Here is a 57021-nt window from a genome sequence, read left to right on the forward strand (position 1 = left end):
CTTCTCCCAGGGGAGACAGGCGGAGGTGGCGTCGGTTGTTGCGGCGTGAGCGGCCGCCTGGGGCAGGATTGTCGCAGCTGCTGCGAGCAGAAGCGCTGCCAGGATGTTGCGGGCTTTTCTCATCTTGGGCTCCTTGGCTTAGGGGCACGCTGTATCCGTCAGGCGGAGGTAGGTGCCTGGTCGATGCGGGCTTTCTCGAGTCGTTCGCCGACGATGTCGGCAATATCGGTGAAGGACGGCATGGCGGGGTTCTGGACCATGCGTTTGCTGGACACTTCGAAGCCCTCCCCCCATTCGGGCTCGATGACTTCGAGCCCGTCGGCGCGGCATTGTGCGAGGTTGCGTGTTACGGCGGGCTTCGACCACATGACGCGGTTCATCGCGGGGACCAGCAGTACGGGGGTGTGGGCGGCGAGGATGGTTGCGGTGAGCAGGGTGGATGCGTGTCCGTGCACCACATCGGCCAGGAGGTTCGCGGTGGCGGGAAGCACCAGGATCAGGTCGTGGCTGGAAGCCAGCTTGACGTGATTGCTTCGGAAGGCAACCTCGGGATCGGTGGAGTCCAGGACCTCGTCGGCGAACAGTCCCGCGGTGCGCGGGGGGATGAATCGGGCCGCTGATGCGGTGAGTAGCACGGTGACGTGGCAGCCCAGCTTGGCGCGCATGGTGGCCAGGTAGTTGGGCAGCATGACCACTGACGCCGCGCCGCTGGCCCCGACCAGGACTCGCGGAGCGGGTCCCGGCTGGTCGCCGGCCGGGGAGGTTTGCGCGGCTCGGCCGGTCATCGGACGGTTCCTGCGGGGATGGCGAAGCCGTTGAGCTCGGCGACGAGGTCGAGCCGCTCCTGGGTGTTGAACTTGAAGCTGGGGCAGGGACCGTAGCCGTCGCGCCACAGTTTTGGGCAGGCGCCGCCGCAGGTGGGGTAGAACTCGCAGGAGGAGCAGGCTCGTTGCCCGCCTGCGACCTCCTGCATCCAATCGTCGTAGGCGCCTTCGGGTCGGAGATCTGCTCCTTGCGCCCAGGGTGAGGTCACATCTCCGACAGCGGTGTGGGACAGGTGGTCGACCAGGGGCTGTTCGCTGCAGGAGAAGATGTTCCCGTCCGGTGCGATCAGCTCGTCGGAGCGGGTGACTGCGGGGCAGACCACGGGGGCGGGGGAGGCGGGCAGGATCTCGAAGTTCAGGCCGAGCTGGCGCATGAGTATCAGCCACAGCACCTCTCGCTCGGCGAAGTGACGCTTGCCGAGTTCGATGGCGCTGACGTCGTTGCCCCAGGAGTGCACGGGTTTGATGCCGAAGCGCACACGGGGGTGGGCGAAGCCCTGGCTGGCGAGTAGTTCCAGGAGATCGGTGATGGCGTCTTCGTTGTGGACATCGACGTTGGAACGGATACCGAACGTCAGTCCGGCTGTGGACTCGTCGTCGAGGGCCTGTTTGATCGCGTCGACGATGCGCCAGAAGGATGCTCCGCCGCTCTTCAGCGGCCGGTGCCGGTCATGCATTTCAGGCGGTCCGTCGATGGTGATCTCCGCGTGCGTGACCTTGCACTCCTGCGCCAAGGCCCTGAGCTTGCGGATGTCGAGCAGTGCACCGTTGGTGATGATCACAGAGCTCCAGTCGAGCTCGCGTTGCTCCACGACGGGGACGAAGGACTGCGAGAGGTCGCGGATGGCGGCGAAGCCCATCAGTGGTTCGCCGCCGAACCAGTCCAGGCGCATCGAGGTTGTCTGCGGGTGCTCCAGCATTGCCAGGACCCGCCGGCGGACGGCCTCCCGGTGGTTGCCGCGTAGTGAGGTGCGCCGGTGTGTCTGGCCGCAGTAGGTGCAGCCCATGTTGCAGTAAGCGGTCGGGAAGAGCGCGACGTGGCGTCGCCCCGGATCTTCGGCGTTGTTCGTGAAGCGTAGCGTCACGGCCGCGAGTTCGTCCTCGGCCACGGATACCAGGAGCTGGTAGCGCCGCAGGACGTCGAGTTGCTGCTCGCCCAGCGCGGGTACACGGCCCGCTTCGAGATCGTCGGCCACAGCCTGCTTGACCGGCAGAACCTTGCTGACGCGGGTCGCGTAGACCAGACGTACCGCGTCCCCGTTGGACGCGAGGTAGGTGTTACGGCTGATGACTTTGTAGCGACTTACCTTCTCCACGGTGCTGGGGCCCCCGTCCATCCTGTGCAGAGCCTTCGTTTACAGCGGAGCGGGCGCCGTTTGAAAACAGCGCCCGCTCCGTGTGGACGTGCATGCTCCCGCTGGCGTCTGGCTCAGCAGAAGACGTTCACCGAACGGTCAGCCGGGCCACCGGCGGTGGTGGTGACGAGTGCGTCGTCGTACATGGAAGGCACCTCCCCTCTGCTCTCCATCGGCGATGTTCGACCTTTGCAGGCCGCGCAATGAAGCTAACCTTCACCTCTTTCATGAGTCAAGCTTTCTTGTAAAAGGAAAACTGAATAGAACTAGACACTTCGGAGAGTTATTCAAGGAATCTTGAATCAGTCGCGGATCTCGCGTATCGTCCATGTCGTGGACGAGCTGCAACCCCGACGCGTGGATCAGGTGGAGGTCTTGAAGTCCTTCTCTCATCCCCTGCGCTTACGCCTGTACTACGCGCTAGCCAGACATGGCTCCGCGACCGCAACCGTGCTGGCCAGGGACGTGGGAACGACCGCCCAGCTAGCCTTCTACCACCTGTCGAGAATGGCCGGACTAGGCGTCCTGGAAGAAGATCTTGAAGCGCCGAGCCGCGGCCGCGAGCGCTACTGGAAGCAGTCAGCCCGGGGGCTTTCCTTTACCCCGGACGATCTCGGCGACAACACTGTCAGTGACCTTGAGGTCCTGCACCGTGCTCAAGCCGGCATTCACCTCGAGCAACTGCAGGAGTTCTTCAACTCCGGCCCCAACCCGAGCGACGGGTTCCGGTCGGCAGCCTTCGGTGCCGACATGGTCCTGGACCTCACCCGCGCCGAGGTCGACCTCCTACGCGAGGAACTGACCCAGACACTGCTGCGCTTCCGTGATCGGCAGCTGCCGATCGCCGAACGGTCAGAAGACACCAGCCGCAGCATGTTCGTGTTCATCCACGCCTTCCCCATGAAATGACGCCATGACTGACACCGATTCCCGCGACACCACCGCCTCGTCCGCAGCCCACACGGCGGCCGACGCCACTGTTGTGCCGCAGCCGCTGTGGAGGCTGTCGCTGTGGCTGACCGCCGAGCCCGTCTCTCTCATCGGCGACCAGATATTCTTCCTCGCCATCGCCTGGACCGCGGTGCAAGCGGCAGGACCGAAAGGCGTTGGCCTCGTCCTCGCCGCCGGCGCCCTGCCTCGGGCGCTGCTGATGCTCTTCGGCGGCGCCATCGTCGACAAACTTGGCCCCCGCCGCGTAGCCCTCACCAGCGACATGCTGCGAGCTCTGCTGATGATCGCGGCCGCCACTATCGCAGCTGCTGCTCCCCATTCGATTGCGCTACTGCTGGCGCTGGCAGTCAGCTTCGGCATCATCGACGCGCTGTTCTACCCTGCGACCGGATCGCTAACGCCCCGTGTCGTACCGCAGCAGCAGCTCGTGCGCGTGCAGAATATCCGTGCCCTCGGCACACGGATCGCCGTGCTGTTCGGAGCCCCCCTGGGCGGTCTCCTGCTCGCGATGAGCGGCCCATCGCTGTCCTTCGCCATCAACGCTGCGACCTTCGTCCTGTCGGCCGCAGCCCTGGCCGTCCTGCGTGTCCGCAGCGAAACGTCTCCACATCAGGTGCCGGAGAGCATCCTGCGGCAGGTGACCGACGGGCTGCGCTACGCCGTCGCCGACCCCGTGGCCCGCAACCTCCTCCTGCTGGTCGCTCTTCTCGAGTTCGCCGTCAACGGCGTCATCAACACAGCCTTCCCCGCCCTCGCCGTAGACCGCGGATGGGGAGCCCAAGGCCTGGGATGGCTCGTTGCGGTCTTCGGCGCAGGTGCCGCAGCCGCCGCCCTGGTGCTGATCATCGTCTCTCGCGCCCCCCGGCCCGGATTGATCGTCGCCGGTGCGGCGCTCACCGGCAGCGCCGTCATGGCGCTGTTCGCCGATGCCCACAGCCTCTACCTCACCCTGAGCCTGTCGTTCGCCGTCGGCGTCGTCGGCGGCGTCGTCGCCGGAATAGTCGTACCCATCATCCAAACCACAACCCCCGAAAACCTCCTGGGCCGACTCATGAGCCTGTTCGGCCTTGCCACCGTCGGCGTGGCACCCCTGTCGATTGCCGCTGCAGCGCTGATCACCGAGCAGGCTGGCCTACGAACCGCTTTCCTGTTCGCCGCGACGCTGACCCTAATCGGCGCCATTGCCTGCACGACCAGTACATACGTACGCCGCATCCAGCTACGGCCGTCCCGTTAGGCCCGCCGGTGAGCGGCGACAACACCCGTCATCATCAGTACTGTCGCGAGCCTTCGCCCGCCGTCGCGCGACGGGAGCGAGCTACCCGCACCACGGCAGACGTCGATGACTGAACGCACGTGTCACCCGAGTGCATCCCGGGGCATAAGCCCCGACGTTGGCCAGATGCCGGGGCGAATGCGTCCGAGATAGGACCGATCCTTCCTCCTGGCTGGTGCCGACGAGGCGGCGGGCCGCGCACGATGTGTGCGCGGCCCGCCTCGGCCTCCGGCCGGACTGTGCTCTCCTGGCCCTACTTGTAGACGATGTTCGACGACGTGTACTTGCAGTACGTACCGTCGGCTCCGCTGCCCGTCTTGACGGGCTCCTTGCCGGTGTTGTTGCCGGTGTAGCGGTCGCAGATGGAGATCTTCCTGCTGCTGTCGCCGTAGATGGTGATGCCCGAGAAGGTCGCGGTGTCGCCGTAGTTGGTGTTGATGCCGGCCAGCGACGAGCCGGGCGCGGTGACGGTGACGTTCTGGATGACGACCGTCCGCTTGTGCTGCGTCGAGCAGTTGCCGCACGACCGGTAGAGCTTGCCGAAGTTGCTGACGTCGAAGTTCTTGATGGTCAGCTTGCCGCCGCCGTTGTGCTGGAACACCTTGTCGGAGGCGGACCGGGCACCGCCGCCGTCGACGGTGTAGTTCGCCGACGAGCCGCCCTTGAACGTGGCGGCGTCCTCGCCCACGTCCTCCCACCACACGTTGATCAACGTGCAGCTGCCCTTGCAGTGGATGCCGTCGGCGGCCGGCGAGCCGATGATCAGGTTCTTGACCACGGCTCCGTCGGCCAGCTCGAAGATCGGCTTCTGGCTCTCGCTCTGGCCGCCGTCGCCCATCGCGCCGCCGGCCTTGTACCGCACCAGGCCGAAGTCCTTGGTGCCGCTGATCGACTGGGTGCTGGTCACGGTCGTGGTGCTCTTGGGCGTCGGCCAGGTGGCGGCCTGCGCGCCGGTCTGGGTCACGGCCAGGCCGGTGGCGACCAGTCCTGCGGTGACGAACGGCAGCAGGGCGAGCCGCCAGCGCCGGTGGCGTGGCGTCGCGCCGTTCTCACGTGTTGTGGTCACGTGTCCTCCGAATTGGATCAAGGGACGGGTGGTGGTGTCGGACGTGCGTGCGTGTGGGGGCGCTTTTCCGGTACGCGCCGCACGCACCAGGAAAGCGCTTGCCTACGGGTTGACACAGTACGACACCCATCGATGGCGCGGAAGAGTTTCCCGTCGCGGACGCCGAAATCCGTACGCGATAGTCACGCATGGTGGCGACCTGGTCACGACGATGCGGCGCTCACCTCAGCTTCAGGCCACCCGCCCACAGCGCCGGGAATCTTGGACAGCAACTGTTCCCCGCCCCCGTACCGCGCGACCGGGGCGGACCTGTCACGTGTTGTCGAGGACGAACGCCCGCATGAGCGTGGCGCACTCGACCGCGTGCGTCTCCAGCAGGAAGTGCCCGGCGTCGTAGACGTGCGCGTCCATGCGGTCGAGGGCGCGGTGGTAGGCGAGGACCTCGTCGACGTCGAAGTATGCGTCGTGCCGTCCCCACAGCACGAGCGCCGGCGGCTGGTGGGCACGGTGGTACGCGGCGATCTCGTCGAACCACGCCCGGTGGCTGGCGTAGTCGCTGAACAGCGCGAACTGCGCGTCGATGTTGCCGGGCCGGCTCATCCGCTCCCAGTCGAGGTGCCACGACTGGTCCTCCCGCCCAGCGGCGGTCAAGAAGGGGCCCCTGCTATACAGAAAGCGTTAACAAGGTGCCCTTCCTTACAACGAAGCGCGGGCGGAGAAGGCGATGCTCGCCAGGAGGAAGCCGCCGTTGACCACCGTGAACGCCACGATCACCCAGAGGGTGAGGGCCGGGGCGAACGCCAGCACCAGGCCCGCCACGAAGATCACCGCGCCGTAGTCGCGGACCAGCTTCACCAGGCGCACCGGAAGCGACGTCGAGGTGACCATGCTGGCCGCGTTCGGGCCGGACTGCATCACCGACGTCACCAGGTTGACCATCCAGGTGCCCGCGAAGAGCGCGACCAGCCAGGTCGGCGTCTCCGGGCGCTGCGCCACGGCCGTGGCGGACAGCGCGGCGACCAGGGCGATCTGGGCGGCCACGTCGCACAGCACGTCGACCCGGGCGCCCGCCGCGCTGCCCGCCCCGGTCACCCGGGCGAGCTGCCCGTCGGCGCAGTCCAGCGAGTACGCCACCTGCCAGCCGACCAGCGCGGCCAGCCCCACCGCCCACGCCGGCGCGGTGCCGGCGGCGACCCGGTCGGCGAGCGCCACCACGGTCACCGACGTGGCCAGGCCCAGCACCAGGTTGGCGATGGTCAGCGCCGTGGGGCGCAGCCCGAGCCGCTGGGCGACCAGTGCGAACACCGCGCCCAGCCACTGGCTGATCGACTCGCTGAACAGGCCGCCGCCCCGGTTGACCCGGTGGAAGTCGGCTACGGAGGGGCGGGCGGGATCAGCCAAGGTCGCGGAGGGCACCGGCGTAGTCTGCCAGCCGCTCCCGCGTCTCGGTAGCCGACATCGCCAGGTGCTCCAGGATGGTGTACCGGTCGGGGCGGGTGGCCGGCGCGAACTGCACCGCCTCGACGAACTGGTCGTCGGTGAGCGCGACTTCGGCCGGCAGCCGGGGCAGGTTGTGCCGGGACAGGCAGGCCGACATCTCCGCGAACCGGCGCTCGTCGCCGCGCAGGAAAGTGCAGAACAGCGCGCCGAGGCCGGCCAGCTCGCCGTGCGAGGCGGTGCCGGGAAAGAGCGCGTCGATCGCGTGCATGATCTCGTGGCAGCCGCCGCTGGACGGGCGGGACGTCCCGCACACCGCCATCGCCAGGCCGCTGGAGATCAACGCCTCGGCGAGCACGATGACGAACGCGTCGTCGGTCATGTCGCCGGGGTGGGCGAGGACGGCCTCGGCCCCCATCCGGGCCAGCGACGCGGCCAGGCCGTCGACGGGCTCGCCGCGTACCTGGCGGGCCAGCTCCCAGTCGGCCAGCGCGCTGATGTTGCTCACCACGTCGCCGATGCCGGCCCGGTTGTGCCGCTCCGGCCCGGCCTCCACGAAGTCGAGGTCCACGATCACGGCGATCGGGATGTGCACCCCGTAGGAGCCCTTGATCCCGCCGGTGATCAGCGACGCCACCGGGGAGGCGATGCCGTCGTTGGCCAGGCTCGTCGCCACGGTCACCATGGGCAGGCCGCGCCGGGTGGCCGCGTATTTCGCCACGTCGATGGTCTTGCCGCCGCCGATGCCCACCACCGCGTCGTACGACCGGGCGCGCAGCTTCCCGCCCAGGTCGTCGGCGGCCTCCAGGGTGCCTCCGGCCACGGTGAACACGTCGGCCGAACGCAGCGACGGGCGGATCAGCTCGGCGATCTGCCCGCCCTGCCCCGGCCCCACCACCACGGCGACGTCCCCGCCGGAGGAGATCCGCCCGTCGGCGAGGATCGCCGCCAGGTCCGCCACCGCACCCCGCCGCACGTCGATGTGCAGCGGCGTGAGGATCGTGCGGGCTAGTAGCGGCACGCGATCTCCCGCGCCCGGGCCAGGTCGGCGTGGTTGTCGACCTCCACCCAGGAGACGTCCCCGATCGGCGCGGCCCGTACCTCCCCGCCGCGCTCGGCGAACTCCTGGTAGCCGTCCTCGTAGTAGAGGTTCGGGTCCCGCCGCCAGGTCGCCTCCAGGGCGTCGGCGAGCGCGTCGGCCACCTGCGGCTCGATCAGCGTCGCGCCGATGTACTCCCCGTACGCCTCGCCCGGGTCCATCAGCTTGGTGATCCGGGTGAGCTGCCCGGCGGCGTCGAAGGTGGTCTTCATCTCCTCCTCGGCCAGCGTCTTGAGCGTGTCCACGGCGAGCAGGATGCCCGGCCCGCGCCCGGCCAGCAGCGTCCGCTCCACGCTCACCGGGTGCACGGTGTCGCCGTTGACCAGCAGCACGCCCTTGGCGAAGTGCTCCCGGGCCAGCCAGAGCGAGTACGCGTTGTTCCACTCCTCGGCCTTGTCGTTGGGCACGAGGGTGATCGTGACGCCGTGCCGCTTCTCCAGCTCCGCCTGGCGGGTCACGACCGCGTCGGCGGCGTACCCGACGACGATCACCACGTCGGTGAGGCCGACCTCGGCGAGGTTGCGCAGCGCGATGTCCAGGATGGTGGTGTCACCGTCCACCGGCACCAGCGCCTTGGGCAGGGTGTCGGTGTACGGGCGCAGCCGGCGCCCCGCACCGGCCGCGAGGACCATCCCGATCATGCGACCGCCTCCTTGGTACGTCTCCGGAGCACGTCTCCGGGTCACCGGTGGAGGATAGCGCCGGGGCGGACCGCGCCCGCCGTCAACCGGTGCGTCAGCCCGGCAGGGCCGCGCCGCGACCCCGACGTCAGCCCGGCAGGGCCGCCAGGTCCGCCAGCATCGTCAGCCGCTCCTCGGCGGTCAGCGCCGCGTACGGGCCGGCCGCCCGGCGGTCCGTCTCCAGCTCGATGGCCAGCCGCTCCGGCCCCGCCGGCAGCTCGTCGACGCTCAGCGCGGTGTGCCCCGCCGCCGTCCACGCCGCCGCGTGCGCGTCGGCCCGGTGGTAGCGCAGCGTGCCCAGCCGGTTGAGCAGCAGCACCCCCGGCGCGGTGCCGTCCGGCTCGTACGGCGGTGCGGTCACCGCGAACGCGTCGCCCAGCACGTCGGTCTCCTCCTCGGCGCTGACCAGCGCGTGCGCCAGCAGCCGGCCGAGCACCTCGACCAGCCGGAGCACCCGCTCGTCGTGCCCCACCCACAGCTCCTCGGTCACCTCGGCGTGCACCTGGAACAGCTCGTCGAGGAAGGCGAGGCCGCGCTCGGTGGCGCAGAGGCAGCCGTCGGGGCGGCGGTGCAGCATCCCGTACGCGACCTGCTTGTCCAGCGCCCGCTGGCAGGCGGCCGGGTCCCGGTACCGGGTCACCGCGGCGAAGCCCGCCGGGTCGACCGTCCCGCCCGGCGCGGCCAGCCGGGTGCGGAACTCGACGAGGAAACCGGTGGCCGCCGGCCCGCCGTACCGCTGGCTCAGCTCCGCGCCGCCCCCGTCGCGCCCGGCGAGGATGCCGGCGGCGAAGACCCGGTCGACCGCCGGGGCGACCAGCCCGGCGAACCGGTGCGGCGGAAGCTCGACGTCGTCGCTCACAGACCGATCGAGCGCAGCGCCGCGAAGCCGTCCTCGGCGATCCGCCGGATCAGCCCGTCGTTGACGTCGCGGTGCTCGTCCAGCACGGCCAGGTCCCGCTCGGTCAGCCAGCGGAACTCGGTGTGCTTGCCCTCCTCCAGCCGGGGGCGGCTCAGGTCGCCGTCGACCCGGACGAGGAAGTCGCTCTCGACGCGGGCCAGGCCGTCGTTGCCGGTCCACCGGTATTCGCCGACCGGGCCGAGAACGTGCGACACCGTCCAGCCGGTCTCCTCGGTGACCTCGCGGCGCAGTGTGTCCTCGATCTCCTCGCCCGGTTCCAGGTGGCCGCCGACGATGTCCCAGGTGTCGGGGAAGAGGACCCGCTGCGGGGACCGGCGCTGGAAGAAGAGGCGGCCGTCGTCGTCGACGATCAGCGCGCCGGCGCAGCGGAGAGGCTCGGTGGGCACGTCACGACAGTAGCGAGCCGGGGCCGTCAGGGCGATGCCCCGTACGGCCCCGGCTCGTCACCGCTGGCGTCGTGCTCGGGTCACGGCCCGACGAAGACCGCCTTCGCCCGCCAGTCGATCCCGTTGAGGAGGCGGTTGCTGCGCACCGTCCAGCTGCCCGACGGCGCGCCGTTGACCCAGCTGGCCGAGGACAGGCTGCCCAGGAGCCGGCTGACCAGGTAGATCCGGTCCCCGGAGACGAAGACCCCGCCGGAGTCGGCGAAGCCGGTCCCGGCCGCGGTGAACTTGTCCGCCCCGACGGTGCCGCTGTCCGGGCTGAACCACCGCCAGTACAGGCCGCTCTGCCCGCTGAGGGTGTAGTAGAGCCGGCCGTTGGTGTAGAACATGCCGGTCACGTTGCTGATCTCCGGGTAGAAGCTCACCGTGTTGCCGGCGTACGTCTGGCCCTCCGGCCCGGAGCCGGTCACCACCGTGTCCCACAGCGCGTCGTGGTACGGGTCGACCTGCTCGGGCGTGCCGAAGGTGGTGCCGTCGAAGGTGCGCCGCCACAGCGCGCCGCTCATCCCGTAGAACAGGGTGCCGCCGACCCAGAAGGCGCTCTTCGCCGACGACCAGACGGTGCCGTCGGGGTTGGCGACGGCGGTGGCCGCGCCGATCGCGCTCGCCCCGTCGTACGACCGGCGCTGCACGTTGTTGGCCGCGCCGAAGCCCAGCCCGGCCTGGTAGATGTTGCCGGGCAGGGCGGCGGTGGCGGTGGAGTGCGGGGCGGCCCCGCCGCTGAGCGGGAAGAACGCGATCCGGCCCCGGCGGTACTGGAAGTTGCCGATGTATTCCTGGTCGGAGCCCAGCCAGATGCCCTCCGGGGTGACCAGCAGCTTCGCCACGCCGTAGCCGCGCGGGTGCCGGCCCGGGTTCCACGACAGCGGCAGGCCGTTGAGCGGGTCGAGCGCGGCGATGCTGGGCCGGGCCACGGCACCCGGGTACGCCGAGTCGGTGGAGGAGGTGTTGTTGAGCCAGCGGAAGTGGCCGCCGACGTAGATCGCCTGCTCGGTGATGCCCACGGAGAGGAACGTGTCGCCGCCGGTGTAGTTGACCCAGGTCGGCTGGACCGTGGTGCCGGTGGACGACGTCTCCCAGCGGGCCGCCGCGTCGCAGAGCGTCCCCGCGGACGGCGCTCCCGTGCTGACGATGACGAAGTAACTGCCGTCGGGGGAGAAGCTCACGTCCCGCACGTACGAGTCGAACGACTTCCAGGCGCAGCGCGGCTCGAACCGGTTGGTGTTCCACGACGACACGGTCGCGGCGGACGCGCCCAGGGTGATCCGGACCACCTGGTCGTGCAGCACCCCGTCGGCCTTCTTGAAGTTGCCGATCACCACGAGCTGGGTGCCGTCGGGCGAGACGGCCAGCTTCTCGGGCCCGACGCCGGCGTTCGCGCCGCTGACCCCGTCGTAGTTGTGGTGCTCGGTCAGCGAGGTGGTGAGGTAGTCGTCCACCACGCCGGTGACGGCGTCGAGCGAGGCGAGGCCGGCGCGCGGCTTCGTGGCGGCGGTGGTGAAGATGCCGCCGACGAGCAGCCGGCTGCCGACCTTGACGACGTCGTTGACGAGGCCGTTGAACGCCAGGTTGGGGAAGCTGGTGACCACGCTGCCGTCGGCCAGGTCGAGCAGGGCCAGCTTGCGGCGGTTGGTGCCGTTGACGCTGTTGAACTTGCCGGCGAGGTAGACGGTGCCGGCGGTCGGGCCGGCGAGGATGTCGTAGACCTCGTTGTCGACCACCGGGGCGAACGCGGTGTCCACCTGGCCGGTGGCCTTGTCGAACGCCAGCACGTAGTTGCGGGCGATCGTCTCGTCGGAGTTGCGGTTCTTCACCTGGGTGAACGAGCCGCCGACGAGGACCTTGCTGCCGGCGTCGTGGATGGCGAAGACGGTGCCGTCCACGATGTTCGGGCTGAGGGCGGAGGGGACCGCGCCGACCACGGTGGTGTGGTCGGGCGCCGCAGGGGCCGGGCCGGCGACGAGGACGCCGGAAACGGTCAGGGCGGCGGCGGTCAGGACCGCGAGAGGTCGGCGACCAAGCGCCGGGAAACGGACCACGGGCAACTCCGGATGAACGGCGGAGATCGGTGTGAGGTGCCTCCGTGCGAGCGGGCGAACCCGTTCGGTGACCGCCGGCCGGTGAGGCGCCGGCCGGGGGACGGAAAGCTCGATGACACGATGGCGCACAACACGCCCGGCGTCCAGCCCGCACGGCGTGTTGTGTCCGACCACCTGGTCGCCGCCGTCGGTGCAGCCGGGCCGGCCGGACGAAAAGACGAGGTCACTGGGTGCGCGGGCCGTGCGCCGGGGTGGGTGGCGGCGGCGCGGAGAACCACGGGTCGGCCGTCAGTTCCCGGAACGCGGCGAGCCCGTCCGGGTCGTCGTTGAAGGTGCTGTCGTACGCGGGCTTCGTCTGCTTCGCGGCGAAGTAGACGACGGCCTTGATCTGCGGGTGCCGCTTGATGTAGTCGCCGGCCTCGCGCAGCCACGCGCCGCGCTGCCCCGGCGAGCCCGGGTAGGTGACCCCGAACTCACCGATCACTATCGGACGCGGGTGCTGGGCGGCGAACGCCATGAACGTGTCCATCTGCGGGGCGAAGCCCTCGAACCCCTTGCCCGGGTAGACGTCCGTGCAGAGCCAGTCGACCTGGTCGTCGCCCGGATAGTACGCGGCGGCGTCGCGGGAGGGGTCGACGAACCCCTGCACGTGCGGGCACCAGACGAAGGCGGCGTTGGTCGCGCCGACCTCGGTGAAGATGCCCCGGATGCGCTTCCAGGCCGCCACGTAGTCCTCCGGCGAGTGGACGCTCTGCTGCAGGTTGGGGCGGTCCATCTCCCACCGCCAGCGCAGCAGCAGCGGCACCCCGAACTGCTTGATCTTCTCGGCCCGTTGCCGGATGAGCTGGTCGTAGACGCCGTCCCGGATCGACCGGGTGTCGGCGCCCGACCAGGAGATCATCTGGAGCTTCCCGGCCGCCTGGAAGGCCTGCTCGGTGGGGCCGGGGAAGTCGTCCTCCCACTCGTGGAACATGTGCGCCAGGGCCACCTTGCCCTGGGTCTGGGCGGCGAACGCGGTCAGCGCCTCCACCCGCCCCTCCGGGGTCTGCCAGTCCGGCTTCACCCACGCGCCCAGCCACGCGCCCTTCTCGGGCAGCTCCGGGCCCCGGCCCGTGGTGGCCAGGTCGTCCGTCGCGCGGGGGGACACCGTCGGCGCGGCGCCGGACGGGGGCGGCACGAAGTCCGGGGCCTGCTCGGAACAGGCCGTGACGGCCAGCGCCGAGGCGAGCAGGAGCGCCGCCGCCCTGTGGAACCGCTTCATCGTCTGCCGCACCTTCCCATGCCGCCGGCGTGCCCGACGGCGGTCGTCTCCGTGGCTGTGAGACCCGTGCCGGGCCTCAGCGTCGGCGGCCCCGGCGCAGGGCCCGCAACGCGTCGAGCTGGAGCACCCGGCGTAGCCGCCACGCACCGGCGAGATACCCGGCGGTGCCGAGCACCGCGAGCACCGCGAGGGTGACCGGCCCGGCGTCGAGCACCGCGCGGGCGATCAACGCCGGCACGCCGAAGCACGCCACCGCGAGGCCGGCGGCGGCGAGCGTGCCCCGGCCGAACGGGTGCAGCCGGTACGCGTGGTGCAGCTGCGCCAGCGGCACCAGGTTGGTGATCAGGATGGACGCCGACCAGGCGATCGCCGCGCCCATGATGCCGAAGCGCGGGATGAGCAGCACGTTCAGCACCACGTTGACCAGGGTGCCGGCCAGCGCGTTGTAGAACGTCCAGGACGTGCGTCCGGCCATGTTGAGCACCGTGTCGACCATGCCGCAGCCGGTGGCCACCAGCATCGTCAGGGCGAGGAACACGGTCACCCGTGCCCCGGCGGAGTATCCCTCGCCGAACAGGTGCAGCATCGGCTCGGCGAACACCGCGAACAGCAGGTAGGCGGGCCAGGCCAGCAGCACCAGCCAGCCCGTCGCGGCCTGGTAGAGCCGGCCCGCCGCGGCCCGGTCGTCGCGCACCAGGTGCTCGGCCAGCCGGTGCTGCACGGCGGTGGAGAGCGCCTGCCCGGAGAGCTGCCCGAGGGCGAGGAACCGGGTGGCCGCCGTGTAGAGCGCCGCCTCGGACAGCCCGCGCAGCGCGCCGAGCAGCACGATGTCGAGCCGCTGCACCGCCATCTGGGCCAGCCCGCTCAGCGCCCGGGGCCCGCTGTAGCGCCAGTACGGCGCGAACTCCTCGCGCAGCGACACCGCCGGGGCCTGTGCGCCCCGCTCCGCGCGCCGCACCAGCCGGGCCAGCCACACCGTGCCGACCAGCGCGGCCGGAAGGTAGGGCGCGACCCAGGCCAGCGGCAGCGCCGTCGTCGCCGACAGGCCGAGGACGGCGGCGAGCCCCACCCCGGCCAGTTGCAGCCCCGTCCGGCCGAGCCGCTCGATCAGCAGCAGCGGGCGCATCTTGCCGAAGCCCCGGCAGGCGGCCAGGGCGAAGTCGCAGAGCGCCGCCACCGGCACGAAGACGAGCAGCACCCGCAGCGCGCGCACCGCGCCGGGCACCGGCTCGTCGAACGTCAGCGTCACGATCCGGGGGGCCGCCCACCAGCCGGCCGCCGCGATCAGCGTGCCGACGCCCAGCACCGGCAGCACCCCCACCAGCACCGACGCGCGCAGCCGCTCCGGCTGGCCCAGGGTGCGGTAGCGGCTGATGAAGTAGACCGAGCCGACGCCGGTGCCCAGCCGCGCCGCCGCGTACGCGATCATGAAAGCGCTGGTGGCGGCGAAGAAGAGGCCGGCGTCCGACATGGACCAGCTGCGGGTGACGACGATGTTCAGGCCGAACCCGGCGACCGCCGCGACCGCCACCCCGAGCAGGTTCGCGACCCCGTGCCGGGCCGCGCCGCCCAGCTCCCCGGCGGCCGACCGGGCCGGGGCTACCGTCGCCACGACGGCACGCGTCCCCACCAGGCGCTCAACCGCTCGTCGTACGGGGCGAAGTGCTCCTCCAGGCGGGCACGCAGCGCCGGATCCATGGGCGAGCGGGACCGCGCGTTGTGCTTGCCGAACGAGATGTCCGCCCAGTGCGGCAGGCCGAGGAAGTCGCAGACCGCGTCGAACGCCGGCCGGGGCTCGGCGAAGAAGTCGTCCGCGTCGATCACGTGCAGCCGGTCCCGCCCGAAGATCGACTCAAGGCGTTCGAGCTGCTCCACGTACTGGCCCCGGGTCAGGTACGCGTTGTGCTGGAAGTGGTGGCTGTGCGCCGTCGGGTCGGCGAGCAGCCGCTCCCGCTCCCCGGCGATCCGCTCCCGCTCCAGCTCCAGGGCCCGCTCGAAGCCCTCCGACTCGAAGCCCCGCGCCGCCTCGTGGGTGTGCGCCGAGTAGGCCCGCTCCACCGGGTCCCGCAGCAGCACCAGCAGCCGCACGCCCGGCAGGTCCTTCGCGATCCGCTCCCCCGCGAGCGGGTGGAACATGTAGTACGGGCTCGACTCCCCGGTCACCCCGCGCACCCCGACCTGCTCGCGGACCGCCTCGGCCCGACGCACCGTCGGGAAGTGCCCGAGATACCAGTCCATCCCCCGGTCGTAGCCGGTGTCGAAGTAGTGCACGCCCTTGTGGTAGACCGCCGGCAGCACCGCCGGGTGCTGCGACAGGGTCTTGAACAGCGACGTCGTGCCGCAGCGCTGGGCACCCACGATCAGGAAGTCGGGGGCGAGCCGCGACCCGGCGGTCCACCGGCCGTACGTCCGGCTCACCGACCGCACCGCGCGCCGCGCCTGTGCCTTGACCTGCGTCACTTCGCCACTCCTCCCGCACCCGGCCGCCCGGCCAGATGATCCTCCACCGCCGGCAGCAGCCAGGCGTCCACGTGTCCCAGCCGGGCCCCCGCCTCGGCCTGCCGGTCGCGCAGGTAGCGCGCCGCCAGCTCGACCAAGTAGAGCACCGCCACCAGGTCGGCGACCCCGGCCGGCTGGCCGAACGGGGCCAGGTCGTCCGGTGCGGCGGCGATCAGCCGCTCCGCCGCCGCCCTGGGCTCCACCCCGGCCCGGGTGATCGCCGTCTGCACCCGCCGGTGCAGGGCGTCGAACCCCAGCGGCACGTCGTCGGCGAACCGCTCCCAGTCCCACACCAGCACCCGGCCGTCGGCCAGGGCCGCGCTGTTGCCGCCGTTCCAGTCGCCGTGCCAGGCCCCCAGGCCCAGCACCGGGTCGACCCGACGCACCTCGGCCAGCACCGCCCGCAGCCGGGCCGCCTCCGGCCGGTCCCCGAGCGCCGCCAGCTCGCCTTCCAGCCGCCGGTCGTGGGCGCTGCCGGCGTACGGGCGGCGGTCCACGCCGACGCAGCGGCTCACCGCCACCATCGCGGCCCGCTCCGCCTCGGCGGCCGGCGCGGGCGCGGCCCGGGGCAGCCCCACCGGCAGGGCGCTCTGCACCAGCAGCGCGTGCCCGCCCCAGACGCCGTGGTGCAGCGCCTCGGCCACCTGCACGCCGGGCAGCTCCAGCGTCGCCAGCCGGGCCAGCGCCGCCGCCTCCGCCTCGACCAGGGCCCGGGTGAGCGGGTCGACGCCGAGCTTCGCGTACCCGATCGGGACGCCCGCGGCGTCGAGGAGCTGGACCACCGGCTTGCGGTTGGCCCGTGCCGGCCCGATGTGGATGCTCAGCAGCGCCGGACGGCCCAGCACCGCGGCCAGGTGCGCGTCGAGCGCGCCGCCGCCGGAGCCGCCCGCGTCGCCGCCCGCGTCGACCACCAGCCGGTCCCGGAACGCCAGCCGGCCGAGCCCGGTGCGGAACGCGGTGGCCAGCACCGCGCGGCGCAGCCGGGCCTTCGCGCTCTGCGCCTCCGTGGAGTGCCGCACCGCGCCGGCCGCCGCCCGCCGGGAGCCCGCCGGCACCAGCAGCCGGGGCCGCGCGGCCGACGGGACCACCGCGAATCCGGCCCGGCCGCCGCGCCGCAGCGCCGGTCGGGCCGGCGCCGGCCAGACCAGGCCGGCCAGTTCCGGCAGGTACGCGCCGCGCGCGTCGGCGCCGGGGGGAGGGGTGAGCATCAGTGGAACCGCCGTTCGGGCCGGGCACCCGGCGCGGGCGCGGCCTCGACGGCGGCGAGCCGGGCCTCGCGGCGCTCGGCGCGCAGGTGCAGGTCGTTGCGGGCGAGCAGGGCCACGCTGATCAGCCCGTACGCCAGGGTGGTGTTCAACGAGCCGTAGAGGAACTGGAAGAACAGCATCAGGATCAGCACCAGGCTGCCGGCGATGCCGATCGGGGTGTGGTCGTGCCGGAACCGCCACAGGCACCAGAGGAAGAACGCGCTGTAGCAGAACGCGCCCACCCAGCCCTGGCCGGTCAGCAGGTTCCACACCTGCCCGTTGCTGCCCAGCTCCCGGTTGCCGCACTGTTTGCACTCGGCCGACTTGCCGATCGCGATCGACCGGTTGCTGCCGATCAGGGCCCGGTTGCCTCCGTAGCCGAGCACCGGCGAGTGGTTGGCCGCCTCGACCGCGCCGCTGGACAGGGTGGCCCGGATGTCGTCGCTGTGCCCGTTGGCCATCCGCTCGTTGAGCAGGTCGCCCAGCGGGGACGCGAGCACCGCCACCCCCATCAGCCCGCTCGCCAGCGCCAACCCGACCAGCACGACGACCCGGCCGCGCAGCGCCAGCCGCACCGCGACGTACACCGCGCCGACCACCAGCCCGATCCACAGCCCCCGGTTGAGCGAGTAGACGATCGGGAAGACGGCGGCGACGACCACGAGGTAGCCGGTGAGCCGGCGCGGCCCCCGGCCGAGGACCACCCAGCCGACGATGAACCAGATCAGCAGGATCGCCATGTTCTCGCCCCAGGTGTTGGTGTATTCGAAGGGGGCGGCCGGGCGGGGCGAACTGGCTTCCCCGGCGAGCACCTCCTGCACCTGGGCGACCTCGACGTGCATCAGCCGGTTGACGAACGGTTCCTTGGCGATGGCGGACGGCAGGATGAAGTTCAGTGGCGCGACGAACTTGAGCTGCGGGAACAGCGCGCCCACGTACCCGCCGATCACGGTGACCACGGCCATGAAGCCGAACAGCTTCACCAGCCGGCCCCGGGGCAGCTCCCGCTCGCTGAGGTTGAGGACGTAGAGCATCGTCACCGTCAGGGCGGTGTAGTTCATCACCCGGATGCCCCAGCCGATGAACCGGCCGGAGCCGCTCGGGGGGAGCGTGTTGGGCGCGGTGATGCCGAGCATCAGCCCCGAGAGCACCACCCAGGCCAGCAGGATCAGCCAGATCCCGAAGCCCGGCGGCACCTTCACGTTGCCTCGCCGGTAGAGCTGGAAGGCCATCGGGACGGCGAGGATGGCGAAGATGAACGACGGCAGGCCCAGCGCCCACCACACCGGGTAGAGCACGAAGAGCGCGGTCACCGGCCAGGCGACGGGCAGCCGCAGCGACCAGCGCCGGGCCGGCGCCTCCGGCGGATGCTGCGCGGGGTGCTGCGGCGGGCCGGCCGGACGCCGTCCCGCCGGCGCCGGCTCCGGTCCCGATGCCGGCCGGAGCGGGGCGGCCGTGGTCATGTCACGCTGACCTTGGCGGTCTTCGGGGCGTAGATCACCCAGGCCGGTCCGGGCTGCGGCCGGACCTGGAAGCCGCCCTCGTCGGTGACGTTGCAGACCAGCTTCTGCCCCGGCTTGCTCCAGTTCGCTGCGGCGCTGGACGGGCCGGACACCACGAGCGCCGCGCCGGAGCCGTACACGTTCGCCCCGGGTAGCGAGCGGGGGCTCGGCTTGCGCACGGTGAGGGTGCGGTATTCCATCGTGAGCACCACCACCGAGGCGACGCTCACCGTGACCTTGCCCACCTTGCCGCGCCACGACGCGCTGGCCGCGTCGTACGTCCAGGTCTGCGTGGGGTGCCCGGGGGCGGCGACGGTCAGCTTGCCGGCCGGATTGACGCCCTGGCTGGCCAGCGGCGCGCCCGGGGTGGCGTGGTCGAGGACCGGGGTCGGCGCGGCACCGCCCTTCGGGGCTGCCGCCCGCAGCGCGGCGGTCGACGCCTGACCCGACGGGAACGCCGCGTCGCGCTGCGCCGGGGTGACCCCCTTCAGCTCGGCGGCGGCGAACTGGTTGAGGAAGCCGGTCGGCCCGCCCGCGTAGCCGACGAAGGGGTGCAGCACGCCGACGGTGCGGATGTCCACGGGGCGGATCTCCGCGACCGGGCCCACCTTCGCGGCGTCCCGGGACTGGTAGACCGCCGTCAGGTGCAGGCTCTCCGACTCGGCGAACTCCTGATAGACCACGTCGGCCTCGGCCAGCCCGACAGGGCTCGTGCCGGCGGCCACCCGCACCGGCACCACCACCGCCTGGCGGCCCGCCACCTCCTCGGTGACCGGCCTTCCCGACAGCGGCGCGGCCGGCAGGCTCGGGGTCGGGGTGGGCCGGGGGGCCGGAGAACCCGGGTCGACCACGTTGGTGGCCCCGGGCGGCTGCTCCTCGGCGCAGCCCGCGCCGAGCGCGGCGACCAGCGCCACCGCGAGCGTGTTGCCCAGGGCGCGCCGACGGTTCACTCCCTGTCCTCGACCGGGTCGAGGGCCATCGAGTATCGGCCTGGGTCGATGCCGTCGGAGTCCCGCGACGAGCGGTAGACGGTGGACTTGCCCGGGGGCTTCGGCTGGGTCGTCGGCCGGGACGGGGGAACCGCCGCCGGCGGGGCGGGCGGCGGAATCTGGACCGCCGGGGCGGGAGTGGGCGTCGGCCTGGCGGGCCCCTGCGGCCCGACCGGGCGGGCGTCCCGGCCGCCGGCGGTGGGCCGGCCGTCCCGGGCGTCGGCCGAGGGCCGGCCGTCCCGGGCGCTGGCGGCGGGGCGGGGGAGGATCATCGTGGACTCGATGTTGGGCGGGCCGGCCTGCGACGGCACCGGGTTTACCCGTGGGCGGGGCGACGGCGGACCGTCGCGCCGCGCCGCCGGGGCGGCGGGCGGGGCCGGGACGCGCTCGGCCAGCCGGGGGGCCAGCACCGCGCCGAGCACCGGCGCGTCGACCTGCTCGAACTGGTGCATCGCGGCGGTGATCTCGCTGCTGCGGGTCTGCCCGCCCTCGATCACCAGGATCACCCCGTCGACGTGCCGGGCCAGCGCCTGCGCCTCCACCGCCGCCGTCGGCTGGGCCGTCTCGATCAGCACGTGGTCGAAGCGGGCGGCCAGCTCGCCGAGGACCTCCAGCATCATGGCGACGGGCAGCTCCACCTCGGTGTCGAGGTTGCCGGGGAACAGCACCCGCAGCTGGCCGAGGCCGGGAGTCGGGGTCAGCGCGGTCAGCACCGACACGTCGTGGCGCAGCACGTCGGCGAGGGTGTGCCGGGGCTTGACCCCGCCGAGCATCGCGGGAAGCGGAGAGTCCCGCTTGGTCGTGACCACCGCGACCTGCGCGCCGGTGCGGGCGTACGCGGCGGCGAGGTTGCCGACCACGAAGCCGGCCGCCGGGCCGGGCGAGGTGTCGGTGAGCAGCAGCTGGCGGCCCCGGCCGGGCTGCGGCTCGGGCATGGTCGACAGCAGCACGTTGCGTAGCCGGCCCAGCTCGCGGGAGACCTCGTGGCCCGCCGGCAGGATGGTCAGCCCGGCCTGGCCGGTCGGCAGCTCCAGCAGCATCGGCAGGTTGAGCCGGTCGGCGACGTCCCGGCCGCGTCGGACCCGGGTGTCGAGCCGGTCCAGCACCAGGGCGACCACGATGCCGAACAGCAGCCCCGCGCCGAGGCCGCTGGCCAGGTTGAGGGTGGTGTTCGGGGAGCTGGGCTTCCGGGGCAGCGGCGCGTCGGAGATGATCTCGCCGGGGTCGAGCGCGGTGCTCAGCAGCGGGCTCAGCCGGCCGTTGAGGCTGGCGAGCTGGTTGGTCAGCACGTTGCGGTCGGCCTCGGCCCGGGCCCGCTCCGCCGAGTTCGGCGGGGCGGCGGCGATCTTGCCGGCGACGGCGGCGAGCTGCTTGTTGGTCTCGGAGATCTGCTGCTTGAGCGCGGTGGTCTCGTTCTCCAGGGACCGGGTGGCCGTGGCCAGCCGCAGGTCCAGGTAGGCCTGGGCGAAGGAGTGCGAGCCGGCCTGCGCCGCCTCGGGGCTGCCCGCCTCGAACGCGATCTGGAGCACCTGGCTGTTCGGCGGCACGGTGACCGACAGCGACCGGACCATGTCCTCGGCGGGGAGGTCGGTCTTCAGCAGGGCCTGGGCCCGCTCGGCGACCACCAGGGAACGGACGACCTGTGCCTCGGTGTCGAGGTTGACCTTGGCGCCGGGGTTGGCGTCCGGGCCGACCTGGCGGACCAGCAGCGACGTGGTCGACACGTACGTGCGGGTCTGCACCTGGCTGACCAGCATGCCGGCGCCCGCGCCGAGCAGCGCGGCCACCACGAGGATCCACCACCGGCGGCGCAGCCACTCGAGGTAGGTCATCAGCGTGGGGCCGTCTGAGTCGCGCAGATCGGCGTGGTGAGACGAGGGCATCGGGGTGTGTCGCTCCCTTTGGACCGGACCGGCCAGTCGTCCGTGGCGAGCGGCGCCACGGCGGAAACCTGAGTCTCCCTGATCCGGGCGGTCAGGGGAAGCCGACGAAGCGTCGCTTTCCAGCAACGGCGTCGCAGGGGGAGGATGAGCGGGTGCGGTTTTGCTATCACATCCAGAGCCACCGGTCGCCCGAGCAGCTGAACCGGCTGGTGCACGCGGTGAAGAAGTACAGTCCCGACAGCATTGTGCACGTCAGCCACGACGTGAACGGCGCCCCGCCGGACCTCGCCGAGCTGCGTTCACTGACCGACGTCGCCGTTCAGATGCACGAGGGTGGATACGGTGACTTCAGTCATGTCGACCGCTACATGGCGGCCGTCGACTGGCTGAACGACGAGGGGGTGCAGGTCGACTGGCTGGTGAACATCACCGGTCAGGACTACCCCCTCCGGCCGCTCGGCGAGTGCGAGGCGGAGCTGGTCGACTCGGGCGCCGACGGGTTCATGGAATATTGGGACGCCTTCGGGCCGGAGAGCCACTGGCCGCGCAGCCGCGTCCGCTCCCGCTACCACTTCCAGCACCGCCGGTTGCTGCCGCTCAGCCCCCGGGGCAAGAAGCTGCTCCGCCCGCTCCAGGCGGTCAACCGCGTGCAGCCGTTGGTGCGGCTGCACGTGTCGTACGGGCTGGCGGTCGGCCGCCGGGCCCGCACCCCGTTCGGCCCCGACCTGCGGCTGCACGGCGGGTCGGCGTTCTCCTCGCTGAGCTGGCCCGTGGTGGCCTACCTGCGGGAGTACTTCGACCGGCGACCGGACGTGGTGGAATATTTCCGACACTGCCTCTCCCCGGTCGAGGCGGTCTTCCAGACGATCGTGTGCAGCGCCGACCGGTTCACCCTGGTGCCGGACTGCAAGCGCTACTTCGACTTCCGCGACAGCACCTTCAACCACCCCAAGTCGCTGACCGCCGAGGACCTGCCCCTCGCACTGGCCAGCGGGGCGCACTTCGCCCGCAAGTTCGACTACGAGCGGGCCCCGGAACTGCTCGACACCCTCGACGCCCACCTGGCCGCCGCGGTGTGAGGGGAGCCCGTCAGCGGTAGCCGTAGCGGCGGCGCAACGGCCAGGTCATCGCCCCGACCAGGCGGCGCGGGCCCGGGGCGTACTCGCGGCGCCACTTCTCGTCCAGCGCCAGCGTGATCGGGCCGCTGCGCATCCGGATCCGGCCGCCGGCCACCGCGTGCGAGCCGGCCTGCTCGAACTCGTTGTCGCGGAGGAACTCCAGCGGGTCGACGACGCCGGTCACGTCCGCGGTCAGCGCCGCGATCCGGCCCAGCTCGCCGCGCGGGTCGCGGACCAGGTCCTCGTACCGGACGGTGACCCGGGGCACGCCACGGCGGCCGAGCGCGGCGACCATCGCGTTGACGGTGACCCAGCGCCGGGCGGTCAGCCGCGCCGACCGCTGGTTCATCCGGCCCTTGGCCGAGGTGCCCTCGGGCAGCTCCACCACCTGGCTCCACGAGTACGCCACCCCGCGCGGGTCGCGCAGCACGTGCACCAGCCGCAGGTCGACCTGCGGGGCCCGGGCCAGGATGTACGCCAGCGAGGGGCGTTTGGTGGAGTCGACCACCACCTGTGCCCCGGACACCTCCCGCACCGCCCGGTAGAGCCGCGTCAGCAGCTCGGTGTAGCGGTCCAGGTCCCGCCGGAAGGCCGTGGACATGCCCGGGTTCACGATCAGCGGGATCTTGGCGGTGGCGTCGACCCGGCGTTGCAGCGCCCGTACGTCGGCCACGTCGATCTCCGACCACCCGCCGTACGCCCGGCGGCCCACCTCGCCCCAGAACGGGCACGCGTCGAAGTGCTCGCCGCAGGCGCACCGGAAGTTGCGCTCGACGCCGGACTGCCACAGGTAGAACAGCTCGCCGACGTCGCAGTGCCCGACGAACTGGCCGAGCATCAGGTCGAGCAGCGTGGAGCCGCTGCGCGGCATGCCGCAGACGTAGAGGACGGTGACCGGGGCGGGGGTCACCCCGTCGCCGGCACCCTGTGCTGCCTCGGCCGTCTGGTCGGTCATCCGCGATCCCCTCGCCCGGTGATGTCAGCGGCAGTCTAGGTGCGGGACGGGGGAGCCCGGCATTGGCGGAAGGTCCTGCTGGCAACCATCCGACAGGCCGGATGATGGTGAACGCCACTTATGTTTCTGTTCCGGAGGCCGCTACATTGTGGCGGCGTCGCGTCGCCGGTCGACCGCCCCCGGTGGGCGCGTCCCGGGGCGCGGTGGGGCCCTCGGGAGGCGGGTGTACGTGGAGTCTGGTGAAGTCATGCTCGTCGGTTCCAGCGGCGGGCACCTCGCCCAACTGGTGGCACTCGCGCCGTGGTACCGCGACCGGGCCCGCTCCTGGGTGACCTTCGACACCCCCGACGCCCGCTCGCTGCTCGACGGTGAGGACGTCGTCTGGGCCCACCACCCGACCACCCGCAACCTGAAGAACCTCGCCCGCAACCTCTGGCTCGCCGTGCGGGTGTTCCGGGGGCGGGACGTCGCCGCGGTGGTCACCACCGGCGCCGGGGTCGCCCTGCCGTTCGTGATCGTGGCCCGGCTGCGCGGCATCCCCACGGTCTACATCGAGGTCTACGACCGGATCGACACCCCGACGCTCTCGGCCCGGCTGTGCCGGCCGTTCCTCTCCGCGATGCTCGTGCAGTGGGAGGAGCAGCGCCGGCTCTACCCGAAGGCGACCGTGGTGGGAAACCTGCTGTGAGCCTGCCCATCCCGCGCCAGCGCGGCAACTCCCCGGCCCCCCGCACGATCCTCGCCATGGTCGGCACGGACGTGCACCGCTTCGACCGGCTGGTCGACTGGCTGGAACGCTGGCACGCCGGCCGGGACGCCGCCGCGCCGGAGGTCCGCCTCGTCGTGCAGCACGGGCGCAGCCGCGCGCCCCGGCTGCCGGGCGCGGCGCCGTTCCTGGCCCACGACGAGCTCCAGCGGGCGATGACCGAGGCGGACCTGGTGGTCTGCCACGGCGGGCCCGCCACCATCACCGAGGCCCGCCGGCACGGGCACCTGCCGATCGTGGTGCCCCGGGACCCGACCCACGACGAGCACGTCGACAACCACCAGCAGCTGTTCGCCCGCCGGCTCGGCGCGGCGGGGATGGTCAAGCTGGTCGAGGCCGAGGCCGACCTGGTCGAGGCGCTGGACAAGGGTGTGGCGGACCCGCTGACGTACGCCCTCGCGGCCGACCCGGACCGGCCGGATCCCCGGGTCGCCGCCGCCACGGCGGTGGGCCGGATCGTCGAGGACCTGGTGCGCGCCAGCCGGGAGCCGGGTCGGCGCAGGTGGTGGCGGTGAGCGCCCGGGTGCTCTTCGTCGGCGGGCTGGGGCGAAGCGGCTCCACCCTGCTGGAGCTGATCCTCGCCCAGCACCCCGACGTCTGCGCCGTCGGCGAGGTGGTGCACCTGTGGGAACGGGCGCTCGGCGGCGACGAGCGGTGCGGCTGCGGCGAGCGGTTCACCGCCTGCGACTTCTGGCAGCGCGTCGGCGAGCACGCCTTCGGCGGCTGGTCGACGGTCGACCGCGCCGAGGTGCTGGCGCTCAAGGACGCCGTCGACCGCACCCGGCACATCCCCCGGCTGGCCCGCGCCGAACTGCCCGCCGCGCAGCTCGACGAGGTACGCCGCTACGCCGACCTCTACACCCGCATCTACGCCGCCGCGATGGCGGTGACCGGGGCGCGGCTGGTGGTGGACTCCAGCAAGCACGCGTCCACGGCGTTCGCGCTGCGCTGGGCCGACGACCTCGACCTGCGGGTGCTGCACCTCGTGCGGGACAGCCGGGCGGTGGCGTACTCGTGGGCGAAGCAGGTGCGCCGGCCCGAGGTGGTGGACGCCGAGGCGTACATGCCGACCTTCTCGCCGTTCACGGTGAGCAAGCTGTGGACCGCGCAGAACGCCGCGTTCCACCTGCTGGCCACCCGCGCGCCGGTGGTCCGGCTGCGCTACGAGGACTTCACCGCCGACCCGCGCGGCACGGTCGCCCGGCTGCGCCGCTTCGCCGGCCTGCCCGACGACCCCGACGCGCTGCGGGTGCTGGACCCGTCGCCCGCGCCGCTGCGCCGGGCGCACAGCATCGCCGGCAACCCGCTGCGGTTCAACGCCGGCCCGCTGAGGGTCCGGCAGGACGACGCCTGGCGCACGGCCCTGCCGTCGCGCAGCCGGGTGGTGGTGAGCGCCGCGACGCTGCCCCTGCGCCTGCGGTACGGATACGTCGGCCTCGGCCGCCCGGGCTCCACGGAGGCGAAATGACCGAGCCGATGCCCGACGCGGACGCAATGACCGAGCCGGTCGGCGGGCACCCGTCGGTGACCGCGGTGGTCCCCACCCGGGACCGCCCCGAGCTGCTGCGCAAGGCCCTCGACGCGATCCTCGGCCAGGACTACCCGGGGCGGGTCGACGTGGTGGTCGTCTACGACCAGTCCGAGCCGGACCGGTCGCTGGCCGACGACCCCCGGGTCACCGTGCTGGTCAACCAGCGCACCCCGGGCCTGGCCGGCAACCGCAACACGGGCATCCTGGCCGCCACCGGCGACCTGGTGGCGTTCTGCGACGACGACGACGAGTGGCTGCCCGGCAAGCTCGCCGCGCAGGTCGCGGCGCTCGCCGCCGCCCCCGACGGCGCGTTCGTGAGCTGCGGCATCCGGGTCGACTACGACGGCCGCCAGGTCGACCGGGTGCTGCCCGTCGACCGGGTGCCGCTGGCCGCCCTGCTGCGGGACCGGCACACCGAGCTGCACCCGTCGACGTTCCTGATCCGCCGGGACGCGCTGCTCGACGGCATCGGGCTCGTCGACGAGGAGATCCCGGGCAGCTACGCGGAGGACTACGAGTTCCTGCTCCGGGCCGCCCGGCACGCCCCGCTGGTCAACCTGGTGCAGCCGTACGTGACGGTGCGCTGGCACAAGCAGTCCTACTTCGCCCAGCGCTGGGAGACCATCTCCGTGGCGTTGCAGTGGCTGCTCGGCCGCTATCCGGAGTTCGCCACCGTGCCGGCCGGCGAGGCCCGGGTCAGCGGCCAGATCGCGTTCGCCCAGGCTGCGCTGGGCAACCGGGGCGAGGCCGTGCGCTGGGCGCGGCGCACGCTGTCGCGTAACCCCCGGGAGCCCCGCGCGTACCTGGCCCTGGCCGTGGCCAGCCGGGCCGTCGACCCCGACCGCGTACTGCGTACGCTGCACAAGCGCGGCCGGGGCATCTGAGCCTCGTCAGGAGGCGGCGCACCAGGCCCGCCACGCCTCTCGGCTCGGCGCGTCGGTGAGCCGGAAGTCGCCGCCGGCCACCTCGTAGTCGTAGTACGCCACCCACAGCGGGCGCTGCCCGTCGAGGTAGCGGCTCATCGACCGGATCCACGCGGCCCGGCCGGTGCCGCTGCTGTCCCCGGCGATGCGGACGCTGCCGGTCTCGGCGAGCCCCCAGGGCTTCCCCAGCGCCTTCGACTTGTTGATCATCGGGGTGAAGACCTGCGCCGGGTCGGTGTACCGGTCGTACTTCCCGCCGCTGTTGTAGCAGTCCCAGCCGAGCACGTCGATCGCGTCGCCGCCGGGCCAGTAGTCGTCGAAGCTGCGCCGCGAGTTGGGGTTCAGCGTCCAGCACATCAGGATGAGCGTGGACCGCAGCCGGGGGTTGCCGGCCCGGTCGGCGAGGCCGGCGAGGCGCTTCCACGCGGCCCGGTACTGGGCGGCCGTGTACGAGCCGCGCTCGACGTCGTCCTCCGGCTCGTGGAAGTAGGACCAGTAGACGTCGAGGTCCCGGGGGACCGAGCGGAACCAGGCGGCGAGCTTCGCGTCGTGCTTGCCGGCGGCCACCTCCCCGGGCGGGGCCTTGAACGAGACGACCACCGTCCGGTCGGCGACGTCGGCGCGGCTGCCCGACCAGGACGGCGGCAGCCCCGGGTAGAAGACCCGGACCATCCGCAGCGGGCCGTAGCTGCGGTCGGACCGGGCCAGCCCGGCGGCGAAGCTCTCCCCGTCCTTGAGATAGATGCTCGCCCCGGGAAGCGTGTTCCGCCCGCCCGGGGAGCCGCCGGAGGTGGCCCCGCCGCTGACGTTCGGGCTCGGCGAGCCCGACCTGGGGCCCGCGCCGAAGCCCTCGTTCCCGCCCGGCGTGGGGCGGGCACCGCTGGCTGCCGGGCCGAGCCCGGCGTTGCCGCCGGTGCCGTCGGTGACCGTCGGGGCGGGTTGGCCGGGCAGGTCGCCGTTGGTGGCGAGGGCGACCGTGGTGCCCAGCGCGACCGCGCCGGCGGTCAGCGGCAGCAGCCACCAGCGGCCGAGCAGCAGCCGCCGGCGGCGGGGCGGGTCGGGATCGGGCGGGGCGGGTGCGAGAGTGGGTGCGGCGGTGGGGCCGGGACTCATGACCCTCCTCGGATCGGCGGTGCCGGAGCGGGCATCGTCAACGGTAGCGGTCGATGGCCGAGAGCAGGGACTCCGCGTGCTCCGGCCGGCACACCAACAGGTCCGGAAGGCGCGGGTCGTCCCGGTTGTAGCGCAGCGGCGACCCGTCGATCCGGGACGCGTGCATGCCCGCGCCGAGGGCCACGGCGACCGGGGCCGCCGAGTCCCACTCGTACTGGCCGCCGGCGTGCACGTACGCGTCGACCTCGCCGGTGACCACCGCGCAGACCTTCACCCCGGCCGAGCCCATCGGCACCGCGCGGGCACCGATTCCCTCGACCAGCTCGCTGACGAACGCGGGCGGCCGGCTGCGGCTCGCCGCGATCCGCAGCGGCCCGTCGACGGCCGGGGCGGCCGGAACCCGGTTGCCGAGGACCAGCGGCGCGCCGTCGGGGCCGGTACGGGCCGGCATGCCGACCGCGCCGGCGACCAGCGCGCCGTCCGGGGCGGCCGAACGCTGCCAGAGCGCCACGTGCACCGCCCAGTCGTCGCGCCCTTCCTCGGAGAACTCCCGGGTACCGTCCAGCGGGTCGATGATCCACACCCGGTCCGCGGTGAGCCGCGTCGGCCGGTCCACGGCGGACGGGTCGTCGGCCCAGGCCCGCCGGCTGTCCGCCTGCTCCTCGGAGAGCACCGCGTCGGCCGGGCGCCACCGGGCCAGGGCGGTGGACATCAGGTCGTGGGAGACCTTGTCCCCCGCGTCCTTGAGGGCCTTCGGGTCGGCGAAGCCCTGCTCGGCGCGGAGCGCGGTCAGCGCCACGCCGGCCTCGCCGGCCAACCACTCGGCGAACGCCTGGTCGTCGAGCCGACCCGTACCGTCCTCGGTCACGTGAACCTCACCACTCCTCCGGTGCTGCCGCCGGACCGTCCTGCGCCGCCCGGCCGGACGCCATCCTTCGGCGGTCGCGCGGTCGCGGCCAGACACCGGTCCGATAATCGACAACGAGTGTCGCGCACCTTCGACGCTTTCCGCTTCGGCCGTTCGCCGCCCGTCGACTGCCCGCATGTTGAACTTGGCGTGTATGCCGGTCGGAGCGCCCGGGCCAGGCCCTAGGCTCGTCCGCATGACCGCCGAGCAGCTGATCTCCTTCGCCCGTGGCGCTCCCTCGCTGGACATCGTCGATGTCGAGGGGCTCAAGGCCGCCGCCGTCCGCGCCTTCGACGCCGACCCCGCCGGGGTCACGGCGTACGGCACCTCCGTCGGGTACCCGCCCCTGCGGAAGTGGATCGCCGAGAAGCACGGCGTCGAGGCCGACCAGGTGCTGGTCACCAACGGCTCGCTCCAGGCCGACGCGTTCCTCTTCGACCACCTGGTGCGGCCCGGCGACGCGGTCGTGGTGGAGCGCCCCACGTACGACCGGACGCTGCTCAACCTCCAGCGGATGGGCGGCGAGATCCACGGCGTGACGGTCCAGCCGGACGGCCTGGACACCGCCGAGCTGCGCAAGCTGCTGGAGTCCGGGGTACGCCCGAAGCTCGCCCACGTCATCCCGAACTACCAGAACCCGGCTGGCGTCACGTTGTCGCTGGACAAGCGGCGGGAGCTGCTCGACCTGGCCGCCGAGCACGGCTTCACCCTCTTCGAGGACGACCCGTACGCCGACATCCGGTTCCGGGGCGAGCCGCTGCCCTCGATGCTCTCGATGGACACCCGGGGTGTGGTGGTGCACGCCTCCAGCTTCACCAAGACGGTCTGCCCCGGCGTGCGGGTCGGCTACCTGGTCGGGCCGGCGGACCTGATCGGCGACATCGCGAAGAAGGCCACCAACCTCTACATCTCGCCGGGCATGGTGTCCGAGGCGATCGTGCACCAGTTCTGCGTCTCCGGTGACATCACCCGTTCGATCGAGACGGTCAGCGCGGCCCTCGGCGAACGGGCCCGGGTGCTCGCCGAGTCCCTGCGCCGACACATCCCCGAGGCGCGCTTCGTCGAGCCGGACGGCGGCTACTTCCTCTGGGTCGAGCTGCCCGAGGACGTGCTGGTCGACCGCCTCGCGCCGGCGGCGGCGGAGCGCGGCGTGGCGGTCGTCAAGGGCAGCGACTTCGTGCTCGACGGCGGGCAGCACGCGCTGCGGCTGGCCTTCTCGGCGGTCACGGCGGACCGGATCGACGAGGGTGTTCGCCGCCTGGCGGAGGCGATGGCGGCCGTTCGGGGCTGAATTCCTGTCGGATTCGTCACAACACGGCGGTGCGGGCCGGGTGGGCCTCCCGGCCCGGCCGGTCCACGGCCCACAATGCTGCGAGCGCCGTTCACCAAAGCCGGCCCTGCCTGCCCCGATGCGGGCACGGCGGTCCCGGCCAGCGGCGCGCGAGGCATCACCCCCGCCCCCAAGGGCACCGGGTGGGCCGGGTCGCCCCTCACCCCCCTGATGTGGCCCGGCCCACCCGGCGCCGCCCCGCCCCCCGACGGCCTCCGGCGGGCGGCACCGGTCGGCCCGTCTCCGGCGGCCGGCGGCGGTCGGCGGCCCTCCGGCGGGCGTAGCCTGCAACCTGCGGCGGCGTCGGCGGTCGCGGCAGCGTGGGGAGGGGGTCGCCATGTCGGATCGGGCGGAGCGGAGCGGAGCCACGTCGCCCACCGGCGCGCGGGCGATCATGCCCCGGGCCTGGGCCCCGGTGCGGGCGATGACCCGGATCCTCAACGCCGACGGCAGCCAGCGCACCGCCGAGCCGCCCGGCCCCGGCGCGGGCCGCAGCGCGGTCATGGACTCCGCCCTCTACGTCGACGGCCGGCGGCAGCCCGGCGACCGGCACTACGCGGAGGCGCTGGCCGCCGCCCGCCGCGAGCGCGGGTTCGTCTGGATCGGCCTGCACGAGCCGGAGCTGGCCGAGATGACGGCGATCGCCGACACCTTCGGCCTGCACGAGCTGGCCGTCGAGGACGCCGTCAAGGCCCAGCAGCGGCCCAAGCTGGAACGGTTCGGCGAGGTCAGCTTCCTGGTGCTGCGTACCGCCCGATACTGCGAGCACGACGAGCTGACCGAGAACTCGGAGGTCGTCGAGACCGGCCAGGTGATGCTCTTCATCGGCCCCAACTTCGTGATCAGCGTCCGGCACGGCGACGCCTGCCGGCTCGCCCCGGTCCGCGCCGACCTGGAGGCCAAGCACGAGCTGCTGGCGCACGGCCCCTGGGCCGTCGCGTACGCGATCACGGACCGCGTGGTCGACCTCTACCTGGAGGTGGCCGACCGGCTGGAGGACGACCTGGACGTCCTGGAGGTCGACGTGTTCGACCGGCAGAGCATCGGCCGGATCCAGCGGATCTACCAGATGAAGCGGGAGCTGGTCGAGTTCAAGCGGGCCGTCGCCCCGCTGCAGCGCCCGCTGATGACCCTTACCGCGCAGGTCAGCCGGGAGATCCCGCAGGAGGTGCGGCGCTACTTCCGGGACGTGCAGGACCACCTCAGCCGCACCGTCGAACAGGTCAACTCCTACGACGACCTGCTCAACTCGATCCTCCAGGCGCGGCTGGCCCAGGTCACGGTCGACCAGAACAACGACATGCGCAAGATCGCGGCCTGGGCCGCCATCGCGGCGGTCTGGACCGCGATCGCCGGCATCTACGGCATGAACTTCGAGAACATGCCGGAGCTCAAGATGACGTACGGCTATCCGGTCGTGCTCGCCCTGATGCTCGCCATCTCGCTCGCCCTCTACCGCTGGTTCCGCCGCAACGGCTGGCTCTGACGGCTCCGCCGTAGCGGCTGGCTCTGACGGCTCCGCCGTAGCGGCTGGCTCTGACACGATCCGGCACCGGGCACGCCCACGGCGCGGGACGACGGGGAGTCGTCGCCGCGCCGCGGGCGATGGTGCGGGGTCAGCTCAGCGCCGGCCGCCGGCCGCCGGTCCCGGTCGCGTTCTTCTTGCCGAGCGCCTTGTCGAGGTTGTCGGCCGGGCGGCCGGAGACGTCCCGGGCGCCCTCGGCGACCGAGGGAACCTTGTCGGTCGGGTGGACGACCGGCTGGGCACCGGGCCGGGCGGGGGAGGTTGCCGCCGAGGGGGTCTCCACGACCAGGGTGTCCACCTCGTCGCGGGCCGGCTCCAGGATGCGGGTCGGCTCGTACTCGGACCATTCCTGCTGTTCGCGGCGGCGGCGCAGCGCCATGGCGCCGGCCAGGCCGGCGACCGTGCCGGCGGCCAGCAGGCCGACCATCGTGCCCCGCGAGCGCTTCTGCTTCCGCTTCGCCTTCATGCTCTTCGCCTTGACCTTCCTGCTCACCGCGGCCTGCCGCACGGCGGCGGCCTTCTTCCCCACGACGGCCTTCCCGGTCGCCTCGGCCTGTGCGTTGCGGACGGCCAGGGCGAGCGGCGCGAGAGCCGCGACCGTCGACGCGAGACCGCTGGACGCCCGGTCCCGCACCACGAGGGCGGTCGGCGCGACGGCTCCCCGGGCCGCCTGGACCCGCGGGCCGACCGTGGCGCCGGCACCCTTGGCCGCGTACGTCGCGGCCTGCCGCAGGTGGCCGATGCCCTGGTTCAGCTCGATCCTCGCCAGCTGCCCCTGGGTCTTGCGCCGCACGATTCCAAACACGGTCCCACCTCCTGGGAGTTGTTCCTTCGTCATCCTCCACCTTCGGATGCCTCCGCACTGCCAGATCGGGCACATGGGAGGATCCGCATGGAACTGACCAACGACTGAGGAGTACCCGTGGCCGAGGCTGTCTACGCCACCTTGCACACCAACGCCGGCCCGATCCGGCTGGAGCTCTTCCCCAACCACGCGCCGAAGACGGTTCGCAACTTCGTCGACCTGGCCGAGGGCAACAAGGAATACACCGACCCGCGCACGGGCCAGCCGGGCAGCGGGCCGTACTACGACGGCACGATCTCGCACCGGGTGATCAGCGGCTTCATGGTCCAGATGGGTGACCCGACCGGCACCGGTCGCGGCGGCCCGGGCTACAAGTTCGGTGACGAGTTCCACCCCGAGCTGCGCTTCGACCGGCCGTACCTGCTGGCCATGGCGAACGCCGGGCCGGGCACCAACGGCTCGCAGTTCTTCATCACCGTCGGCCCGACCCCGCACCTGAACAACCGGCACACCATCTTCGGTCAGGTGGCCGACGAGGCGTCGGTGAAGGTCGTCGACTCGATCGCCAACACCCCCACCGGCCCGAGCGACCGCCCGCTCCAGGACGTGGTCATCGAGCGCGTCGAGATCGAGCGCGTCCCGGCCTGACCGGCTCCGCGAGGTACCTTTGCTCGCATGACTGAGCGCCCCGCGGCACCGGGAGGCAGCAGCCGTGAGTGAGTCCCCGCCGACCACCCCGGTCTGCTATCGGCACCCCGGCCGGGAGACGTACGTCCGCTGCACCCGCTGCGACCGGCCGATCTGCCCCGACTGCATGCGGGACGCCTCGGTCGGGCACCAGTGCCCGGAGTGCGTGGACGAGGGACGACGCAGCGTGCGGCCGGCGCGCACCGCCTTCGGCGGCGGTGCCGTCGGCCGCCTCGGCTATGTCACCAAGGCCCTCATCGCGCTCAACGTGCTGCTCATGCTCCTGTCCATCGCCTCCGACCGGGGCGGGGACGCGCTGGCCGGCGGCTCCGGCTTCGGTGGTCTGATGGGCGGCAGCACCCCGCTCACCGACTGGGGTTCGGTGCTCGGCCAGGCGCTCTTCCCCGACGGCAGCGTGCACGGCATCGCCCAGGGCGAGTGGTACCGCCTGGTCGCCGCGATGTTCCTGCACTACGGCGTGGTGCACCTGCTGCTGAACATGTGGGCACTGTGGGTGCTCGGGCGGTCCCTGGAGGCCAACCTCGGTCCGCTGCGTTTCCTCGGCCTCTACCTGATCGCCGGCCTCGGCGGGAACGTCGCCGCCTACCTGTTCAGCGCCGAGAACGCCACCACGGCCGGCGCGTCCACCTCGATCTTCGGCCTCTTCGCCGCGCTGATCGTGATCGAACGCCGGATGGGGCGGGACATCTCCTCGGTGCTGCCGGTCCTGGTGATCAACCTGGTCTTCACCCTGACCGTGCCGGGCATCTCCATCCCGGGCCACCTCGGCGGCCTGCTGACCGGCGCGGCCATGGCGCTGGTGCTGGCGTACGCCCCCCGGTCCCGGCGGACGCTGTTCCAGGTGGCCGGCGCAGCGGTCCTGCTGGTGGTGCTGCTCGCCCTGGCGGTCGTGCGCACCCTGATGCTGACCGGCTAGCCCCGGTCCGGCCCGCCGGAGGCGGCGCGGGCGGCGCGTAGCGCCTCGGCCACCTCGCCGGGTGGGGCGTCCAGGTCGTAGCGGCCGAACAGGTGCAGCGACTCGCCCGCGTCGATCTCCAGGACCTCCGTGGACAGGCCCAGCCGGGGCCGCCGGTCCACGGTGATCGCCTCGACGGCGGCCCAGCCGAGCCGGCGGCGGCCGGCGAAGCCGCGGGCCACCGTGATGCCCGCCGGGTCGACCGCGAGCCGCACCGGGGCCAGCAGGTCCCGCACCGCCCAGCCGGCCAGCCCGGCGGCGGCCACCCCGGCGAGCACCGGCGGCACCCGGTCGCCGTCGGCGAAGAGCAGCCCGAGCCCGACCAGCACCGCCGCCCCGACCAGCTTCACCGCAGGCAGGGCCGCGGGCACCCGCCACTGTCGGGCCGACGGCGATGCGGGGGTCAGTGCCGACTCCATCCCACCAGGATGCCAGCCGCGCCCACCCGGGGGCGGCCCGCCGTCGCGGGGGACGGCCGGGCGGGGGAGGGCCCGTCGCGGGGGGACGGCCGGGCGGGGGAGGACGTAGTATCGGGGCAGCCAGGTTACCGGGGAGTAAACATGAGTGACGCGGTCATCGTCGGTGCGGTACGCACCCCGGTCGGGCGGCGCGAGGGCAGCCTCGCCGCCGTGCACCCGGTCGACCTCTCGGCGCACGTGCTGCGCGCCCTCGCCGAGCGCACCGGGATCGACCCCGGGCAGGTCGACGACGTCGTCTGGGGCTGCGTGTCCCAGGTCGGCGAGCAGTCGTGGAACGTCGCCCGCAACGCCGTCCTCGCCGCCGGCTGGCCCGAGTCGGTGCCCGGCACCACCCTGGACCGGCAGTGCGGCTCCAGCCAGCAGGCCCTGCACTTCGCCGCCGCCACCGTCCTGTCCGGCCAGGCCGACCTGGTGGTCGCGGGCGGCGTCGAGTCGATGACCCGGGTGCCGATGGGCTCCAGCGTCGGCGGCGGCACGCCGTTCAGCGCCCAGGTCCGCGACCGCTACCGGGGCGTCGAGGGCTTCGCCGGCGACGAGCCGCTGCCGTTCAACCAGGGCGTCGGTGCCGAGCTGATCGCCGCCCGCTGGCACTTCTCCCGGGCCCAGCTCGACGAGTTCGCCCTCGCCAGCCACGTCAAGGCCGCCGCCGCCCAGGACGCCGGCGCGTTCGACCCCGAGCTGGCCCCGGTGGCCCTCGCCGACGGCGGCAAGTTCGCCGCCGACGAGGGCATCCGCCGGGACACCTCGCTGGCGAGACTGGGCGGCCTGAAGACGCCCTTCCGCGCCGACGGCGTGGTCACCGCCGGGTCCGCGTCCCAGATCTCCGACGGTGCCGCCGCGCTCGCCGTCACCACCGCCGAGTGGGCCAGCCGCCACGGGCTGCGCCCGCTGGCCCGGGTGCACACCGCCGTGGTCGCCGCCGACGACCCGGTCACCATGCTCACCGCACCCATCCCGGCCACCGCGAAGGCCCTGCGCCGCGCGGGGCTGGGCATCGAGGAGATCGGGGTGTACGAGGTGAACGAGGCGTTCGCCTCGGTGCCGCTTGCGTGGCTGGCCGAGACGGAGGCGGACCCGGAGCGCCTGAACCCGCGCGGCGGCGCTATCGCCCTCGGCCACCCGCTCGGCGCGTCCGGGGCCCGGATCATGACCTCGATGCTCCAGCACATGCGGGACAACGGCATCCGCTACGGCCTCCAGACCATGTGTGAGGGCGGCGGCATGGCCAACGCCACCATCGTCGAGCTGCTCTGACCGTTCGCGGCGGGGCACGTGGCGGCCGTCATGGCGAGTCCGGCACGCCCCCGGCAGGCTGTCCGGAATGGACACCGCACTGTGGTACCGGGAGTTCGGCGAGCGCGAGGCCCGGGGCGAGTCCCCCACGTACGAGCGACTGGCCCACGCGGTCGCCGGTGACCGCCGGCTGGTCACGCTCCTCGACGACCTGCCGGAGCCGAAGCGGCAGCCCAACCTGCTCTTCGGCGCCGTACGTCACCTGGGTGGCCCGGTCGACGACCCGGCGGCGTTCCGACGTTGGACGGCCGGGCACTGGGCCGAGGTTGCCGCGACCGTGCGGGCCCGGCTGACCGCGGCGGCCCGGATCGCCCGCGCCGACCCGCCCCTGCTGCCCCGGGGGGACCTGCTCACCGACCTGCCGGTGCTGGCCGCCGCCGCGCCGCCGGACGCCACCCTCGTGGTGTTCCACAGCGCCGTGCTCGCGTACGTGCCGCCGGACGCGCGGGCCGGGTTCGTCCGCACGGTCGCCGGACTGCCGGGACACTGGATCGCCAACGAGGCCCCGGCGTACTGCCGGGGATCGCCGTGCCGGCCCCGCCGGACGACACGACCCGCTTCCTGCTCTGCCTCGACGGGACGCCGGTCGCCTGAGCCGGGCCGCACGGCCAGGCCCTGTACCCGCTTCCGGGGCCCGCCGCCGGAGGTTTGTAAGAAGGGGACCCTTCTCTACCGTATGCGTTAACAAGGGGCCCCTCCTTGCCCGTGGAAGTTCCGTAGATTGGCCGTTGCCCATATCAGGCGCGGGGTGGGCTCGTTGGTCACGTCATGGACGTCTTCTCCCGAACGTTCCTTCCCGCCGCCGCCGAGACCGGGCTGGCCGTGCAGGCCGTCAGCCGGCACGTGCCGGTCTTCCGCCGCTGCGTCGGCGCCGGTGACGCCACCGTCCTGGTCGCCCGGTGCGGCCGGCCCGACCGGGTTGCCGGCGAATACCTGCTGCTGCTCACCCATCGCCGGCTCGTGATCACCCGGCAGTCCCGGGTGCTGCACCGGCTCCGCCTGCACCTCAACGCCGAGCTGTGCGAGCTCAGCGACGTCACGTGGAGCGCCGACCCCCGACGGCCGGCGGTCGAGCTGGCCGCCACGGCCATCGACGGCGTCCGGGAGCGGTTCGTGATCCGCGTCCAGCACCCGAGGCAGGTGTGGCAGCTCGACGCTCTGCTGCACCACGCGTTCCGCGCCCGGCTGCGCACCTCCCGGGAGCGGGTCGTGGCGGCCATCGGCGATGTGTCGACCACTGCCCGGGGTGCTGCGCTGCGGCCCGTCGTGGTGCACTGAGCGGGTCCTTACCTGATCCGAACATGTCCTGACGTCCCCCGCCGGGCGGCGGTCGGCAATCATGGTCCGGTGACCGTCGACGCACCGCAGCGCGGGCTGGTCCTCGTCGTCGAGGACGAGCCGGCCATCGCCGACCTGGTTCGGCTCTACCTGACGCGGGACGGTTTCGGCGTACACCTGGAACGCGACGGCGCGGCGGGGCTGGCCGCCGCCCGCCGGCTGCGCCCGGTCGCCTGCGTCCTGGACATCGCCCTGCCCGGCCTCGCCGGCACCGAGATCTGCCGGCGGCTGCGCGAGGCCGGTGACTGGACGCCGGTCCTCTTCCTCACCGCGCGCGACGACGAGGTGGACCGGATCATCGGCCTGGAGCTCGGCGCGGACGACTACGTGACGAAGCCGTTCAGCCCGCGCGAGCTGGTGGCGCGGGTCCGCGCCGTGCTGCGCCGCACAGCCGGCGTGCCGGAAGGCGTCGAACGGGCCCGGACGGTCGGCCCGGTCACCCTCGACCCCACCCGCCGCACGGTGACCGTGTCCGGCGCGCCGGTGCAGCTCACCTCCACCGAGTTCGACCTGCTCGCGCACCTGATGGCCCGGCCCGGCCGGGTCTTCACCCGCGAGGAGCTGCTGGCCGGCGTCTGGGGGTACGCGGCCCACTCCGGCACGCGCACCGTCGACGTGCACGTTGCGCAGGTCCGGGCCAAGCTGGGCGGGGCGGCCGGGGTGATCCGCACCCACCGGGGCGTCGGGTACGCCGCCGATGGCTGACCGGCCGTCGACGCCGGGCCGTCCCGCGCCCCCCGTCGATCATTCCGCACCGACCCAGCCCACCGTCGCGCTGCCGGTGATCGGCCCGCGTCCGGCCCGGCCGCCGCGTCGCCGCCCCGGGCGTACGCTCACCGCCCGCGCGGTGCTCGTCACCTGCGCGGTCGCCCTCGTCTCGGTGCTGGTCACCGCGCTCGTCGCCGCCCCGCTGGCGGTGCGCGGCCAGGAACGGCGAGATCAGGAGGCCCTCGCGGCGCAGTCCAGGCTCGCCGCCGACGTGCTGCGGGTCCGAACCTCCCGGCAGCGGGACGCGGCGGGCGACCGGCTGATCCGCCAGCTCCAGGAGCAGGACGTCGACGTGTACGTGATCCGCGCCGGCACGGTCGACCGCGCCGGCCTGCCCCGGCAGGTCGTCAACCGGGTCGCCGCCGGCAACAGCGTCTCCGGCCGGCGGCTGGTCGCCGGCGAGCGCGCCCTCGTCGAGGGGCGACCGCTGCCCGGCGGGGACGGCGTGGTGCTGACCCGCCCCGCCACCCCGGGCCTCTGGGGGCGGGTCGTGCGGGGCCTCTGGCTGCCGCTGCTCGCCGGGCTGGCCGCCGGGCTGGCCGCCGGGATGCTGCTGGCCCGCCGGCTGGCCCGACCGATCCGCGTCGCCGCGACCGCCGCCGCCCGGCTCAGCGCCGGTGACCGGGCCGTCCGCGTGCCGGTCGAGCCGCCGGACGAGGTCGCCGAGCTGGCCCTGGCCCTGAACGGGCTCGCCGCCGCGCTGTCCACCAGCGAGGGCCGGCAGCGGGAGTTCCTGCTCTCCGTCTCCCACGAGCTGCGCACCCCGCTCACCGCCATCCGCGGGTACGCCGAGGCGCTGGCCGACGGGGTGATCGGCGCGGACGAGGTGCCGCGGACCGGGCGCACCATGCTGGCCGAGGCCGAGCACCTGGACCGGCTGGTCCGCGACCTGCTCGCGCTGGCCCGGCTGGAGGCCGCCGACTTCCCCCTCGAACCGGTGCCGGTCGACCTGGCCCGGCTGGCCGCCGACGCGGAACGCACCTGGGCCGACCGCTGCGCCGCCGTGGGGGTGACGTTCCGCGTGGAGATCCCCGACGGAGCGGTGCCCGCGTACACCGATCCGGGGCGCATCCGGCAGGTGATCGACGGGCTGCTGGAGAACGCGCTGCGGGTCGTACCCCCGGGGGCGCCGGTGGTGCTCGCGGCCCGGCCCGCCGGAGCCGGCCCGGCCGACGGCGGGGTGCTGGAGGTGCGCGACGGCGGCCCCGGCTTCACCGACGACGACCTGGCGGTGGCCTTCGACCGGGGCGCGCTGCACGAGCGCTACCGGGGGGTACGCAAGGTCGGCAGCGGCCTCGGGCTGGCGCTCGCCGCCGGGCTGGTACGTCGGCTGGGCGGCCAGATCGCCGCTGGTCACGCCGCCGAGGGCGGCGCGGCGTTCACCGTGCGGCTGCCGGCTGATCCTTACCTGACCCGAACGTCGCGCTGACGCCCCCTGATCACCGGGGCGCGACGCTGGGACCCTCACCGACGAGAGGGAGACCAATGGCACGTCACGGATTCGCGGTCGCCGCCACCTCGCTGCTCGCGGCGGTGGCCGTGGGAGTCACCGGCTGCGGGCCGGCGCGGGTGACGCAGGACACGGCTAAGGAGGTCGCGGTTGACGTGTCCGCCGCGCTGGGCGCGGAGGGGCAGGCGCTCACCGCGCTGGGCTTCGACCCGGGCGACCTCGACCTAGTGGCCGCCCCGGCACCCGAGGGCTCGGCGAACTCGGGCCCGACACAGTCGGGCTCGGCCGCGCCCGCCAGCGGTGAGCCCGGCGCGAAGGACCGGCAGGGCGAGCGGGCGCAGGAGTGGCGCAAGCGCCGGCAGGCGCGGGTGCTGCTGCGGAAGAAGAACACCCTGCACGGCGAGGTCGTGGTGGGGACGAAGGACGGCGGCACGAGGACCGTCGCCGTGCAGCGCGGCGAGGTCACCGCGATCGACGGCGACTCGATGACCGTGAAGTCCACCGACGGTTACACGATGACGTGGACGTTCGGCGACGACCTGCGGGTGGTCGAGCGGCGCAAGACGATCCAGCCCGAGGCGGTGCGGGTCGGCGCGACGGTCGGCGTGGCCGGCGCGAAGGACGGCGACGCCGCGAAGGCGCGCCTCGTTCTGCTCAAGTGAAAGCAGGGCCCCCTGTTAACGCTTTCCGTTGCACAGGGGGCCCTGCCAACGACCCGCCGCGCGGGAAGCGCGAGCGCAGGGCGCGGGAAGCGGCGCCGCGTCAGCGGGGCGGCGGCAGGGCATACCCGACGTAGCCCCGCCAGGCCAGCGTCCAGCCGGCGGGCACCAGCTCGGCGCAGACCTGCCGGTTGCCGGTACAGACGATCGCGTCCGTCGAGGCCGGGTCGGCCGGCGGCCGGTCCGGCAGCACCGACTGGAGCGCGACCAGCTCGGGCGGCCGGCCGTCGGCGTCGCGCAGCAGGAGCCACCACGGGTACTCCCAATTGTCGTTCTGCTGCACCAGCCCGATCCGCCGCGCATCGGCGGCCCGGACCGCGTCGGCCGCTACCCGGAACTCGCCGGCCCACTGCGGCCGGCGCAGGAAACGGGTGTCCCACTCCGAGGTGGTGAAGACCGACCCGGCCCCGACCAGCCGGCGCGGGAAGCCGTACGACAGGGCGAGCACCCCGGCCAGCGCGGACCCGGCCAGCATCGCGACCGCCAGCCCGACCGCCACCGACCGGCGGCCCGGCCCGGCCGCAGAGCCGCCCCCGGACCCGCCGTCAAACCCGGACCCGGGCCCCGACTCGGGCCCCGACGCGAGCCTGCGGCGGAAAAGCGAGTCCAGCCAGAGCCCGGCCAACGGGGCCGCCAGAACCAGGGCGTACAGCAGCAGCCGGTTTCCCCACGGCTGCCACTTGATCATCGCGGTGTGCAGCGCGACGGTCGCCACCACCACGATCGCGTACCCGCGCAGGGCGCCGGCCGAGGCCGGGCTGACCCGGGCCGGTCGGGCCAGCGCCAGCGCCGCGCCGACCAGCGCCAGCGTGCCGGCCAGCGGGAACGCCACCCGGTCCTCGTCGGGATACCAGGCCGGCACCGGAAAGGTCTCCCGGCCGAAGGTGATGGCCCGGTCCTGCGGGTCCACGCCGATCGCCCATGCCCCGGCCACGATCGCCTCGGCGGTGCCCGCCCGGACCGCCGCGAGCGGCGTGTCCAGCGCGGTGTGCCCGATCCGCAGGGCGTTGACCAGGACCGACGGCGGATCGTGCCGTTCCATCGGAATGGACTCGCGCAGCCTCGGCGGCCCCAACGGGTGCCCGAACTCCGCCTGCACGCGGGCCAGGAACGGGCCGACCACCAGCAGGGCCACCAGCAGCACCAGCACCGACCCGGCCACCGTCCGGGCCACGCCACCCGCGCGGGATCCCGGTGGCTTCAGCACGCCGTCGGCCACCGCCGGCCGGGCGACGTCGCCCGCCCCGACCGGGGCTCCGCGGTCGGCCCCGCCGGCCGGCAGGCCGACGCCGCCCGCACCGACCAGGGCCGGCTGGGCCGGTCCGTCGACCCTGGCATTGGCCCGCCGGTCGCCGACTGCACCCCGCACGATCCCGTCGAGGTACGCCAGCCGAAGCTGGCCGATCCCCCAGAGCAGCAGCAGCGGGCCGACCCCGATCAGGCCGCTGGTCTTCGTCACCGCGGTCAGCCCCGTCGCCGCGCCGAGGAGCAGCAGCGTGCCGGCCCCGGCCCGCCGGCGCAGCCCGTCCAGGGCGAAGGTCGCCACGCAGGCCACCCAGGCGGCGCAGACCAGGTCGGTCTGGGTGCTGGTCGCCTGGAGCGCCACCATGGGCGTGGTGGCCAGCACGAACGCGGTGAGCAGCTGGGCCCGCCGCCCCCCGCCGAGCTGCGCGGTGATCCGGGTGACGGCGAGCAGGCAGCCCACCCCGGCGGCCCACTGGAGCAGGTTGTGCAGCGCGTCGCCGCCGGTGAACAGGCGCAGGTGCAGCAGCAGGTACTCCGCTCCGGGCGGGATGGTCACCTGCCGGTGGATCGCGGTGGGCCAGAACTCCAGGCCACCCTGGGCCACCCAGTGCTCCACCTTCGGCAGGTGGTACGTCTGCGAGTCGAAGTTGTTCGGCTCGGCGAGCAGCGCGATGAGCAGCTCCACCAGGACCAGTCCGCCCACCGTGCCGGCGAGCAGCCGTTCGCCCCGGCCGGCCGTACGCCACCGGTCTGCCAGCCGGGCCCGGACGGCGGCCGGGCTCCGGTCGGTGCCGAACCCGGTCGACCCGGTCGCCGCGATGGCGCGGCGGCGTCGCCAGCCCGCCGCCGCCACGGTGGCGGCGACGAAGAGCAGCCACGCGACCGCGAAAGCGGGCAGGGTCAGCAGGCGCAGCGCGCCGAGCAGTTCCACCGTCAGCACCGCGAACGCGCCGGTGACCACTGCGGCCCGGACCACGGCGAGGCGCAGCGGGGCGACGGTGTCCGGCCCGGCGGGGCGCAGCGGGGCGACGGTGTCCGGCCCGGCGGGGCGCAGCGCCACGGCGAGGGACAGGACGGCGACGAGCGGGGCCGCCACGAGCAGGGAGCCGGCTGCCGACATGGCGCGAAGTAAACACCATCCGGCTGAACGGGCGGAGCCCGACGCCCGGCGGTGCTGCACCCCGCTGTGCTGAGCTGCCAAGCTAGGCTAGTCCCGACGTGTCGCCGCCACCGTGGAGATTCCCGTGAAGCTCTCGATCCTCATGCCGGTCTACAACGAGGAAGAACGCATCGCGGATGCCCTCAAGCAGGCGTTGGCGGTCGACTACCCGTGCGAGATCGAGCTGGTCGTGGTCGACGACGGCAGCCGCGACGGCACCGGCGAGGTCCTCGGCCGCGCCGACGACGCGCGGCTGCGGGTGGTCACCCACCAGCGCAACGCCGGCAAGGGTGCCGCCATCAAGACGGCGGTCGACAACGCCGAGGGTGAGTACATGGTCATTCTCGACGCCGACCTGGAGTACGACCCGCAGGACATCCCCAAGCTGCTCGACCCGGTGCTCGACGGCCGCGCCACGGTGGTCTACGGCAATCGCACCTTCGGCAGCCACAGCGCGTACAGCTTCTGGTACGTGATGGGCAACAAGGGCGTCACCATGGCGGCCAACGTGCTGTTCAACTCGTACATCGGCGACCTGGAGACCTGCTTCAAGCTGATGCCGGTCGCGCTCTACCGTTCCCTCGACGTCCGCTCGCGGGGCTTCGGCATGGAGGCGGAGGTGACCGGCAAGCTGCTGCGCCGGCGCATCCGCCCGTACGAGGTGCCGATCAGCTACCGTGCACGCGGCCGCGAGGAAGGCAAGAAGATCACCTGGAAGGACGGCGTCGAGGCGATCTGGATCCTCGGCCGGGAGCGCACCCGCCGCCGTCCCGTGGGTGCCCCGCAGCACTGATCTCGACGGCTCCGACGCGGTGGCGGTGCTGCGGGCCGGCCGTTAGCCTGGGCAAGTTGAAGTCCACTTCAATTCAAGGCGACGTGATGCAGGAATCCCTGACCATCGGCCAACTCGCCGCGCGCAGCGGTGTCGCACCCTCAGCGCTGCGTTACTACGAGCGCCTCGGCCTCATCCGGGCCGACCGCACCGGCGGCAACCAGCGCCGCTATGCCCGCACCGAGCTGCGCCGGGTCGCGTTCATCCGCGTCTCCCAGCAGGTCGGCATCTCGCTGGAGGAGATCCGGGAGGCGCTGGACTCCCTGCCCGCCGCCCGCACGCCCACGGCGGCCGACTGGACCGAACTCTCCACCGCCTGGCGGGCCCGGCTCAGCGAGAAGATCCGACTGATGACCAAGCTCCGTGACGACCTCGACGGCTGCATCGGCTGCGGCTGCCTGTCGTTGCAGCGCTGCGTCCTCTACAACCCCGACGACAAGCTGTCCGGTGAGGGTCCCGGTGCCCGCCTCATGCTCTCCCGTCCCGAGCACGACGCCGGCCCCGAACTCTCCGCGAGCGCCGAGCACCCGGCCTGCGGCGACTGCGCCCCCGCCCCCGCCTAGACGGTCAGCAGCACCTTTCCCACGTGGGCGTTGGAGTCGACCAGGCGGTGCGCCTCGGCGGCCTCGGCCATCGGCACCCGCCGGTCGACGACCGGGCGGACCGTGCCGGCGGCGACCAACGGCCACACCTGCTCGCGTACGCCCGCGACGATCGCCGCCTTCTCCGCCAGCGGCCGGGAGCGCAACGCGGTGGCCGCCACCGACGCCCGCTTGGCCAGCAGCGCCCCCAGGTCCAGCTCCGCCTTCCGGCCGCCCTGCATCCCGATCACCACCAGCCGGCCGCCGGTGGCCAGCGCCGCCACGTTCCGGGCCAGGTAGGCCGCGCCCATGATGTCGAGGATCACGTCCGCGCCCCGGCCGTCGGTGACCTGGCGCACCTCCTCGACGAAGTCCCGCTCCCGGTAGTCGATCGCGTGCACCGCGCCGAGCCCGAGCAGCCGTCCGTGCTTCGCCGACCGGGCGGTCACCACCACCGTCGCCCCGAGCGCCGCGCCGAGCTGCACGGCGAACGTGCCGATCCCGCTGCCCCCGCCGTGCACCAGCAGCGTCTCGCCCCGCGCCAGCCCGGCGAGCCGCACCACGTTCGACCAGACCGTGCACGCCACCTCGGGCAGCGCCGCCGCGTCGACCAGGTCGACGCCGTCCGGCACCGGCAGCAACTGCCCGGCGGGCACGGCCACCCGCTCGGCGTACCCGCCGCCGGCCAGCAGCGCGCACACCTCCCGGCCGACCTCCCACCCGGCCACGTCGGGACCGATCGCGCTGATCACCCCCGAGCATTCCAACCCGGGGTACGCGGGCGCGCCCGGCGGGGGAGGGTAGTGCCCCTGCCGTTGCAGCAGGTCGGCCCGGTTGACGGCGCTGGCCCGCACATCGACGACCACCTCACCGGGGCCGGGCTCGGGGTCGGGCACCTCCGCCCAGACGAGTGCGTCGGGTCCACCGGGCTCCGGGATCGTGATCGCGCGCATGGCCCAGTCATACCCGATCCGGCGAGTCCTCCACGTCCGGGCCGTCCCGGTCCGTCGCCGGTCGGGTGCCGGTGGGACGGGAGTCCGGTGCCGGTGGGACGGCGAGTCGCGGGTCGGTCGGCTTCTGGCAGACTAGGCAACGGTCGCGCCCCTCGGGACGTGGCCCGGGAGGGTTCGCCTAGTGGCCGATGGCGCTGGTCTTGAAAACCGGTAAGGCAGCGATGTCTTCGTGGGTTCGAATCCCACACCCTCCGCACCATCACCAACAGGAACGCCCTCTCAAGAGGGCATTCGATCGGCGGATCATCACCTGACCTTGGGCATTAGCATGTACGCGTGCCGGCGCAGCAGGAGCGGGGCAGGTTCGGCGAGTTGGTCAGCCAGCTGCGGACCGCCGCCAGGCTGACCCAGGAGGAACTGGCCGAGCGCACCGGGCTCAGCGTACGGGCGGTCAGCGATCTGGAGCGGAACCGGGTGGCCCGGCCGCGCCGGGAGACGATCTCCCGCCTGGCCGCCGCGTTCGGCCTGCGCGCAGTGACGGCCGAGGAATTCCACGCCGCCGCGCGGTCGGCGACCCGAACCGGTGGGACGGACCCGATCCGGCCGGCACAGCTGCCCATGGACACACCGGACTTCGTCGGCCGAACCGCGCTCATCGCGGAGGTTTGCGGGGAGCTGACCGGAGCCGGCAACGTCCGCGGTGAGCCGGCCGGCGCCACCCCGGTCGTCTACGCCTTCTCCGGGCCGCCGGGCGTCGGCAAGAGCACGCTCGCCGTCCACCTCGCCCACCAGGTCCGGCACCACTTCCCTGACGGGCAGGTCTTCGCCGACCTCGGTGGTGTCGCCGCCACCGGACCGGCACCGGTTCCGGCGCTGACCGCCACCGTGCTGCGCGCCTTCGGCGTCTCCGGGCGGGACCTGCCCGACGAAACGGCGGAGCGGATCGGCCTGCTCCGCTCCGTGCTGGCCGACCGGCGGGTCCTGATCGTCTGCGACGACGCCGCGACCGAGGCCCAGGTGCGCGCGGTGTTGCCCGGCACCGCGGGCAGCGCCTTGCTGGTCACCAGCCGGCACCCGCTTGCCGGGCTGGCCGGGGCGCGCTTCGTCGCCGTGCCGGTGCTCGCCCCCGAGGAGTCGCTGACGATGTTGCGGGCGATCGCCGGGCCGGCTCGGGTAGGCGACGAGACGGAGTCGGCCCGGGAGGTCACCCAGCGCTGCGGTCACCTGCCGCTGGCGATCCGCGTCGTCGGCGCCCGCCTGGCGGTGCAGCCCGACGCCGCGATCGGTGCGGTCTGCGCCCAGTTGGCGGTGGAGTCGCGGCGTCTCGACGAGCTGACCGCCGGTGACCTCGGGGTCCGTGCGAGCATCGCGCTCAGCGAGGATCTGCTCACCGCCGACGACCGCCGTATGCTGCGGCTGCTGACGCTGCTCGACGCGCCGACCATCACCGGCTGGGCGGCTACGGCGATGCTGCACGGCGGTCCAGGGCCAGTCCCCCCGCACGGCGATCCGGGACCGGCCGGGTCTGCTGCCCCGCTGCCGGCGGCCGGTCTCGACGCACTGGTCCGGGCGAGCCTGCTCGACGAGGTGCCGGTGGGGGGCGGCCGGACCGGGTATCGGTTCCACGACCTGATCCGCGCGTACGGGCGGGAGCGCGCGGCGGCCGAACTGGACGAGGCGACCCGCGCGGCGGCGGTACGGCGCGGTATCGGGGCGCACGCGGTGATGGCGGATCTGGCCAGCCGGCACATGCCCGGCGGCTCGCTGCGGTTGTACGGTGCGGTGGCGCTCGACCCCGCCACCGACCATCCCGCCGACGGTGCCGCGCATCCCGCCGAGGGTGCCGCCGATCCGGCCGCCGTCGCCGACCCGTTGGAGTGGTTCGACTCGACCCGCCCGGCCCTGGTCGCCGCCCTCGGGCAGGCGCTCGACACCGGATTCACCCCGGCGGCGGTCATCATCGCGGACGCGATGGTCGACTTCTGGGCCACCCGGGGCCATTTCGACGAGTGGCGGGGTCTCGTCGAGCGCACCTGGCGGCGGTGCCGGGAGCTGGCGGACACGCCCGGCACGGCCCGGATGGCGCAGCGGCTGGCCGAGTGGCACGTCGTACACCAGCGGTTCGACCGGGCCGACGAGCTGCTGACACAGGCGTTGGCGCTGTTCCGCTCGATCGGTGACGCCGCCGGGCAGGCCAATGCGTGGCTGCTGCTCGGCTCGAACGAACGCAGCGCCGGCAGACTCGATGCGGCCGCGGAACGGCTCACCGCCGCCGCCGAGCTGTTCACCGCCGCCGGGGTGCCCGCCGGTACGGCACACGCGTTGGTGCAGGCGGCCATCGTGGACCGGACCCGGGGTGACTACGACGAGGCGCTGCGCCGGTTCGACCAGGCGCTGGTCATCTTCCAGGCGGTCGGCGACCAGCCCAGGGGCGACCAGCGCGGGGTGGCCCAGGCACTGCTGGGCGCCGGGCTGACCCACCTCGCCGCCGGGGACCTGGCCGCCGGTGCCACAGCGCTCGCGGACGCGCTGGCCGCCGCCGAGCGTACCGCCGATCGGCGCCTGACCGCACAGGTGGTGGCCACCCTCGGGGATCTGCGCGCGAAGCGGGGGGAACTGCCCGAGGCCCGCCGCCTGCTCGTCCAGGCCGAGGAGATGTTCACCGAGTTGGGGCTGCCGGACGGGCTCGCCTTCGTCTCCCAGGCCCTCGGGGCGCTGCTGCTCGCGCTCGGCGAGCCGGCCCAGGCCGCGCGGCACACCCGCACGGCGCTTGGCCTCTACGAGGCAGCCGGCGTACCCGTCTGGCGGGCCCGGACGACGGCGCTGCTCGGCGACATCGCCCTGGCTGCCGGCGCCTCGGAGGAGGCGAGGCGGCACTGGAGCGCCGCGCGGCAGATCTTCGACGATCTGGGCCTGCCTGAGGCGCACGAGCTGGACCGCCGCCTGGGCTGAGGCCGTGTGCCTGGACTTCGACTGCGGCTGATCAGGGTATATCCGGCCTAACCGCCGGTTGCGGCGGTCCCCCGGCAGCGGAAACTGCCGGCGTTACTTCATGGTTTCGCCGACCGTGGACCGCGATAGTCCGTCCCAGGGACGGGCGCGTCCCCGTCACCACGCAGGACACCGCTCCAGGAGGACCCCATGGCTCTAGCCGCCGACCAACACCAGACTTCCTCCCACCGAACCCGCGCGGCCCGCCTGCGCCACCTCGCATCCGTCCTGGGGGTCGTGGTGGGAACCGGGCTGGTCGGCCTGGTGGCGGTGCCGGACGCCTCCGCCGCGGTGCCCCCGCTGCGACCGTTCGTGGACTGCATCCAGCCGAAGCCGGAGGCGGCGGCGGGCATCTACCTCGTCTACTTCGGCTACGAGAGCGACGCCCAGCGGATGCTGGAGTTCGGCGACGCGAACCAGATCGTCCCGGGCCTCGGGTACCAGGGCCAGCCGACCATCTTCAACGGGGGCTACTACCCCCGGGTGTTCGCCGCGATCTTCAACGCCAACGCCTTCCCGGCCATTCACTGGTCCGTCGACGGCCAGGAGGCGATCGCCACCACCGACTCGCGGCGCTGCGCGGCCGGGCTCACCGCCCCGGCCAGCGATCTGACCCGCACGGGCGCCACGCTCAACGGCGTGGTGGTTCCGGGGGGCGCGACGACGACCTACACCTTCGAGTACGGCACGACACCGTCGTACGGCGAAACGACGCCGGCCCGGGAGGTCACCGGCACTGGCGCGCAACTGGTCCAGGCGGAGCTGACCGGCCTGGCACCCGGCACCCGCTACCACTTCCGACTGAGCGCCACCGACGCCGCCGGCACCACGACCGGCGCGGAGCTGGCTTTCACCACCCCGGCCCCGGAGTTGATGATCAGCAACGAGTCGCTGGCGCCGGCCCGGGTCAACCGTTGGTACGCGGCGAGCCTGACCGCGGTCGGCGGCGAGGGGCCGTACCGGTGGCGGAAGGTGAGTGGCTGGCTGCCACCTGGGCTGACCTTCCACCAGCGGACCGGCCGGATCGTCGGCGTCCCGACGCGCGCCACCACCACCAGCATCACCGTCAAGGTGATCGACTCGAACGGGACGACCGCGACCCGGACCCTGTCGATCACCTCCTACCGTCCCTGAGCCGGGCGCGCGCCGACGGCCACCGTCCCCTGGCCGGCGACCGGCGGGGACAGGCGGCGGCGACGAACGGCGGGCCGGCGCGGCGATCACCTGCGTGCCGATGACCGATTGACCCTGGGCATCGGGGTAAGAAGGGGCGCAGAAGAACCGCGCTCACCGGAAGGACCATCCCCGATGTCCCTGGAACGACCGATCGCCCCGGACCCGTACGAGCTGCTGCCCACCGTTGCGTCGTTCGCCCTGACCAGCGAAGACGTGCACAATGGCGAGCCGATGGACGCCCGGTACGCCCACGGCAGCGTCGGCGGCGAGAACGTCTCGCCCCACCTCGCCTGGTCGGGCTTCCCCGCCGAGACGAAGAGCTTCGTGGTCACCTGCCTCGACCCGGACGCGCCGACCGGCAGCGGCTTCTGGCACTGGGTGCTGGTCGACGTGCCCGCCTTGGTGACCGAGCTGCCCCGGGGCGTCAAGGAGGCCGACCTGGGCGGCGCGTTCAGCGTCCGCAACGACTACGGCGACACCGGCTTCGGTGGGGCCGCCCCGCCTGCGGGTGACCGCCCGCACCGGTACGTCTTCGCCGTGCACGCCGTCGACGTCGAGCGCCTCGACGTGGGCGCGGGGGCGAGCTGCGCGTACGTCGGCTTCAACCTGGCCTTCCACACCCTGGCCCGGGCGGTGATCCGCCCGACGTACCAGGTCAAGGACTGACCCGGGACCCACCCGCTTCCGCGATCTTGCACTTGGGGCCCACTGTTCACGCCTTTTGCCCGCTTTGCCGGGGCCCTAAGTGCAAGATCGCCGCAGAACGGGGTGGGGGTCAGGCGGGGACTCGGGCCACCGCGAAGACGGACTGGCCGAACGGGGGGCGGACCAGCTGCTCGGCGGCCTTGGTGGCGGGGAGGACCAGGGTGTCGTAGACCTTGACCATCGGCCCTTCCTTCGGCATCAGCCGGAAGACCTTGGTCGCCATGAAGTAGCCGATCAGGCCGAGCGCGTTCGCGTAGTGGATCTTCTCCACCGTCAGGCCGGCCTCGGTCATCGCGGCGGCCAGGGTCTTCTTCGTGTACCGCCGGACGTGGCCGGTGGCGATGTCCGCCGGGCTCATCGCGAACTCGAACGCCGGCACGATGATGATGACGTTGCCGCCGGGCCGGACCAGGTCGCGCATGCTGCGCAGCGCGCCCACGTGGTCCTCGATGTGCTCCAGCACGTTGTACGAGACGGCGGCGGTGTAGTCCCCGCGCTCGGTGTGCGGCAGCAGCATCTGCCGCACCTCGATGGTCGGCTGCTCGGCGAGGCGCTCCTTCAGCGCGATCAGCCGGTCCGGGTCGGCTTCGGTGGCCGTGAAGCGGGGGAGGTGCGCCGACCACTCCAGGGCGTAGTCGCCCAGCCCGCTGCCGATCTCGATAGGGTTGTCACCGAGGTGCGGGACGGCCAATTCGACGAACCACCTGCGGTGGTTGACCGCCGTCGCGAGCCCTTCAAGGACCTCGGACTGGACTCGCTGATCCCCAGTGATATCTGCCATACGTCGATTCCTCACGGTGTGACTCGACCTGCCCCGGGACCGACAGAGTGAACCATCCGAAGCGGACGGCGGGGAAATCGGGGCACCGTGGTGGCCGAATTGCGGTCGGGGGTGGGCACGAGATCGGCGGTCGGCGAACCCGGCACATAGTACGCCAGTCCACCGAAACATGTCACGTCAGTGCCATACCCTGACTACTCTACGAATTGTCATGACTACTCCTCAATCGAACCGCCCGGGTGGCGGGGTCGGGGGCGGCGGGGCCGGCTCCCCGGTGCAGGGCGCGCCCGACGAGGGGCGGGCCGGTGCCGCAGCGGCCCGCCGGGGGCGGTGGACGGATGTCGCCGCGGTGCTCAGCTTCGCGCTGATCGCCCTCTGGGTGACCCTGCGGTTCTGGTTGCACCCGGCGCACGGGGTGCGGGACAACCGATCCGATCAGGCGCTCTTCGAATGGATGCTGGCGCACGGGGCGCGCGTGGTGACCGATTTTGCATATCCGTTCGGCTCGGACCGGATGAACGTGCCGGACGGCGTGAATCTGATGGCCAATACATCCGTATTGTCCATTTCATTGCCAATGACGCCGATCACCGTCCTGTTCGGGCCGCGTACCGCATTCCTGGTCTTTCTCACCGGCGGCATGATCGCCACCGCGACCGCCTGGTATTTCGTGCTTTCCCGCGTGCTGATCGGAGCCCGGGGGCCGGCCTGGCTCGGGGCCGGCTTCTGCGCCTTCGCCCCCGCGATGGTGTCGCACGCAAACGCCCACCCCAACATCGTCAGTCAGTTCGTGGTGCCGCTCATCGTCTGGCGCACCCTGCGGCTGCCGGACGGGGGCCGGTGGCTGCGCAACGGCGTACTGCTCGGCCTCGTCATCGTCTGGCAGGCGTTCATCAACCTGGAGATCCTGCTGATGACCGCGATCGGGCTCGGCGTCGTGGTCGTCGCGCTCGCCCTGGGCCGGGCCGGCCTGCGCCGGCAGGCCCGACCGTTCCTCGCCGGACTCGCGGTCGCCGCCGCCCTCTCCGGCGTCCTGCTGGCCTACCCGATCTACGTGCAGTTCTTCGGCCCTGGCGCGTACGAGGGGCTGTCCCGGCTGATCCGCGGCTACCGCACCGACCTGGCCGCGTTCACGGCGTTCGCCCGGGAGTCGGTCGCGGGGGACCCGGAGGCCAACCGAAAGCTGGTGAAGAACCCGACCGAGGAGAACGGCTTCTTCGGCTGGCCGCTGGTGGTGCTGGTGGGCGCGCTCGTGTGGTGGCTGCGCCGCAACCCCGTGGTGCTCGGCCTCGCGGCCGTCGGCCTCCTCTTCGCCGTGCTCTCGCTGGGCCGCGAGATCCAGTTCGAGGGCCGGGCGACCGGGATCGCCGGCCCCTGGGCCGCGCTGGAGGACCTGCCGATCCTGCACTCCGTGGTGCCGACCCGGTGGGCGCTGGCGACCGTACCGATCGTCGGGGTGCTGCTCGCGCTCGGCGCGGACCGCGCCCGCCGGCTCGCCCGGGAGCACCCCGCCGCCCGGCCGCAGATCCGCTTCGCCACCGCCACCGTGCTGACCATGGCGCTGCTCCCCGCGTTCCCCACCCCGCTGCCCTCGGCCCGCCTCGACCCGGTGCCGGCGTTCGTCACCTCCGGCGCCTGGCGTCCGTACGTTTCCGGCGGGCGCAGTGTGGTGACCCTGCCGCTGCCCGACACCGACTACCCGGACCCGCTGCGCTGGTCGGCGGCCACCGGGCTGGACCTGCCGCTGGCGCGCGGCTACTTCCTCGGGCCGGACACCCGCCCCCGGGCGCCGGAGGGGCGGATCGCCCTGTTCACCGCCCCGCCCCGCCCCACCAGCAGTTACTTCATCACCATCCGGCGCACCGGTCAGGTGCCTCCGGTCACCCCGCTGACCCGGGTGAACGCCGTGGACGACCTGCGGTACTGGCGGGCGGGGGTGGTGGTGCTCGGTCCGCACGAGCACGCCGACGCGCTGCGCCGGGGCATGACCGAGTTGACCGGCATCCGCCCCACGTACACCGGCGGGGCCTGGGTGTGGGACGTCCGCCCGCTGACGAGCTGAGCTCGCCGCAGCGCGGCGCGGGCCGGTGCGTCGGCGCGGGCTGCCGGAGGGGTCAGGCCGAGCGGAGGCAGCAGCCCTGGCAGACCTTCGGGCGGGGCAGCGTGAACGCGAGGCAGCAGGTGCGGCGCTGGACGGTCGGCTCGCCGGCCGGGCCGGGCGCCAGCTCGACCAGGTCCGCCAGGTCGAGCGCGCCGAGCAGCGTCTCCACGTGCCGGGTCGCGGGGCCGGGCAGCGCGTCGGCCGCCCGTAGCACGCCGTGCGCGATACCGGAGGCGACGGAGCCGAGCAGCGTACGGGCGCCGATGCGGACCTCTGCCTGGATGGCGGCGACCAGCGGGGCGAGGTGGGCGTCGAGCAGCGAGGCGCGGAGCGCGGCCAGCAGCGCGGCCTCGTCGGCGACGACCCGGACCCCGGGGAGCCCGGCCACGGCCAGCGGGTCACCGGGGAGCACCGCGACGGTGGTCGACCGGCGCAGCCCGATGGTGACGAGCGGGCGGTGGTCCTCGAAGTGGATCAGCACGTCGGCGGGGTCGAGCAGCGGCACCCGGCGGGCCGCCGTCCAGCCGAGGACGGCCGGCAGGGCCGCCCAGTAGCTGTACGACTTCCAGGCCAGGGCGGCGCAGGCGTGCGGGGTGCCGCCCCAGCGCAGCGCGGCGGCGGCGAGCAACTCGGGCAGTCGACTGCCATCGACGAGGGTGGTGGCCGGGGCCCAGCCGAACCGGTCGTCGGCCACGAGCAGCCCCGGGGCGAGGCCGGGCAGGTCGTCGGTGCCGAACATGGCGCGCAGGGTGGCGGTGACCGGGGCGAGCGGCGTCGCGGTCTCCCGCGTGGGCATCACGGCTGTCACCTGATCTCCCCGACTCTGGTCGCCCGCCGGACGCTCCCGGCCAGTGAACTAAGGCTAGCCTAACCAACGGGTCGAGATGAGGATAGCCTCACCTGACTGTGGTCGGGAGGCTCTGGTCACTCCGACGGCCCCGTCGACCAGGTGGGTCGTGCGCCGCTACTACCCGGCCCGGGGCGGCGGAAACGCGGGCGGCCCGGGCCGCCCGGGCCGGCGGAAATGCGGGGCGAGTGGCAGAGCTGCGAAATCATTGACGTTCATGGGTGAAATGTCAAGGCGAGTGTCGGCAAGATGCCATTTCTGTGCGCGTTCACGTACGGAACGTGAAACTGATACTCCCCGGCGTTGAGGAAGCTGATGACGACCTCTCCCATCGAGCGGGCCGCCGAGTCCTTCGCGGCCGAACTTGCCCGGCACCGGACCGAGCGGGGGCTGTCCAAGAAGCAGTTGGCCACGCTGATGGGCTTCGACCCGTCCTACGTCAGCCACGTCGAGGGGCGCCGGCACCGACCCACCGAGGACTTCGCCCGCCGGGCGGAGGCCGTCCTGGAGGCCAGCGGCGCGATCTGGCAGCGCTTCCGGGAATACGACGAGCTGCGGCACGGCCGCTCCGCCACCCAGGCCCGGGAACACCCCGCCCCCGGCCAGTGGATGCCCCCGGGCACCGGGCTGATCGTCGAACGCGAACAGGCCGTCCTCACCTACACCGGCGACGCCTACCACTGCCTCATCCGTCGGGAGCTCTACAACGCCGGCACCGAACCGGTCACCCGCTACCTGGTCCGGGTCGCCGTCGACCGGTACCCCAACGATCCCGGCCGGTCCAACCGGCACCACCGGGAGCACCCGCTCACCTTCGCCGAGCTGCAACTGCGGGCGCACCGGGACGACGGTGGGCAGCCCGAGCCGATGCACTGGCGGGCCAAGCACGACCGGGACGCGTTCAAGGAGATCTGGCTGCTCTTCGAGAACGACGAGGGCCGGTTCCCGCTCTACCCCGGCGACCGGGTCACCATCGAGTACGCGTACCAGGTCGGCCGCGAGAAGTGGGGCCCCTGGTTCCAGCGCGCCGTACGCCTGCCCACCCGGCACCTGGCGGTGCGGCTGGACCTGCCCGTGGAGCTCGACCCGCAGGTCTGGGGGCTGGAAACCTCGCTCTCGGCGGAGGAGGGGCCGCTGCGCCGCCCCGTCGTCCGACAGGACCGCGCCGACCGGGCCGTCTTCGACTGGGCGACGGAGGACCCGCCGCTCAACGCCCGATACCGGCTGCAGTGGCGGTTCCGCAGCCGCCCGCCCGACTCCGACCCGGGCGGCCCGGCCGGCGTCGCCCGGGTGCGGGCCAGCGACCGGATGCGTGGGCTCGGCATCGTCCAGCGCGGCGCGGACCTGCTCCGCCAGCCCAGCCGCCAGTTCGACCTGCCCGCCGAAGAGGGGATCGCCCGGGAGGTCGTGGAGCGGCTCGGCTCGGCGCTGGTCCGCCTCGACGAGCTGCACCCGTTCAGCAAGGGGGTCGGCATCGCCGCCCCGCAGCTCGGGCTCGCCTGGGCCGCCGCCGTCGTGCGCCCGCCCGACCGGGCCGCCGAGCCGGTGGTGCTGCTCAACCCCCGGGTCGTCGACTCGTCCCCGGACACCGACGAGCAGTACGAGGGCTGCCTCTCCTTCTTCGACCACCGCGGGCTGGTGCCCCGGCCGCTGCGCATCGACGTGGAACACGCCCAATGGGACGGCACCCGCCTCATCACCTCGTTCGAGTTCGCCATGGCCCGCCTCGTGGCGCACGAGATCGACCACCTGGAAGGCCGCCTGTACGTCGACCGGATGACGCCCGGCGTGCCGCTGGTGCCCGTCGAGGAATACCGCGAGACCGGCACCCCCTGGCGCTACTGAGCCGAGGATGTCCTGAGCCGGGAGGTCCTGAGCCGGGAGGTCCTCAGCCGGGAGGCAGGACCGGGTCGCGTGCCCCAGGGGGCGGAGGCACGCGACCCGGTCCTTTTTCGGGGGGAGGAAAGTCTCGGGGGAAGGAATGCCTTTCGCCGCCAGCCGGCGGTCCAACTCGCCGGCTGGCGGGGGAACGGCGGCTGCCGGTCGGTCTACAGGTCGCCGAAGGTGTCGTACCGGATGTTCGGTGGCGGGACCTCGTCCTCGGCGAGGGCCCGTAGCGTCGACCGGACCATCCGGGCCGAGCCCGAGACATAGCAGTCGTGGGTGGTCCACGGGCCGTAGCGGGTGATCACGTCGGAGATGTCACCCCGCTCGCCGTCGAAGTCCGGGTCGTCGCTGCACGCCGGCGTCACCGACAGCCAGGGGTGGGCCTCCACCAGATCGCGGAGCCCGGCCAGCCCGTACAGGTCGGCGGCGTGCCGGGCACCGTAGAAGATGTGCACCCAGCGGGTCCGGTTCCAGCCGGTCAGCTCCTCCACCAGCGCCTTGACCGGGGCCAGCCCCACCCCGCCGGCGACGCAGAGCACGTCCCGCTCGGAGGCGCGGTCCAGGACCATCGACCCCATCGGCGCGGCGACCCGCAGCAGGTCACCCGGCTTCGTACGGCGCACCAGCGCCCCGGAGACCCAGCCCGCCCCCGGCGGCGTACGGATGTGGAACTCCAGCACGTTGTCGTCGTTCGGGGCGTTCGCCACCGAGTACGTCCGCCACACCCGGGGCAGGTGGCGGGGCGCCTCGACGCTGACGTACTGGCCGGCCCGCCACGGCAGCGGATGCTGGAGGGCGCGCACGGTCAACACGGCGGTGTCCTGCCCGTGCCGCTCGTGGGTCAGCACCTCCGCGTGCCAGAACGGCGGATTGTCGTCCGCCGCCGCCCCGGCCAGCATCTTCGCCGAGATCGCCCCGTACGAGTCCCGCCACGCCTGGTCGTACTCCAGGTTCCAGCCGTCGCCGGCGGTGCTGCGCAGCGCGTCCAGCAGCGCGACACCCATCGTCTCGTAGTGCGCCGCGTCGACGTGGTATTTCCGGTGGTCCCGGCCGAGGGAGCGAAGATAGTCGTCGAAGCTCTCCGGATCGTCCATCACCTGGGTCGCGGTGACGATCGCGTCCAGGATGCGGTCACCCTGGCCGGTCATCTCGACCGGGAAGAGCTGCCGCAGCGCGGGGTCGAGGAGAAAGAGCCGGGCGTAGAAGTGACCGCTCAGCCGGTCCCGGTCCTCCTCGACCAGGGTCCAGCTCTCCTTCAGCAACCGCGCGACATGGTCCACGGGGGCGCTCCTCCTGACGGCGGATCGGGCTGACGGCGATCGGGCACCCATAGAATGTCCACGGAGCGTGCCCGCTGATCGCACAGAATGTGCGATCAGCTCACACCGACTGCCCGGCCCGTGTCCGCCCGGCCGGGCGGTCGGGCACAGTGGTGCGGTGACCGTTGAGGAGCTCACCCGCCCGGTGTCCCGCCGGGTCCTCGGCACGGAGACGCTGCTGGTGCTCGGGCTGTCGCTCGGGCAGTCGGCCGTCTACGCGCTCGTGTCGATCATCGCGAAGCTGACCGCCGACGGGCCGCTGTCGAAGCAGACCGCCGCGCTGAACACCTC

The 57021-nt window shown here is 73.1% G+C and carries 50 protein-coding genes, 1 tRNA gene and 2 pseudogenes (1 of these 53 cut by a window edge); 26 read left to right on the forward strand and 27 right to left on the reverse strand.

The window, feature by feature from the left end:
* Positions 1-158 precede the first annotated feature (158 nt).
* Positions 159-785: a flavoprotein gene (locus ACFT41_RS02740; RefSeq protein WP_377586006.1), complete on the reverse strand. Its 627-nt coding sequence runs from the start codon at positions 783-785 to the stop codon at positions 159-161.
* On the reverse strand, positions 782-2140 hold the full coding sequence (locus tag ACFT41_RS02745) for a radical SAM protein (RefSeq protein ID WP_377586004.1): 1359 nt from the start codon (positions 2138-2140) through the stop codon (positions 782-784). The genes ACFT41_RS02740 and ACFT41_RS02745 overlap by 4 nt, the downstream gene beginning before the upstream one ends.
* A 372-nt stretch (positions 2141-2512) precedes the next feature.
* Here ACFT41_RS02745 and ACFT41_RS02750 point away from each other — a divergent pair, with 372 nt between their 5' ends.
* Both ACFT41_RS02750 and ACFT41_RS02755 read left to right on the forward strand, forming a co-directional pair.
* Positions 2513-3088: an ArsR/SmtB family transcription factor gene (locus ACFT41_RS02750; protein WP_377586002.1), complete on the forward strand. Its 576-nt coding sequence runs from the start codon at positions 2513-2515 to the stop codon at positions 3086-3088.
* A gap of 4 nt (positions 3089-3092) precedes the next feature.
* Positions 3093-4367 carry an MFS transporter gene (locus ACFT41_RS02755; protein WP_377586000.1) on the forward strand — a complete coding sequence of 425 codons (1275 nt, stop codon included), beginning with the start codon at positions 3093-3095 and terminating at the stop codon, positions 4365-4367.
* Between the two features lie 292 nt (positions 4368-4659).
* Here the strand turns inward: ACFT41_RS02755 and ACFT41_RS02760 are convergent, their stop codons facing one another.
* The 15 genes from ACFT41_RS02760 to ACFT41_RS02830 form a co-directional block, all read right to left on the reverse strand.
* Complete coding sequence (locus ACFT41_RS02760) at positions 4660-5472, reverse strand: pectate lyase (protein WP_377585697.1); 813 nt, start codon at positions 5470-5472, stop codon at positions 4660-4662.
* 312 nt (positions 5473-5784) lie between these two features.
* On the reverse strand, positions 5785-6123 hold the full coding sequence (locus tag ACFT41_RS02765; protein ID WP_377585700.1) for an alpha/beta fold hydrolase: 339 nt from the start codon (positions 6121-6123) through the stop codon (positions 5785-5787).
* Positions 6124-6168: 45 nt separating this feature from the next.
* Entirely contained in the window at positions 6169-6888 is a 720-nt protein-coding gene (locus ACFT41_RS02770) for a CDP-alcohol phosphatidyltransferase family protein (protein ID WP_377585703.1), read from the reverse strand.
* Positions 6866-7930, reverse strand: a complete 1065-nt coding sequence (locus ACFT41_RS02775) for an iron-containing alcohol dehydrogenase family protein (protein ID WP_377585706.1) — start codon at positions 7928-7930, stop codon at positions 6866-6868. Before ACFT41_RS02775 ends, ACFT41_RS02770 begins: the two co-directional genes overlap by 23 nt.
* Positions 7918-8649 (reverse strand): sugar phosphate nucleotidyltransferase, encoded by a 732-nt coding sequence (locus ACFT41_RS02780; protein ID WP_377585709.1) that lies wholly within the window; start codon positions 8647-8649, stop codon positions 7918-7920. Before ACFT41_RS02780 ends, ACFT41_RS02775 begins: the two co-directional genes overlap by 13 nt.
* Positions 8650-8776: 127 nt before the next feature.
* Positions 8777-9547, reverse strand: a complete 771-nt coding sequence (locus ACFT41_RS02785) for a hypothetical protein (protein ID WP_377585712.1) — start codon at positions 9545-9547, stop codon at positions 8777-8779.
* Positions 9544-9993 carry an NUDIX hydrolase gene (locus ACFT41_RS02790; RefSeq protein WP_377585715.1) on the reverse strand — a complete coding sequence of 150 codons (450 nt, stop codon included), beginning with the start codon at positions 9991-9993 and terminating at the stop codon, positions 9544-9546. The genes ACFT41_RS02785 and ACFT41_RS02790 overlap by 4 nt, the downstream gene beginning before the upstream one ends.
* A gap of 80 nt (positions 9994-10073) precedes the next feature.
* On the reverse strand, positions 10074-12089 hold the full coding sequence (locus ACFT41_RS02795) for a hypothetical protein (RefSeq protein WP_377585718.1): 2016 nt from the start codon (positions 12087-12089) through the stop codon (positions 10074-10076).
* A 223-nt stretch (positions 12090-12312) separates the two neighbouring features.
* Entirely contained in the window at positions 12313-13350 is a 1038-nt protein-coding gene (locus ACFT41_RS02800; RefSeq protein ID WP_377585722.1) for a glycoside hydrolase family 26 protein, read from the reverse strand.
* Between the two features lie 76 nt (positions 13351-13426).
* Complete coding sequence (locus ACFT41_RS02805) at positions 13427-14962, reverse strand: lipopolysaccharide biosynthesis protein (protein WP_377585724.1); 1536 nt, start codon at positions 14960-14962, stop codon at positions 13427-13429.
* A complete protein-coding gene (locus ACFT41_RS02810; RefSeq protein WP_377585727.1) occupies positions 14950-15810 on the reverse strand; it encodes a sulfotransferase domain-containing protein in 861 nt (286 codons plus the stop codon). Before ACFT41_RS02810 ends, ACFT41_RS02805 begins: the two co-directional genes overlap by 13 nt.
* Positions 15807-17057, reverse strand: coding sequence for a hypothetical protein (locus ACFT41_RS02815; RefSeq protein WP_377585730.1), 1251 nt, complete (start codon positions 17055-17057; stop codon positions 15807-15809). Before ACFT41_RS02815 ends, ACFT41_RS02810 begins: the two co-directional genes overlap by 4 nt.
* Positions 17057-18559, reverse strand: a complete 1503-nt coding sequence (locus tag ACFT41_RS02820) for an O-antigen ligase family protein (RefSeq protein WP_377585732.1) — start codon at positions 18557-18559, stop codon at positions 17057-17059. Before ACFT41_RS02820 ends, ACFT41_RS02815 begins: the two co-directional genes overlap by 1 nt.
* A complete protein-coding gene (locus ACFT41_RS02825; protein ID WP_377585735.1) occupies positions 18556-19548 on the reverse strand; it encodes a DUF3048 domain-containing protein in 993 nt (330 codons plus the stop codon). The genes ACFT41_RS02820 and ACFT41_RS02825 overlap by 4 nt, the downstream gene beginning before the upstream one ends.
* Positions 19545-21419 (reverse strand): lipopolysaccharide biosynthesis protein, encoded by a 1875-nt coding sequence (locus ACFT41_RS02830; RefSeq protein WP_377585738.1) that lies wholly within the window; start codon positions 21417-21419, stop codon positions 19545-19547. The genes ACFT41_RS02825 and ACFT41_RS02830 overlap by 4 nt, the downstream gene beginning before the upstream one ends.
* A gap of 203 nt (positions 21420-21622) precedes the next feature.
* On the opposite strand from ACFT41_RS02830, the gene ACFT41_RS02835 reads away from it, so the two are divergent.
* Positions 21623-22549 (forward strand): hypothetical protein, encoded by a 927-nt coding sequence (locus ACFT41_RS02835; protein ID WP_377585740.1) that lies wholly within the window; start codon positions 21623-21625, stop codon positions 22547-22549.
* A gap of 10 nt (positions 22550-22559) precedes the next feature.
* Here ACFT41_RS02835 and ACFT41_RS02840 read toward each other — a convergent pair whose 3' ends face one another.
* A complete protein-coding gene (locus tag ACFT41_RS02840) occupies positions 22560-23543 on the reverse strand; it encodes a sulfotransferase family protein (protein WP_377585743.1) in 984 nt (327 codons plus the stop codon).
* A 247-nt stretch (positions 23544-23790) separates the two neighbouring features.
* Here ACFT41_RS02840 and ACFT41_RS02845 point away from each other — a divergent pair, with 247 nt between their 5' ends.
* Genes ACFT41_RS02845 through ACFT41_RS02860 form a run of 4 tightly spaced genes read left to right on the forward strand, consistent with a single transcriptional unit; the run spans position 23791 to position 26724 of the window.
* Complete coding sequence (locus tag ACFT41_RS02845; protein WP_074479025.1) at positions 23791-24231, forward strand: UDP-N-acetylglucosamine--LPS N-acetylglucosamine transferase; 441 nt, start codon at positions 23791-23793, stop codon at positions 24229-24231.
* Positions 24232-24287: 56 nt separating this feature from the next.
* On the forward strand, positions 24288-24824 hold the full coding sequence (locus ACFT41_RS02850; protein WP_377585839.1) for a glycosyltransferase: 537 nt from the start codon (positions 24288-24290) through the stop codon (positions 24822-24824).
* The gene (locus ACFT41_RS02855; protein WP_377585746.1) at positions 24812-25777 is read left to right on the forward strand and encodes a sulfotransferase family protein; all 966 of its coding nucleotides are present in this window, start codon (positions 24812-24814) and stop codon (positions 25775-25777) included. Before ACFT41_RS02850 ends, ACFT41_RS02855 begins: the two co-directional genes overlap by 13 nt.
* On the forward strand, positions 25774-26724 hold the full coding sequence (locus ACFT41_RS02860) for a glycosyltransferase family 2 protein (RefSeq protein WP_377585749.1): 951 nt from the start codon (positions 25774-25776) through the stop codon (positions 26722-26724). Before ACFT41_RS02855 ends, ACFT41_RS02860 begins: the two co-directional genes overlap by 4 nt.
* Positions 26725-26730: 6 nt before the next feature.
* Here ACFT41_RS02860 and ACFT41_RS02865 read toward each other — a convergent pair whose 3' ends face one another.
* A complete protein-coding gene (locus ACFT41_RS02865) occupies positions 26731-27876 on the reverse strand; it encodes a hypothetical protein (protein WP_377585751.1) in 1146 nt (381 codons plus the stop codon).
* Positions 27877-27913: 37 nt separating this feature from the next.
* A complete protein-coding gene (locus ACFT41_RS02870) occupies positions 27914-28744 on the reverse strand; it encodes a 3'(2'),5'-bisphosphate nucleotidase CysQ (RefSeq protein WP_377585754.1) in 831 nt (276 codons plus the stop codon).
* Positions 28745-28979: 235 nt separating this feature from the next.
* On the opposite strand from ACFT41_RS02870, the gene ACFT41_RS02875 reads away from it, so the two are divergent.
* Both ACFT41_RS02875 and corA read left to right on the forward strand, forming a co-directional pair.
* Positions 28980-30074 carry a PLP-dependent aminotransferase family protein gene (locus ACFT41_RS02875; protein WP_377585757.1) on the forward strand — a complete coding sequence of 365 codons (1095 nt, stop codon included), beginning with the start codon at positions 28980-28982 and terminating at the stop codon, positions 30072-30074.
* 376 nt (positions 30075-30450) lie between these two features.
* Entirely contained in the window at positions 30451-31599 is a 1149-nt protein-coding gene (gene corA, locus ACFT41_RS02880; RefSeq protein ID WP_377585760.1) for a magnesium/cobalt transporter CorA, read from the forward strand.
* A gap of 130 nt (positions 31600-31729) precedes the next feature.
* On the opposite strand, the gene ACFT41_RS02885 is transcribed toward corA, so the two are convergent.
* Entirely contained in the window at positions 31730-32476 is a 747-nt protein-coding gene (locus ACFT41_RS02885) for a hypothetical protein (protein WP_377585763.1), read from the reverse strand.
* Positions 32477-32560: 84 nt separating this feature from the next.
* Between ACFT41_RS02885 and ACFT41_RS02890 the strand changes: the two genes are divergently transcribed.
* Entirely contained in the window at positions 32561-33091 is a 531-nt protein-coding gene (locus ACFT41_RS02890) for a peptidylprolyl isomerase (protein ID WP_377585766.1), read from the forward strand.
* Positions 33092-33155: 64 nt separating this feature from the next.
* Positions 33156-34067, forward strand: coding sequence for a rhomboid family intramembrane serine protease (locus tag ACFT41_RS02895; protein WP_377585769.1), 912 nt, complete (start codon positions 33156-33158; stop codon positions 34065-34067).
* On the opposite strand, the gene ACFT41_RS02900 is transcribed toward ACFT41_RS02895, so the two are convergent.
* Entirely contained in the window at positions 34064-34525 is a 462-nt protein-coding gene (locus ACFT41_RS02900) for a PH domain-containing protein (RefSeq protein WP_377585772.1), read from the reverse strand. The two genes, ACFT41_RS02895 and ACFT41_RS02900, sit on opposite strands and share 4 nt — an antisense overlap.
* A gap of 141 nt (positions 34526-34666) precedes the next feature.
* Between ACFT41_RS02900 and ACFT41_RS02905 the strand changes: the two genes are divergently transcribed.
* The 6 genes and pseudogenes from ACFT41_RS02905 to ACFT41_RS02930 all read left to right on the forward strand — a co-directional run bounded on the left by ACFT41_RS02905 (position 34667) and on the right by ACFT41_RS02930 (position 40096).
* Positions 34667-35839 carry a thiolase family protein gene (locus tag ACFT41_RS02905; protein ID WP_377585774.1) on the forward strand — a complete coding sequence of 391 codons (1173 nt, stop codon included), beginning with the start codon at positions 34667-34669 and terminating at the stop codon, positions 35837-35839.
* Between the two features lie 67 nt (positions 35840-35906).
* Positions 35907-36472 (forward strand): annotated as a pseudogene (locus ACFT41_RS02910) (DUF2332 family protein).
* Between the two features lie 174 nt (positions 36473-36646).
* Entirely contained in the window at positions 36647-37156 is a 510-nt protein-coding gene (locus ACFT41_RS02915; RefSeq protein WP_377585777.1) for a hypothetical protein, read from the forward strand.
* A gap of 69 nt (positions 37157-37225) precedes the next feature.
* Complete coding sequence (locus ACFT41_RS02920; RefSeq protein ID WP_377585780.1) at positions 37226-37921, forward strand: response regulator; 696 nt, start codon at positions 37226-37228, stop codon at positions 37919-37921.
* Complete coding sequence (locus ACFT41_RS02925) at positions 37914-39413, forward strand: sensor histidine kinase (protein ID WP_377585783.1); 1500 nt, start codon at positions 37914-37916, stop codon at positions 39411-39413. Before ACFT41_RS02920 ends, ACFT41_RS02925 begins: the two co-directional genes overlap by 8 nt.
* Positions 39414-39469: 56 nt before the next feature.
* Entirely contained in the window at positions 39470-40096 is a 627-nt protein-coding gene (locus tag ACFT41_RS02930) for a hypothetical protein (RefSeq protein WP_377585786.1), read from the forward strand.
* Between the two features lie 100 nt (positions 40097-40196).
* Here the strand turns inward: ACFT41_RS02930 and ACFT41_RS02935 are convergent, their stop codons facing one another.
* Positions 40197-42518, reverse strand: a complete 2322-nt coding sequence (locus ACFT41_RS02935) for a hypothetical protein (protein WP_377585788.1) — start codon at positions 42516-42518, stop codon at positions 40197-40199.
* Positions 42519-42642: 124 nt separating this feature from the next.
* Here ACFT41_RS02935 and ACFT41_RS02940 point away from each other — a divergent pair, with 124 nt between their 5' ends.
* Positions 42643-43350 carry a glycosyltransferase family 2 protein gene (locus ACFT41_RS02940; RefSeq protein WP_377585791.1) on the forward strand — a complete coding sequence of 236 codons (708 nt, stop codon included), beginning with the start codon at positions 42643-42645 and terminating at the stop codon, positions 43348-43350.
* 86 nt (positions 43351-43436) lie between these two features.
* Positions 43437-43871 (forward strand): annotated as a pseudogene (soxR, locus tag ACFT41_RS02945) (redox-sensitive transcriptional activator SoxR); the annotation flags it as partial.
* A 77-nt stretch (positions 43872-43948) separates the two neighbouring features.
* Here soxR and ACFT41_RS02950 read toward each other — a convergent pair.
* The gene (locus tag ACFT41_RS02950; protein WP_377585793.1) at positions 43949-44923 is read right to left on the reverse strand and encodes an NAD(P)H-quinone oxidoreductase; all 975 of its coding nucleotides are present in this window, start codon (positions 44921-44923) and stop codon (positions 43949-43951) included.
* A 167-nt stretch (positions 44924-45090) separates the two neighbouring features.
* Between ACFT41_RS02950 and ACFT41_RS02955 the strand changes: the two genes are divergently transcribed.
* The 4 genes from ACFT41_RS02955 to ACFT41_RS02970 all read left to right on the forward strand — a co-directional run bounded on the left by ACFT41_RS02955 (position 45091) and on the right by ACFT41_RS02970 (position 49756).
* A tRNA-Ser gene (locus ACFT41_RS02955) sits at positions 45091-45177 on the forward strand.
* 82 nt (positions 45178-45259) lie between these two features.
* Positions 45260-47875, forward strand: a complete 2616-nt coding sequence (locus ACFT41_RS02960) for an ATP-binding protein (RefSeq protein ID WP_377585795.1) — start codon at positions 45260-45262, stop codon at positions 47873-47875.
* A gap of 276 nt (positions 47876-48151) precedes the next feature.
* Positions 48152-49048, forward strand: coding sequence for a putative Ig domain-containing protein (locus tag ACFT41_RS02965; RefSeq protein ID WP_377585798.1), 897 nt, complete (start codon positions 48152-48154; stop codon positions 49046-49048).
* Between the two features lie 174 nt (positions 49049-49222).
* Complete coding sequence (locus tag ACFT41_RS02970; protein WP_377585801.1) at positions 49223-49756, forward strand: YbhB/YbcL family Raf kinase inhibitor-like protein; 534 nt, start codon at positions 49223-49225, stop codon at positions 49754-49756.
* Between the two features lie 109 nt (positions 49757-49865).
* Here ACFT41_RS02970 and ACFT41_RS02975 read toward each other — a convergent pair whose 3' ends face one another.
* Positions 49866-50576, reverse strand: coding sequence for a class I SAM-dependent methyltransferase (locus tag ACFT41_RS02975; RefSeq protein WP_377585804.1), 711 nt, complete (start codon positions 50574-50576; stop codon positions 49866-49868).
* 211 nt (positions 50577-50787) lie between these two features.
* Here ACFT41_RS02975 and ACFT41_RS02980 point away from each other — a divergent pair, with 211 nt between their 5' ends.
* Positions 50788-52638: a hypothetical protein gene (locus tag ACFT41_RS02980; RefSeq protein WP_377585807.1), complete on the forward strand. Its 1851-nt coding sequence runs from the start codon at positions 50788-50790 to the stop codon at positions 52636-52638.
* A 52-nt stretch (positions 52639-52690) separates the two neighbouring features.
* Here ACFT41_RS02980 and ACFT41_RS02985 read toward each other — a convergent pair whose 3' ends face one another.
* A complete protein-coding gene (locus ACFT41_RS02985; RefSeq protein ID WP_377585842.1) occupies positions 52691-53473 on the reverse strand; it encodes an IucA/IucC family C-terminal-domain containing protein in 783 nt (260 codons plus the stop codon).
* Between the two features lie 366 nt (positions 53474-53839).
* Here ACFT41_RS02985 and ACFT41_RS02990 point away from each other — a divergent pair, with 366 nt between their 5' ends.
* Positions 53840-55369, forward strand: coding sequence for a peptide deformylase (locus ACFT41_RS02990; protein WP_377585810.1), 1530 nt, complete (start codon positions 53840-53842; stop codon positions 55367-55369).
* A 203-nt stretch (positions 55370-55572) separates the two neighbouring features.
* Here the strand turns inward: ACFT41_RS02990 and ACFT41_RS02995 are convergent, their stop codons facing one another.
* Positions 55573-56691, reverse strand: a complete 1119-nt coding sequence (locus ACFT41_RS02995) for a globin domain-containing protein (RefSeq protein WP_377585813.1) — start codon at positions 56689-56691, stop codon at positions 55573-55575.
* 157 nt (positions 56692-56848) lie between these two features.
* Between ACFT41_RS02995 and ACFT41_RS03000 the strand changes: the two genes are divergently transcribed.
* Positions 56849-57021, forward strand: partial view of a CPBP family intramembrane glutamic endopeptidase gene (locus ACFT41_RS03000; RefSeq protein WP_377585815.1) — the 5' end (the start) only. It continues 601 nt past the right edge of the window; only the first 173 of its 774 coding nucleotides appear in the window; it begins with the start codon at positions 56849-56851; its stop codon lies off the right edge, out of view.

It is taken from the genome of Micromonospora sp. NPDC057141 (assembly GCF_042670805.1).
Lineage (GTDB): Bacteria > Actinomycetota > Actinomycetes > Mycobacteriales > Micromonosporaceae > Micromonospora.

What these genes read in the sequence shown, in the direction of transcription:
- ACFT41_RS02800 (WP_377585722.1), bottom strand. Translation starts at nt 13,350, where the DNA reads ATGAAGCGGTTCCACAGGGCGGCGGCGCTCCTGCTCGCCTCGGCGCTG.
- ACFT41_RS02985 (WP_377585842.1), bottom strand. Translation starts at nt 53,473, where the DNA reads ATGCCCACGCGGGAGACCGCGACGCCGCTCGCCCCGGTCACCGCCACC.
- ACFT41_RS02740 (WP_377586006.1), bottom strand. Translation starts at nt 785, where the DNA reads ATGACCGGCCGAGCCGCGCAAACCTCCCCGGCCGGCGACCAGCCGGGA.
- ACFT41_RS02980 (WP_377585807.1), top strand. Translation starts at nt 50,788, where the DNA reads ATGACTACTCCTCAATCGAACCGCCCGGGTGGCGGGGTCGGGGGCGGC.
- corA (WP_377585760.1), top strand. Translation starts at nt 30,451, where the DNA reads ATGTCGGATCGGGCGGAGCGGAGCGGAGCCACGTCGCCCACCGGCGCG.
- ACFT41_RS02845 (WP_074479025.1), top strand. Translation starts at nt 23,791, where the DNA reads ATGCTCGTCGGTTCCAGCGGCGGGCACCTCGCCCAACTGGTGGCACTC.
- ACFT41_RS02885 (WP_377585763.1), bottom strand. Translation starts at nt 32,476, where the DNA reads ATGACGAAGGAACAACTCCCAGGAGGTGGGACCGTGTTTGGAATCGTG.
- ACFT41_RS02820 (WP_377585732.1), bottom strand. Translation starts at nt 18,559, where the DNA reads ATGACCACGGCCGCCCCGCTCCGGCCGGCATCGGGACCGGAGCCGGCG.
- ACFT41_RS02970 (WP_377585801.1), top strand. Translation starts at nt 49,223, where the DNA reads ATGTCCCTGGAACGACCGATCGCCCCGGACCCGTACGAGCTGCTGCCC.
- ACFT41_RS02860 (WP_377585749.1), top strand. Translation starts at nt 25,774, where the DNA reads ATGACCGAGCCGATGCCCGACGCGGACGCAATGACCGAGCCGGTCGGC.
- ACFT41_RS02930 (WP_377585786.1), top strand. Translation starts at nt 39,470, where the DNA reads ATGGCACGTCACGGATTCGCGGTCGCCGCCACCTCGCTGCTCGCGGCG.
- ACFT41_RS02780 (WP_377585709.1), bottom strand. Translation starts at nt 8,649, where the DNA reads ATGATCGGGATGGTCCTCGCGGCCGGTGCGGGGCGCCGGCTGCGCCCG.
- ACFT41_RS02925 (WP_377585783.1), top strand. Translation starts at nt 37,914, where the DNA reads ATGGCTGACCGGCCGTCGACGCCGGGCCGTCCCGCGCCCCCCGTCGAT.
- ACFT41_RS02990 (WP_377585810.1), top strand. Translation starts at nt 53,840, where the DNA reads ATGACGACCTCTCCCATCGAGCGGGCCGCCGAGTCCTTCGCGGCCGAA.
- ACFT41_RS02830 (WP_377585738.1), bottom strand. Translation starts at nt 21,419, where the DNA reads ATGACCTACCTCGAGTGGCTGCGCCGCCGGTGGTGGATCCTCGTGGTG.
- ACFT41_RS02755 (WP_377586000.1), top strand. Translation starts at nt 3,093, where the DNA reads ATGACTGACACCGATTCCCGCGACACCACCGCCTCGTCCGCAGCCCAC.
- ACFT41_RS02850 (WP_377585839.1), top strand. Translation starts at nt 24,288, where the DNA reads ATGGTCGGCACGGACGTGCACCGCTTCGACCGGCTGGTCGACTGGCTG.
- ACFT41_RS02815 (WP_377585730.1), bottom strand. Translation starts at nt 17,057, where the DNA reads ATGCTCACCCCTCCCCCCGGCGCCGACGCGCGCGGCGCGTACCTGCCG.
- ACFT41_RS02865 (WP_377585751.1), bottom strand. Translation starts at nt 27,876, where the DNA reads ATGAGTCCCGGCCCCACCGCCGCACCCACTCTCGCACCCGCCCCGCCC.
- ACFT41_RS02950 (WP_377585793.1), bottom strand. Translation starts at nt 44,923, where the DNA reads ATGCGCGCGATCACGATCCCGGAGCCCGGTGGACCCGACGCACTCGTC.
- ACFT41_RS02915 (WP_377585777.1), top strand. Translation starts at nt 36,647, where the DNA reads ATGGACGTCTTCTCCCGAACGTTCCTTCCCGCCGCCGCCGAGACCGGG.
- ACFT41_RS02975 (WP_377585804.1), bottom strand. Translation starts at nt 50,576, where the DNA reads ATGGCAGATATCACTGGGGATCAGCGAGTCCAGTCCGAGGTCCTTGAA.
- ACFT41_RS02935 (WP_377585788.1), bottom strand. Translation starts at nt 42,518, where the DNA reads ATGTCGGCAGCCGGCTCCCTGCTCGTGGCGGCCCCGCTCGTCGCCGTC.
- ACFT41_RS02900 (WP_377585772.1), bottom strand. Translation starts at nt 34,525, where the DNA reads ATGGAGTCGGCACTGACCCCCGCATCGCCGTCGGCCCGACAGTGGCGG.
- ACFT41_RS02875 (WP_377585757.1), top strand. Translation starts at nt 28,980, where the DNA reads ATGACCGCCGAGCAGCTGATCTCCTTCGCCCGTGGCGCTCCCTCGCTG.
- ACFT41_RS02905 (WP_377585774.1), top strand. Translation starts at nt 34,667, where the DNA reads ATGAGTGACGCGGTCATCGTCGGTGCGGTACGCACCCCGGTCGGGCGG.
- ACFT41_RS02840 (WP_377585743.1), bottom strand. Translation starts at nt 23,543, where the DNA reads ATGACCGACCAGACGGCCGAGGCAGCACAGGGTGCCGGCGACGGGGTG.